Source organism: Pseudomonas akapageensis (assembly GCF_011355085.1).
GTDB classification, from domain to species: Bacteria; Pseudomonadota; Gammaproteobacteria; order Pseudomonadales; family Pseudomonadaceae; genus Aquipseudomonas; species Aquipseudomonas akapageensis.
Genome location: NZ_VXCP01000057.1, coordinates 56,446 through 102,873 on the forward strand (window position 1 = coordinate 56,446; position 46,428 = coordinate 102,873).

The window sequence follows — 46,428 nt, forward strand, 5'->3', positions numbered from 1 at the left end:
GGGCCAGGCCAACGTCGCGGGTCCAGACTGACGAGGCCAGGCCGTAGTCCGAGTCGTTGGCCCAGGCCAGGACCTGTGCTTCATCCTCGAATGGGGTCACCGACACCACCGGCCCGAATACTTCGCGACGAACGATCTCGTCATCCTGGCGGGCATCGGCCAGTACCGTCGGCTCGAAGAAGTAGCCGTCGCCTTCCACTGCCTTGCCACCGGTGATCAGGCGCATGTGCGGCTGGGCGATGGCGCGCTCGACCATGCCGGCGACGCGGTCGCGTTGCTGGGCGGTGATCAGCGGGCCGAGCTCGGTGGTCGGGTCGTCCTGCAGGCCGTGCTTGATGCTGGCGACGGCAGCGCCGAGCTTCTCGACGAATTTCTCGTAGATGCCCTTCTGCGCATAGATGCGGCAGGCGGCGGTGCAGTCTTGCCCTGCGTTGTAGAAACCGAAGGTGCGGATGCCTTCGACAGCAGCATCGATATCGGCGTCATCGAAGATGATCACCGGGGCCTTGCCGCCCAGTTCCATGTGCATGCGTTTGACGCTGTCGGCGGTGCTGGAAATGATGTTGGCGCCGGTGGCAATCGACCCGGTCAGCGAGACCATGCGCACCTTCGGATGGGTCACCAGCGGGCTGCCGACGGTAGGGCCACGGCCGAACACCAGGTTGAGCACGCCAGCCGGGAAGATCTCGGCGGCCAGTTCGCCCAGGCGCAGGGCGGTCAGCGGCGTCTGCTCGGAGGGCTTGAGCACCACGGTGTTGCCGGCGGCCAGGGCCGGGGCGATTTTCCAGGCGACCATCATCAGCGGGTAGTTCCACGGCGCGATGGAGGCGATCACGCCGACCGGGTCGCGGCGGATCATCGAGGTGTGGCCCGGCAGGTACTCACCGGCGGCCGAGCCGCTCATGCAGCGGTTGGCGCCAGCGAAGAAACGGAAGACGTCGGCAATGGCCGGGATCTCGTCGTTCAGGGCCGCATGGTAAGGCTTGCCGCAGTTGTCCGATTCGAGTTTGGCCAGTTCTTCGCCGTGGGTTTCGATGGCGTCGGCCAGTTTGAGCAGCAGCAGCGAACGGTCTTTGGGCGTGGTCTGTGACCAGCTGTCGAAGGCGGCGTCGGCGGCACGGACGGCGGCATCGACCTGGGCCTCTGTGGCTTCGTTGATTTCGGTCAGGACCCGGCCCAAGGATGGGTTGAAAACCGGTTGGCTCGGGCCTTCGCCGATGACCAGCTGGCCATTGATCAGCAGTTGGGTTTGCATGAAGGGGATCTCGCAAGGAATATCGTGAATTCAGTTGTGGGAGCGGCCTTGGCCGCTCCCACAAGTTATTGTGCGTGTTGAACCGAAGCGCCGCGGGGGGCGGTTGCGGCTTTGGGCTTGGAGAATTTCCAGGCGTCGCCGGCCGGTGCCGTGCCCTTGTCGTAGGGCCTGGCCAGCAGCATGTAGAGGAAGCCTGCGCCCAGCACCACCACTGTGGTGAGGATCATCGAGTAGTTGATGTACCAGGCGGCATCCGGCGAACGTGGCCAGACCATGTTGACGATGGCGCACAGGCCATACACCAGTGCAGCGATGTTCACCCAGATACCCCAGGCGCCGAGGGTGAACTGGCCGTTCGGGCGCCAGCCCTTGGCGCGGGCAATCAATGCTGCCACCACAATCAACTGGAAGGCGATGTAGATGCCGATGGCCGCGAAGCCGACGATGGTCGCAGTGGCATCGGCCATGAACATTCCCAGGCAGACGATGGCCGCCGGCACCACGCCGCTGACGATCAGGGCAAAGGACGGTACATGGTTGGACGACAGGCGCGACAGCATGGAACTGCCGACGATCATTTCGTCACGGGCATAGGCGAACAACAGGCGGCTGGCAGCAGCTTGCAGGCTGAGTACGCAGGAGATGAACGATACCAGCACCACCGCCATGACCAGGCGCGAACCCACCGGCCCGAAGGCGTTGGCCAGGATGGTCGCGACCGGATCGGTGTCTTCGCCGGCGATGACTTTATGCATGTCCGGTACCGACAGGATCAACGCCAGGCAAGCAAACATCGCCGCCGCGCCACCGATGTAGACGGTCATGCGCATGGCCTTGGGAATGCGCTTGCCCGGGTTCGGCGTCTCTTCTGCCACATCGCCGCAGGCCTCGAAGCCGTAGTACTGGAACAGGCCGGCCAGGGACGCCGCCAGGAAGGCCGGCAGGTACGAGCCGTTGATATTGATGTCGAAGGTGTCGAACAGCACGCTCAGTGGCTGGTGACGCTCGAAGATCAGCAGGTAGCCGCCGACCAGGATCGCGCCGACCAGCTCGCAGAGGAAGCCGAACATGGCGACCCGGGCCAGCAGCTTGGTGCCCACCAGGTTCAGCCCGGTAGAAGCCAGGATCAGTACCAGGGCAATGTAGATGCTGATGTCGTTGCTCGGCTCGAAGCCCATCAAGATCGCCAGGTAAGGACCGGCGCCCACGGATACGCCGGCAATGGTCGCACACAGCGCCCAGGCGTAGACCCAGCCCACCATCCACGCCCAGCGCTTGCCCACCAGGCGACGCGCCCACGGATAGACACCACCGGAAATCGGGAACTGCGACACCACTTCACCGAAAATCAGACACACCAGCAATTGCCCGGCGCCGATCAGCAGGTAGGACCAGAACATCGGCGGCCCGCCAGCGGCCAGGCACAGGCCGAACAGGGTATAGACGCCGACGACGGGCGACAGGTAGGTGAAACCCAGGGAGAAGTTCTCCCACAGGCTCATGCTGCGATTGAAATCGGAGCTGTAGCCGAGGGCGCGGAGTTGTTCCGCATCCTGGTCGGCAGTGCTGTTTGCACGCGAGCCACTCATGTTGTTTCCTCTTTATAAATGGCAGTCGTTTGATCTGCCGGCGAGCAAAGCCGCCGGCGCACTCAAGGAGCTGTTTATTGTTGTAGGGGGGTTACAGACTTATCCGGCCTTGCGTTCGCCTTCGTCTTCTTTGCCGTGCTCTTTATCGTATTGGGAGAGCCACTCCACCGCCGCGTCGCGGTAACGGCTGAAGCCCTTGTAGTCGACCAGTTCCTGGTTCAGGGTCTTGAGCACACGGTGCATGCGGCGGGCCCAGGCCGGGTTGGTGGCGATGTCTTCCAGGCTCAGCAGGTAGGTGCGGATCGGGAACACGATGGCGTTGCTGCGCGGCAGGCGGTGCAGCGGTTGCAGCTCGATGCGCAGGTACACCCGCTTGCCGGCGTTTTCCGGGGTGACGATGGTGCGATCCGGTGCCCACTCGGGCAGGCTTTCGGCCGACACTTCAAGGCGCGGATTGACCGTCAGCGACCAGTTCAGGCGGCGCACCGGGTGACCGATGCGCAGGCGCAGCAGAAACTTCAAGGCGCGGTCGAGCATGCCGATTTCTTTCACCAACGGAACCGGGCCGTGGAATTCTTCCCAGCTCATGCCCAGGTTGAAGCGCAGCGAGTAGTCGGCGCGCTGGGTGGCGATGCCGGCGCCCCAGTACAGGGTGCCGTCGCGCTCTTCCTGCAGGACCCAGTCACCCTGAGCCTGGCGAGTGATGTATTCCATCGGCTCAAAGGGCAGGGTGGCCGGGTCGCCGAAGGTGAAGTGGTCGTCGATTTCCAGCAGGCGGTTGACCCAGTGCCAGTTGCGGCCTTCACGTTCCAGGGTGAAGTACTCGGGATAGTCCCGGGCGTAGGACTCCATGATCAGCTCGAGCAGGTCCCATTGCGCTTCCATCATGTGTGGCGCCGAGACGTAGTGCATGCCCGGGTCTTTTTCCAGGGTGATGGCGCGGTCGCGGCATTCGCTGATGTAGTGCTCGTCGATGTCGAAGGCGGCGCGGAACGCACCGTCGCCGACCGAGACATGGGGCTCCAGGTTCATGGAGTACATGTAGTCATCATCGGGGAAGGGGAACGGCACGCGAGCGATGGTTTCCGGGCTGTTGGCGAAGGTGTAGTCGTCGCGGTAGGTTTCGTCGCGGTTGAATTTGATTGTCATTGTTGTGTCTTCCTCGATCAAAGGTCGATGACCAGGTGATTGCACTTGGCCCGGGATACGCAGGGCATGATTTTCTTGTTGGCCAGTTTGTCTTCGTCGCTCAGCCAGTCGTCGGTGTGGAGGATTTCCCCGTCCAGCTCCAGCACGGCGGTTTCACAGTGGCCGCAGGCGCCGCCACGGCACAGGTAGGGCATCTCGAAACCGGCGGCTTCCACCGCTTCGAGCATGCTCTGGTCCGGAGAGACCTCGATTTTTGCGCCGCTGCGGCCCAGGGTGAAGGTGAACGCTTCGCCGCCGCTGCTTTGCTCCAGGAAGCGCTCGAAGTGAATGTGGCTGTCGGTCCAGCCCAGGGCGCGGGCGCAGTCCAGGGTGGCGTCGATCATGCTGTCCGGGCCGCAGGCATAGACGTGGCTGCCTAACGGGCGGTCGGCCAGCACGCTGCTGATGTCCAGGCGTTCATCGACGCCCTTGCGGTACAGATGCACCTGGCCGCCATAGATGCGTTGCAGCTCTTCCCCCAGTCGGGCGTGTTCCGGGCCGCGCACGGCGTAATGCAGTTCGAAGGGCACCTTGCTCAGGCGCAGTTCCTCGAGCTGGGAGATCACCGGGGTGATTCCCACGCCGCCGGCGATGAACAGGTGCAGGCGCGCCTGCTTGACCAGCGGGAACAGGTTGACCGGCGGGGTGATGTCGATCAGGTCGCCTTCGCGCACGCTTTCGTGCAGCCGGCGCGAACCGCCACGGCCATCTTCGACCCGGCGCACGGCGATCTGGTAGGCGCTGGTATCGTAGGGCGAGCTCATCAGCGAGTAGGGGTTGCGCAAGGTGTTCTGCCCGTTGGGGATCAGCACTACCACGTGGCTGCCACCGGAAAAGGCCGGAAGGTGCGCACCGTCTGGCGAGACCAGGGTGAAACGCTTGATTTCCGGGGTCACGGCTTCGATGCGGGCCACGCGCAGGTTCAGGGTTCCGTTGTTCAGACTCATGTGTCGAGCTCCTCGGCTTGCGGCAGTTCGCCAGGGACTTCGGCGTCGGCTTTCACCGCCTGGAAGGCGGCCAGGCGACGGGAGTAGTGGTCACGCACGACCAGCGTCAGGTCGCACCCCGGGCACTGGTAGACGCGCTGGGTGACGTTCTCGGTGTAGGTATCGCAGTGCACGCACCAGACCCGGCGCACCAGGGTGCCGGAGTGTTCGCGCAGCACTTCGTCGCGGTTCATATCGAAGGCGGTGTAGACCTGCATGGCCGTGCCCAGGAAGCTTTCGGAACCGGTGAGGTACAGGCGGGTGCCCATGCGGGCCTGGCCGAGCATGCCCTTGAGGTCTTCGAGCAACGCCTGGTTGCTGGCATAGACGCGCAACTCGACGGCGGGCTGCTGCTGCAACTGGGCGAGGAAGTTCTGCCCGGAGAAGGACTCTTCGGAATACAGCAAGGTGGCCTGCTGGCCAAGATCAGCCAATTCATCGAGCAGACGCAGCATGGCGCGGCCACCGCTGCCCTGGCCGGCGACGATGTGCCGCTTGCCTCCGGGTAGCGGGCGCAACAGGTCATAGACCGGTCGGCTCTTGATACCTGTAATCAACATTATTGTTTTACCTCCTGGGCTTCTGGCGCGGCGGGTGAGTGCCGGCCCTTTGGAGGTTGTTGGAGCACAGGCTGTGCCAACTTTATAAGGTGTTGATTTTATTGGGTTTTAAAGGATTGTCTTACAAAGTGGATAGGCAAAAACAACATGCCTGTAGGCATTTTTGCAGCGCTGTCGGCGGGATTGATGAGGGGCACACATCCCTGTGCACGGAGTTTCAGTCGCGTTGCAGCTTGCGGATCAGGGTCCCGATGTCGATGCCCAGGTGCTGCGCGGCCTTGCGCTTGCTGCCGCACAAACGCACGGCCTTGAGGATCACTTGCCGTTCGAAACGCTGTACTTGCGCCTTGAGGTTCTGTTCGGGGCCGTCATCCAGCGGCAGGTCTTCATCATCCTCCGGCTGCAGGGCCGTCGGGACCTTGTCTTCCAGCATCTCTGCCGGCAGGTGGTGTTCCTGGGCTTCATCGTCGGCGAGTACCGCCAGGCGCTCGAAGATGTTCACCAGCTCGCGGATGTTGCCCGGGAAGTCATAGGCCATCAGGCGTCGTCGACAATCGGGGGAGAGGTGCAGGGTCGGCTCGCGATCGAGGTTGATGCGGGTCAGGAGGATATCGATCAAAAAGGGCAGGTCATCGATGTGCTTGCGCAGCGGCGGGATTTCCACCGGCAGGACGGCCAGACGGTAGTACAGGTCGGCGCGGAACTCGCCGATGCTGACCTGATGGCGCAGGTCCTTGTTGGTGGCGGCGATCACCTGCACCTGAACGGTCTTGCTCAAGGGCGAACCGACCGACTGAATGGTACTGTCCTCCAAAAATTTCAATAACTTGGCTTGTACATGTAAAGGAATTTCTCCGATCTCATCCAGGAACAACGTACCGCCCGAGGCTGCTTCGATGTAGCCCTGTTTGCCGCCCTGCAGGGCACCGGTGAAGGCGCCTCGTTCGTAGCCGAACATCTCCGACTCGAACAGGCTTTCCGGGATACTGCCGCAGTTGACATGAATGAACGGGCGGTCGCCCCAGCCGGCGGCACGGTGGATATGCCGGGCGATGGCCGTCTTGCCGACGCCTGGCTCACCCAGCAGCAGGAGCCTGGCGCGGCGGCGGAAGGCGCGTACTCCGGTGTCGGCGATGCTCGACAATTGCGGCGACAGGTGCAGGGCATTGTCCTGGGGATCGCTCAGGCCGGGCTTGTCGGGTGCGCGCAAGGCCGCAGGGGAGCGCTTCTGCGGCTTGCTGCCTTCGAAATCCCGTTGCACCAGCATCATGAAGGGCTTTTCATAGGCGCCGGTCGGCACCGCCTGGGTGCTGGTGAACAGTACCCGGCCGTCCCGCGAGCGGGTCAACGCACTGCTGGCACCGCGATTGATGGCCATTTCGAAGTCATCGAACATCAGCGCCGAGCGCTGGAAGAACTCAGTGTTGGACAGGCCTACCGCTTGCTCCCTGGACAGGCGATTGACCCGTTCGGCCGCCAGGTTAATGAAGCGCACCCGGGCCTCGCCATCGCAGACGATGATCGCTTCGCTGAAGCTGTCGAGCAGCGCGTGCAGCGCCGGGGTTTCCAGCAAGGCGCCGAGGATCTCACTGCTGACGTTGACCGACGAGCGCATGCCCATCTGCAGGGCGCCCAGCAGGTTCTTGTCGTTCATGGATGCAGCTCTCCGGGGTGCCCGGCGTGGTGTCCGTTGCGACGCAATACCGCGACCTGCCAGGCTACGCCTTCCTTGATCGCGATGCGCGAGCAATGCACGTTGAAGTCCAGCGCACGGCCGCCCAGGTCTGGCAGCACGACGCGGTGCCAGGTCCGCTCCGGTGGCGAGGTATCGAGCAGGGACCGGGCGATGCTGGCGCCCCGGGTAATGCCGAAGGTCTCTTCGAACGCCGAGTTGCGCCATTGCGGCTGCTGTTGCTCATCGATGACCAATACCGCGTCGGGAACCGCATCGAACACCCGACGCAAGGCGGCGATGCGCTGCTCGGCGTCATGCTGCACGCGCAATTCCTGGCTGACATCGCGGATGCTGCCCCACATGCGCAACAGCTGGCCACCGACGATGGTGGCGCGCACGTCGTTTTCGACATAGGCGGGCGAGCCATCGTGGCGGCGGTCCACCGACAGGGCGCCATCGACGCAGAAATCCGATTCGATCAGGCGCCGCACGAACTCCTCGTTGGCCGGGCTGCGTGGCCAGTACAGGCGCACCGGCTGCTGGTTGAAGTCCACGTCCGACGGCATTTCGTAGACCTGGGCCATGGCCCGGTTGCACATGCGCCATTGGGAATTGTTTTCAAAGACCTGGCGGACGATTTCGTCAGGCGACTGATTGATGTCGACCGCGTCGGCCCACTCGATGCACCAGTAGGCCACCTTGGCGCTGAGCAGCATCTGGCTCATGACCTCGTTGGCGTTCTGCAATTCCTGCACGCGACGTCCCAGCGGGCCCAAGGGCATTTCGATCAGGTGCAGGCGGGCAGGCTGCACCGAGCGCCATTCGAGGATACCGCTGGCTACCACCGGCAGCAGGCCGCCGTTGTGGCGAATCAGGGTCAGTTCCAGGCTGTGGACCCGTTCATCGGCAGGCGGGTTGGCGAACAGATGCTGCAAGGTGCGCACCGATTCGGCGGTGTAGATCTGTTCGATCGGCTGGTCGCGCAGATAATCGGGGTCGTAACCCAGTTGATTGCTCATGCCGGCGGAGATCGCCAATACCTGTCCATGGGATGAAATCGTGCTGGAAAGGGCCATGCCTCTTTCGCTGAGTAAACCTAGTGTGTCCATCTTCACGCTCGATGCTTGTGGGCAAATGAAGAAAATGGGGGCACATTGCGTGCCAGGGTAGAGGCCAGGGAAATCAAGGGGTGGAGCTCTTCGGGTGCTGCGTATTTGCTTTAGTGTATGTATTTTTGCAGCGGTTTACGTGCCTCGTTCCCACGCTCTGCGTGGGAATGCATCCCGGGACGCTCCGCGTCCAGCCACCGAAAGCACATCGGCGCGGAGCGCCAGCCCCTGCATTCCCACGCAGAGCGTGGGAACGAGAGCGCAGAGCGTGGGAACGAGAGCGCCGATCCTGCCGATTGCACAGGATTATCCTGCCGCCGCCCTCTGATCTATAGCCTAACGCCCCAGTCAGAAGCTAACCTTGGGCTTCGCAGTCCTTTTCGTCGACCTGCCTCAAGGATGATCCTTTGCACTTCCTCAAACGCGTTTGCCGAGGTTTGCTGTTCACCACGGCGCTGTCTTTGTTTGCCCAGGGTGCCAGCGCCCAGGCACCGGGCCTGGCCACTGACGCCAAGGGCTATGCGCCTGCCGAAAGCTGCATCGGCTGTCACGCCGAGCAGGCCGGCGCCTGGAAGAACTCCGACCACGACTGGGCCATGCGCCCGGCGAGCAAGACCAGTGTGCTGGGTGACTTCAAGAATGCGCAGTTCAAGGACGGCAAGGTCCAGGCCCGGTTCTTTCGCAAGGGCGAGAAGTTTTTCGTCAACATCGAAGGCGCCGATGGCAAGCCCGCTGACTTCGAGATCCTCTACACCTTCGGCTACAAGCCGTTGCAGCAGTACCTGGTGGCATTCCCCGGTGGGCGCCTGCAGAGCCTGACCATCGCCTGGGACACCCGCAGCAAGGCCGAAGGCGGTCAACGCTGGTTTTCCATGTACCCGGGGCAGCATTTCGCCCCTGACGACCCCCTGCACTGGACCGGCCGCTACCAGAACTGGAACGCCATGTGCGCCGATTGCCATTCGAGCAATCTGCTCAAGGGCTACGACGACAAGACCGATACCTTTGCCACCACCTGGCATGAGCAGAACGTCGGTTGCCAGGCCTGTCACGGCCCGGGCCAGGCCCACGTCGACTGGGCCGGCAAGGAAAAGCCGGCACAGGCCAGCTACAGTTCGCCTGCCGAAATCGGCCTGACGGTGGATTACAAGGCCATGGGCAGCAAAGGCCTGGTCGACCAGTGCGCCTATTGCCACAGCCGCCGGCAGAGTCTTAACGTCGGCCAGCAACCGGGCAAACCGCTGCTCGACAGTGCGCTGCCGGCCACCCTGCGCCCTGACCTCTACCACGCCGACGGGCAGATGCAGGGCGAGGTCTATGTCTACGGCTCCTTCACCCAGAGCAAGATGTTCGCTGCGGGCGTCACCTGTACCGACTGCCACAACCCCCACACCACCAAGCTCAAGATCGAGGGCAACGGCCTCTGCCAGCAGTGCCACAATCCCAACCCGCCGGCTCGGTTCCCGAGCCTGCATGCCAAGAACTATGACAGTCCCGAGCACCATCATCACCAGGCCGGTTCCCAGGGCGCGCAGTGTGTCAACTGCCATATGCCGGCGCAGACCTACATGGTGGTCGACCCCCGTCGCGATCACAGCTTCCGCCTGCCGCGCCCGGACCTGAGCGCCGAGACCGAAAGCCCCGATGCCTGTACCGCCTGCCACAAGGACAAGCAACCGGCATGGGCCGCGAAGACCATCGAAGGCTGGTTCGGCACCCCGCAACGGCCGCCGCACTATGGCCAGGCCTTGCATGCCGCACGCATCGGCCAGTCTGATTCGCTGCAGCAACTGACGGCATTGATCGGTGACCTGGGCAAGCCGGCCATCGTGCGCGCCACGGCCGTCGAGCAATTGGCGGGGATGGGCGATCCGGCGCTGCCGAGCCTGACTCAGGCGCTCAAGGATGACAGTTCGCTGGTGCGTGCCTATGCCGCGTCCGGATTTACTCGGCAACCGCCGGTACAGCGGGTCAAGTACCTGCTGCCGTTGCTCCACGACGATAACCGTGCGGTGCGGGATGAAGCCTTGCGCGCCCTGGTCGGGATTTCGCTGATTGCCTTGCCCGAGGCCGAGCGCGAGCCCTACAAGGCCGCCCTGGCGGACTACGAACAACGCCTGCGCGGCAACGCCGACCTGCCGGGCAACCGCCTGAATCTCGCGGTCATGCTCGAGCGCGATGGACGCCAGCAGGAAGCCCTGGAACAGTATCGCCAGGCCCTCAAGCTTGATCCGTACTTCGCCCCGGCGCGGGTCAACCTGGTGACGCTGGCCAACTCCATGCTGCGCCAGGACGAGGCCGAACAGGTGCTGCGCGATGGTGTCGCCTTGAAGGACATGCCGGTCACCGATCACGGCAACATCGCTTATATGCTGGCTTTGTTGCTGGTGGAGCGGAACAATACCGACGAGGCACTGCCGCTGCTCGATACGGCCGCCAGGGAGCTGCCGCAGAACCCGCGCATTCGTTACAACCAGGGGTTGTTGCTGTTGCAGATGCAACGCCGTGCCGAGGCGCAGGCGGCGCTGGAAGCGGGGTTGGCCCAGGCGCCGGATGATGCGGATCTGCTGTATGCGATGGTGTACCTGCATGGCTCGGCGGGGCAGCAGGGAGAGGCGATCGAGTATGTTCGTCGGCTGGAGAAGGCGGCACCGCAGGATGAGCGTTTGCCGGGTCTGAAGCGGCAGTTGGGGTTGCGCTGACGATAACCCTCGTTCCCACGCTCCGCGTGGGAATGCAGTGTCAGACGCTCTGCGTCGAGTCGTGGAAGCGCGACGCAGAGCGTCGCAGGAGGCATTCCCACGCAGAGCGTGGGAACGAGGAAATCACGGCTGCATCCCTAAAAACCACCGGTAATACGGATTGCCGCCATCCTCACGCATCACCTCGCGCACCCCTTCACCCCACTCATGACGCTCGCCCTTGTAGGCATGCAAACCCACCTGGTAGAAGCGCCCCAGGCGTTTTTGCTGGCCGTCCAGGCGCGCCTGGAAGTCATCGCTGCTGTTGGTCAACACGGGTTGGCTACGCAAGTCCAGCAGGGCCGGGAGCACCCGGGCAATCTCGTTGCTGCGCACCCACGGCGCGTATTCGATCGATGGCTGGTCATCGGTAACGGCCTGGGCTGAACCGGCAAAGCGCTCCAGGCCCGCCCGATCGGTGACGTAGGTCGAAAGCAGTGACGCCGGCGAAACGATGCCAACCTCGGCCAGGGCGCTGCGTACCGTGTCCTGCTCGAACCGCTGGCTGATGCGTTGGACATCCAGTTCCATCGACGCCAGTGAGCCGACCAGCAGCATTTCGTGGAACTCGGTGGTCCACAGGCTGGCATGGGGGAACACATCGAGAAAACTGCGCACCAGCGCTTGTGAGTCTTCCAGGTTCTGCGTCGGCAGCGGCAGCCATTGGGCGACGATGCCCTGGGGTTGCAGGCGTCGTGCGGCGAGTTCGTAGAAATCCCGCGAATACAGGTTGACCACGCCGCTGGCCGAAGGCGGTGGCGGTTCGAGGGTGATCAGGTCGTAGGCTTGCTCGCTGCGCAACAGTTCCTGACGACCGTCGCGCAGGCGGATATCGATGCGGCTGTCGCTCGGAGCGTCGTAGTTGCCCTTGAACAGCGGCGCTGCCTGGACCACGGTCGGCAACAGTTCGGCGACAACCCGGTGTTCCAGCCCCGGGTAGCGCAGCAGGGCGCCGGCGGTGATACCGGTACCCATGCCGATGACCAGCGCCGAGCGTGGCTCGCCGTTGTGGATGATCAGCGGCAACAGGGCCTGCAGGCGCATATAGCGCAACGACGGCATGGCATCGCCGGTGTTCGAGACGCCCTGAATGTAAAGCCTGTTGAAGACATTGGCGGCCTTGCCCTGGGTGACCACGGCGACAGTGCCACCGCGACCTTCCTTGTAGAAGGCCAGTATGCCGTTGCGCGCGCCCGGCATCAGGTGGGCCAGGCGATTGGAGGGCACGGCAATCACCAATACAAGGCTCACCAGGGCGACCACTATAACGCCACGGCGGTTGTCTTTGTTGACGTGCTTGCCACGCAATACGGCGGTCAGGCCGATCCCGGCCGCGATGAAGGCGAGCACGCCCAGGGTACGAACAAGACCGAGTTGCGGGATCAGCACGAAACCGGTCAAAAGCACGCCGACGATGCCGCCCAGGGTATTGAGCGCCACCACTGCACCGACGTCGCGGCCGACGTGACCGCTGTCCACGCTCAGGCGCAAGGCCAGCGGGAAGGCCGCCCCGAGCAACAGCGTCGGCACGAAGACGATGCACAGGGCGGCGACGGCAAAGCGTGCGCTCATGCCGCTCAGTTCGTCGCCACCGAGCAGATGCACGGCCTGTTCGGCCTGGGTCTGCAACAGGATCAGCCAGCGTCCGAGCACGGCGATTTCCAGCAGGGCCAGCAGCCCTGCGGTGGCGATCAGCAGCCCGAACACGCCCCACGGATCGCGAATCCGGTCGGCGCGGCGCGCGTACAGGGCGCTGCCCAGCACCAGGCCGGTCAGGTAAGTGGCCAGTACCACGGCAAAGGCAAAAGTGCGGGTGCTCATGAACTGCACGATCGACTGGGTCCAGACCACCTCATAACCCAGCGCCACGCCACCGGCGATGGCGTAAAGCAGCAAAGGCAGGCTGGAGTGCCTGCCTGCCTTGTCCGGTTTGGCGGTGGCAACAGGCACCGCAACGGGCGTGCGGGCATAGGCCAAGGCGCCGAGCAACGCCAGCAGGTTGAGCACAGCCGCCGCGTAGGCCGAGCCTTTCACGCCCAGGGCGGGAATCAGGACAAAGGCACTGAGCAGGGTACCCAGGATGGCCCCGCCGGTATTGGCGGCGTACAAACGCCCACCGGCACGACCCAGTCTTTCGGCCGACGGGGCCAGCGCACGCATCAGCACGGGCAGGGTGCCGCCCATCAGGAATGCCGGTACGCCGACCAACAGGAACGGCAGCAGCCAGGCCAGCAGACCCACCTGGTCGCTCAAACGGGCGAAGGGGCCCGCGGCGTTTGCCAGGCCATGGGTAGCGGCGATGCCCAGGCCGGCGACGCCCAATTCGAGCAGCGCATAGAGCAACACAGGGCGTTGCAGACGGTCGGCGATGCGGCCGAACGCCCAGCCCCCCAATGCCAGGCCGGCGAAGAAGGCGCTGATGCCGCTGGTGATGGCATACACTTCGACACCCACCACCAGCGACAGCTGTTTGATCCAGAGGACTTGATAGACCAGCGCCGCGGCGCCGGAAACGAAAAGCATGAGAGCGGGAGCCCAGGGCAGTGACCGGGCAGGGATTCGGGGTTGAGCCACAGAAGCGTCAGGACGCGAAGAAGTACGGCTGGCTGAAGTCATCGACGGCGGTCCTTGTATCGAAAAAAACGGGCCTGTCTGTTGTGGGAGCGGGCTTGCCCGCGATGCAGGCGACGCGGTCGTTCAGGTTGACCGCGGTGATGCTATCGCGGCGGTCCGGCGATCCTGGCGTCAACGGCCTCGCGAATCTGGTCGACGCTGAAGCTCGCCGGCCGCTGACTGGGTGGATACTCGACGAAGGTTTCCAGGAACTTGCCCGCCTTGATGGTAGCCGCCCACTACACCCATGGAATAGGCGCTGATATTGGTCTGGCCAATGTCATCGCCGAAAATCACCAGGATGTTGGGTTTGCTGGCCGCTGTGGCAGCTGCCGAAAACCCTATCACCGCAGCCGCCACCATGGCGAACTGCGGCAACCACTTGCGTGTACGAACCATAAGACATCTCTCCATGTTGTTGCTTTTGGTGTTGCTTGCATCGGTCATCAAGGTTGCGCATCGAATGGGTAGATGCGTTTCCACTCATTGGCCATGTCGACCACTGTCCAGTTTTTCGCCTTGGCTTCATCCAGTGCCTTGTCGAGCCTGCCAATCTTCGAGTCCCGGTCGTAGGCCCACTCGCGCTTGGCGTCGGTATGGTGCACCAGGCCCATGAAGCGCTTGCCCTTGCCGGCAGCGGTCCACTGCAGCATCTGCAGGTCGCCGTCGGAGTTGCCGAAGGCCAGCACCGGGCGCCGGCCGATGATCGATTCGATGCTTTCCGGCTTGCCCGGGCCATCGTCGTTATGGGCAAGCTTGGGTTCACGCAGGATAGAAGGATTGCCGTCGCCAGGCTGGAACTGGCTCACAAATGTGGTCCCGATCACTTGTTCTGGCGGGATGCCATAAACCTCTTCGGCGAACGCACGCATGAACACGACTTCGCCGCCTGAGACGATGTAGGTCTTGAAGCCGTTGGCGCGCAGGTAGTCGAGCAGTTCCAGCATGGGCTGGAAGACCATCTCGGTGTAGGGCTTGTCGGTCTTGGGATGGCGTGCCTTGGCCAGCCAGGCCTCGGCGTTGGCGGTGAAGGCTTCAGTGGTCATGCCGGTGTTGGTCGCCGCGATGATTTTCAGCAAGCCGTCCATGCCCGCTTCCTCCAACGCCTTGTGATCGTTCTCGAGCACGGCCTTGAAGGGTTGTTGCTCCTTCCACTCGGGATGCTGAGGGGTCATGCGCTTGACTTCTTCCAGGGCGAACAGCACCTGGAAATACATCGGTTGCTCGCTCCATAAGGTACCGTCGTTGTCGAACACGGCAATACGCTCGGCCACCGGAATAAAGTCCTTGCTGCCGTCCTTGGTCACGGCTTTGACAAAGGTGGTGATCGACGCCTTGGACGGGCCTTCGTTCCACGAGGCCAATGGCTCGGCGGCCTGGGCCAGCAGGGGCAGCAGCAGGGCCAGAGAAAGGCCATAAAGCCAATTGCCGAGTGAAGGTGCTCGTTTCATGGTCGGTCCTCGCGGATTGTTGTGGAATTCGGGTTCAGTGGGCGCAACCCATGCGCCTGCGGACGTTGAGGTTGTACTTGATCAATACCCTGGCGTAGTTCCGGGAGTGACTGCTTGCACTGCTGCAGCGCAGGCTCCTGTACCGCTTCCCTGCCGTAGCGCGCGTTGAGGAAGCCTAGCAGGCGTTTGGCCAATGGCGCCGGCAATGGCAATTCAAGCAGGCCGAGCGCCTGTTGTTTGCGTCGAGCCCAGAGATAGAGTGCCGTGAGCTCTGCCGGGCGGGCGTCCAGCTGGCCGGGGACTTGCTGCCAGGCGTACTCGGCCGATGCCAGCCAGCGCGCTTGGCGCTGGGCCCGCCGGCGCTGCCAGGCACTGCGCAAGCGTTGGTAGAGCGGGCGCCCCAACCAGGCCAGTAGCCCCAGCGCAATCAAGCCGCCAGCCAACATCAGCCAATGCCGGGCCAGGTGCACACGGGTGCGCTGACCCAGCGCTTGCAGGTCTGCCGTGATGGAAAAGGGCGGGCGGTAGTCGACGTTGGCGCTTGCTTCGAAGCTGATCGCCGGCAGATTCGCCGTGCGTGCCTCATTGGCCGTGCTGTCCCACCAGCGCACCTGCAGGGCTGGCAGGTTGAAATGCCCGGCGTGCTCGATCCGGTAGCTGGCACTGTCGATGCGCTGGCCACCGCTGCTGCCGCCACGGCCATCGCTCAAGGGGCTGATCCTGGGCGTTTGTGCATAACGTTTGAGCCCGTCGACATCGCCCAGGACGGTTTTGGGCAGGAGCATGCTCTGGGCACCGTCGGCCTGCAGCGTGACCTCCCGGGTGACGGTATCGCCGACCTTCGAAGCGGTACTGGAATATCTGACCTGCTGGCTCAGACGCACGGCCTGGGCCACCAGCACCGCCTGACCGGCGGCGAAGCCCGAGGGCTGCCGGGCACTGAATGCCTGCGCTGTACTCTGAACCTTCATGGGGGCGCTGGCCTGGCCTGGGTTGACTGCGATAGTCAACGCCGGAATGCTGTAGGTCTGTACCTGTTGCGGGATGATCAGGTAGCTGAAGCGCAAGCCGAAAAAGGTTTTGCCCTGGCGCGTCACGGTCAGGTTGAGCGAGTCGCTGGCCGGTGGCGTGACCACGGCGCCGGGCAACTCCAGGATCGGCAGTTGCGGGGCCTGGAGGAACCAGGTATCGACCAGAACATCCACCTGCAGCCGCACGGTGCCGCCGACGACCACGCCCTCGGCCGGTTGCAGGCTGGTTTCGACCAGCACTTGCGGCTCCTCGGCCAGCACCGGCAAAGCGAGCAGGGCACAGAACACTAGCATCAGACGTCTCATGGCCGGGCTCCTGTGCCTTGCGCCTGGCGTGCCGCGTCCTGCAGGCTGAATTTCTGCCTGAGGAATTTCGCCGGCGAGGTGGTCAGGTTCTGCAACCACAGCTCATCGGAGCTGGCCTGCTGGGTCTCCACCTTGCGGGCATCGCCCTTGTTCTTGGGTTTGTCGAACTTGACCTGATCGGGTTTTGTATCGGGCGCTTTTTCGGCCGCGTCGTCATGGTCTTTCTGCAGAGCCTTGGCCAGGGCCAGGTTGGCCGTCGCTTCGGGGAACTGGGGTTGCAGCTTCAAGGCATGCTCGTAGGCGGCAATGGCCTGGTCGAAGTGGAACTGGCGGGTATGGATATTGCCTTGATAGAAGTACGCCTGGGCGCTGTCCAGTTGAGCGAAACTGCCCAGGGCCCGGTCATAGTCGGCGGCGCGGTAGGCGGCCAGGCCTTGCCAGTAGGGATCCGCGAACAGGGTCGCGGCCTTGCCGTAATGATGGTGGTCGAAGGCCCAGCGTCCTTGCTGGTCGGCCGTCATGAAGGCGTCGGCCAGTACACCCGCCTGGGCCTGGGGTGGGTTGAGCAGGCAACCGCTGGCCAGCAGGAGGGCACCCAGCCAATTCAGCCTCCAGCCGCGGCGGATGCACAGCAACGCCAGAAGTGCCAGTGGCCAGGTCAGCCAGTACCCGGCATCTTTCCAATGGATCTGCCCGGCGTCGGGGTTGGCCTGGGCAAAGTGCCGTTGTGCGTGCAGTTCAATCCAGTCCAGATCGTCGTCATCCAGGGTCAGGCTGCCCAGCGGCGCGTCGGCGGCCTTGGCCAATTGCTCCAGGCCAGCCTGGTCGAAGCGGCCCAACAGCGCGCGACCATCGCTGTCGGTGCGTGGCTGGCCATCGGCGGTTCGCAGCACGCCGGTGTCATTGCTGCCCACCGCCAGGATCAGCACCTGCAACGCGGTCCCTTCAAGGCTTTTGCCGATTGCCGCAAACTGACTGGCGTCGGCACCGTCGGTGATCAATACCAGGGTGCCAGGCACCTTTTCGGCGACCAGCAGGCGCTTGGCCTGTTCGATTGCGCCGAGAGCGTCCTTGCCGGGGCGGTCGATCAATGGCGTGGCCAATGCTTGCAGAAAACTGTCGAGCAGGGCTGGATCGTCACTCGGTGGCAGCACCAGATGGGCGCTGCCGGCATAGGCCAGCAGGCCGATGCGCAGGCCCTTCTCGCGAGCGATCAGGTCGAGCATCTTGTGTTTGGCCGCCTCCAGGCGACTGGGTGGCAGGTCCGAAGCGTCCATGGAAGGCGAAAGGTCCAGCGCCAACAGCAGCACCGCCTGGTTCTCCAGAAACGGCGGGCGGTCCTGTTGCCAGGTCGGGCCGGCTGCGGCCAGGCCGCCAAGCATGAGCAGTGCACTGAGCAGGTGGATCGGTTGCACGCGGGCGCGGGTGCTTGGGGTGATCAGCAGGTGCTTGAGCAGGTGGGGGGCAATGCTGCTTTGCACGCGCCGGCGCCGGACCTCGGCGCGTCGCCACAGCAGCAGTAATGCACCCAGCGGTATCAGCAGCAGAAACAGCGGTCGCAAGAAGTGCAGGGCGCTGAGGTCGATGTCCATGTCAGCCCTCCGCCGTCGTAATTGTGCGCTGCGCAGAGGTCATGCGTGCCGCCAGTGCCGCACTCAGGTGACCCAGCAGCAACAGCCCCATGGCCAGGCCCAGGGGCCACCAGAACAGGTCGAGTTTGGGTTGATGGCTGAGGGTCTGGACCTGATGCGGGGTGAGTTGGTCGAGGCTGGCGTAGACCTGGTCGAGCTGGGCAAGGTCTTCGGCGCGGAAGGATTTTCCGCCCGTGGCCTCGGCGATTTGTTGCAGGGCCTGCAGGTTGACCCGCTCTTCGCCGCTGGCCGCAGGGTCGCCAATGCCTATGGTGTGGATCACGATACCCTTGGCCGCCGCCATCGATGCCGCATGTTCCGGGGTGATCGCGCTGGCGGTGTCGTTGCCGTCGGTGAGCAGGATCAGCACTTTGTTCTGCTCGTCGGCCTTGGCGAAGAGCTTGAGGGCCAGGCCGATGGCATCGCCAATGGCCGTGTTGGGCCCGGCCATGCCGATACCGGTTTCGTCGAGCAGCAACGATACGCTGGCATGGTCCAGGGTCAGCGGCGCTTGGGGGTAGGCGCCGCTGCCGAACACGATCAGGCCCAGGCGATCGTCCTTGCGCCGTTCGATAAAGCCGCGCACCACGTCCTTGACCGCGTCCAGGCGGTTGATGCGCTGGCCGGCGGCATTGGTGAAGTCTGTGGTTTCCATCGACTGGGAAATGTCGATGGCGAGCATCAGGTCGCGTACCGGCTGCTGCTTCTCGATGGGCGGCTCGACCCGCACCGGGCGCGCCACGGCCAGGCACAGCAGTACCCAGACCAGCAGATTGAGCAGCAACTGCCAGCGGCTGAAGCTGATACCCGGCTTGCGCGGTTCCTGGCCTGTAGCGCGACTCATGGCGGCGAAAAAGGGCACGCGTACGGCGGGGCGTGCCTGCTGGTAGGCGGGCAGGTAGCGGTAACCGAACCAGGGCAACGGCAGCAGGAGCAGCAGCCAGGGGTAATCAAGCTGCCACATGATGCGTCTCCACCCAGCGTGTACAGAGGGTGAGCAGCTGTTGGCCCTGCTCGTTGGCTATCGCTTGCAGCCGCAGTTCCGGTGCGTAGGCCAGGTCGGCCAGTTGCGGGGCAAAATCCCGGGGCAGTGGCGCACGGCTGGTGCGTTCAAGGAACGCTTGCCAGTCGGCGCCGCCGAGATGGCCTACCGCCGGCGCGCCTGGCATCGAAAGGGCCACGCGTTTTAGCAACTCGGGCAGTTGACGCAGTGCGCCAAGCTGCTGCGCAGGATCCCCAAGCGCAGTTCGCAACTGCGCCAGCTGTGCCAGCGCCTCACGGCGATAGCGGTTGCGCTGCCACTGCCAGTAGACGCGCGCAGCCCAGAGCAATCCAGCCAGCAACGCCAACGCCACCAACAGCCACCAGCCCCAGGTTTGCGGCATGTAGCTGACCGCCGGTGGCAAGGCCAGCTCCTGCAGTTGATCGATGGTCGGGACCTTTTCGCTCACCGCGCACTCCCCGAAAGCCTGCCCAGTTCATTGCGCACCTGATCCAGCGCCGGCTCGCCGGTGTTGATCATCATCAGCGGCACCTGGCTGCTGCGCAGCAGGCTGGCGACATCCTTGAGCCGTCCGCTGAGGTAGTCGCCCAGCGGCTTGCGCACCTGGTGCCGATCGACTTCCAGTTCGACCTGCAACTGCCCCTGGGTGATCAGCAGGCGACCGCGCTCAGGCACCGCCAGGGCCAGCGGGTCATAGACCTGCAAGGCGATGACATCGTTGTGGGCCGACAACTGCCGCAGGAGTTGCGCCGTCCTGGCCGTGGTACCGGCAAAGTCACTGATCAGGCAGATCAGATGGTCATGGGGCGCCAGCGCCAGGCATTTACGCAGGACCACATCCAGTTGTTCTTCATGTTCGGCGTCGGGGTTGTCGGCGGCCAGTGCCTGGTTCTGCCGGGTCAGCTTGACGCAGAAGGCTTCGATGCGCGAACGGCTGCGCAGCGGCGACAGGCTTTCGATCAGGGTGTCGTTGAACACCAGGCCGCCCACCCGATCGCCGGCCTGAAACACCATCCAGGCCGCGAGGGCGCCAAGTTCGGCCGCGACCGCCGATTTGAAACTGCGGGTGGAACCGAAGAACATCGACATGCGCTGGTCGACCACGATCAGCGCCGGGCGATCGCGCTCCTCGGTGTAGCTGCGCACGAACGGCTTGCCCATGCGCAAGGACGCGCGCCAGTCCAGATGCCGCAAGTCGTCGCCAGGCTGGTAGCGGCGCAGCTCTTCGAAGTTCAGGCCACGGCCGCGCAGGCGCGAGGTGTGGGCGCCGGCAAGAATGCTCGAACGCGGCTGGCGGGCGAGAAAGCTCAAGCCGCGCACCTTGAATTCCAGGGCCATCAACTGCTTGACCGATACATAGACGAAGCCGTCGGCCTCACGCTGCTGCGTTTGCATGGGGGCGTGCTCCTCAGGCTGGAATGGCCACCTTGTCGAGCAAGCGATCGAGCACCTGATCGGCACTGACGCCGTCGGCCATCGCGTCATAACTGAGCTTGAGGCGATGACGCAGGACCGGGTGCACGACGGCGCGCACATTGTCCGGCGAGACGAAATCCGCCCCGGCCAGCCAGGCGTGGGCGCGGGCGGCGCGGTCCAGGCCGATGCCGCCACGGGGGCTGGCGCCGATGCTGATCCAGCGGGCCAGGTCCGGGTCGTAGTCGGCCGGGTGGCGGGTGGCACTGATCAGGTCGATCAGGTACTGATCGATGGCCGGCGAGACATGGATGGCGCTGACCTCCTGGCGTGCAGCAAAAATCACGTTTTGCGCCAGGGTATAGGGGGGCGAGGGTGGCTCGCTGCTGCTGACCGCTTGTTCTTCGAGACGCAACAGGCGCAGTACCTGGCACTCGTCGGCCGGCAATGGATAGTCGAGCAGCACCTTCATCAGGAAGCGGTCCATCTGCGCTTCGGGCAAGGGGTAGGTGCCTTCCTGTTCGATCGGGTTCTGGGTGGCCAGTACGATAAACAGCTTGGGCATCTTGTGGCTGGTGCCGGCGACCGTGATCTGCCGCTCTTCCATGGCCTCGAGCAGGGCCGCCTGGACCTTGGCCGGGGCCCGGTTGATCTCGTCCGCCAGGATCAGGTTGCCGAACAACGGCCCCGGCTGGAAACGAATGACGTTTTGCCCGTCGGCCTGGTGCAGTACCTCGGCACCGGTGATGTCGGAGGGCAGCAGGTCCGGGGTGAACTGGATGCGGCTCATCTGCGCATCCAGGTGCTTGGCCAGGGCCTTGACCGTGCGGGTCTTGGCAAGCCCCGGGAGACTTTCCAGCAGCAGGTGACCGTTGGCCAGGAGCCCCAGCATGATCTGCCCGATCACGGCCTCCTGGCCCAGTACGGCTTCGGCAATGCTGGCTTGCAAGGCATTGATATCGTCACGGGTACTCATAAACAGCAAATCCTTGAGGCAAGAATCCATCGTCGGGGTCATTGTCCGGGTCTTCGTCCGGTCTTACAGCGCCACGGGCGTCAGCATCGGCATCTGCCATTGCCCCTTGATGACTTCCGGGCCAGGCAGGTACATGCGCAAAACGCCATAGAATGGCCCATTGGGTGTGGGTAGCCAATTACCCTCTTTGCTCTTTCCGGGTGATTTGTAGCTCAAATAAAGGGTGATTCCGCCATCGGCGTCGGTCTTGAGGTTGTCGAGCATGTGCGAGTTGATCAGGTAGCGGTTGATCGGGTTGTCGACCAGCAGCTTGCTCTTGCCGTCATACATCGTCAGCGACCAGAACGCCTTGGCCGGCGGCAACTGGCCCTTGCTGAAATGCAGCACGTAGCCTTGCTTGGCACCGTTGAGCGGCTTGCCGGTCTTGTCGACGAAATACCCCATATAGGCGGCTTCTTCGGCGGAGTTGCCGAAGATCCCCAGGTTGGCGCCGGCATAGCGGTACAGGTAATTGTTCTGCAGGTGCTCGCGCGTGCCGAACAGATCACCGCTGGTGACCTGGTGGGTTTCGACCTTTGCCTTCTTGAACTCGGCGAACTCGGCCTTGCCATCGGCAATGCCGGCTTCCAGCGCCTTGATTTGCACCGAGGTCAGGGCTTTATCATCGAAGGGCAGGCCAGGGACGATGCCTATTTTTTCGAAACGTTGGTGCAGTTCACTTTCGCTGGCATCAGGTGCGGCGAACGCCAGCATGAAATTGAGAAAACGAAACAGGGTCGGGCTGTCGCTCATGGCCGGTTGCGGTCTGGGCCAGGTCACGGCAGGTGCGGCGGCAGCGGCCGGTTGCCCGAGAAACCCGCTGAGTGGCTGCACTTTGTAGCCTTGCTGGATTTCCTGGACCTTGGCAAGGTCCAGCTCATTGAACAGCTGCGTGCGGTACAGCCCATAGACGATGTTGCTTTCGCTGCGGATCACCTTGTCGATCCCGGCCGGTGCCTCGCCTTTCCAGTCGGGGCCGGCGATCAGGAAATGGCCGCCCTTGTTACCGGTCGTGCGGGTGCCAAGGTAGGCGAAGTTCTGCGTATAGAGGTCGATCAGCTGCGTGGAGTAATAGCGCTGCGCCTCGATCGCCGGCAAGGTCAGCACCTGGGGCTCGGCGCGCAGGTCCAGCCAGGCGAACGAGTAGGGCGTGTCCGAATTGGGCGTGATGAAGGCGGTGTCCTGCGGGCTGAACACCTTGGCGTTGTTGCCGATCTGGTTGAAGGGTGCCTTGTAGGCCGGGCTGTCCTTGTCGACTGCCTGGGCGTACAGGGTCTTGTACATTTCCACCACCGGATAGCCGTACAGGTACGCCTCTTTGGCGATGGCCTGGGCCTCGGTCGGTGAAACAGTGAACTGGGCCCAGGCATTGCTCGCGAGCAGCAGTGAAAATGCCCCCGCAAGCCGATAGGCATGTCTGATCATGTCGTTCTTCCCTGGCCGCTTCCTTGCGTGCTGCAAAACCATCATCCGTGCTGTCATCACTGGTAGTGGATGACGATTCCTTTCAGTTTGCGGCCCTGGATGGTCTGGATATCCCGGTCCCACAACGGACCACTGACATAGGCAGCCACCGGCTGGATCTGGTCATAGACCACCACCACGGCATCGCCACCCATGGCCGCGGCTTCCGTACGCAATTTCTGTTCGATTTCGGTGACCGGCGGTGGCGGTTCGACGCTGCTGTCCAGGACCACTTCGCCCAGGCGGATATGGGCGCGGGTGGGTTCGGTGCGCAGGACCTGCACAGTCTCGGGCAGGGTCGGGGCGAAGTGGGCAACACCGACATATTCGGTGCTTTGCGCATTGATGCTCGCACAACCGCCCAGTGTTAGAAGGGCAGCGCAGAGCGCCAGCGCTTGTAGGAAAGGCAAACCTTGGCCAGTGGACATACCCGACTCCTGTGTAAGGCTGTTATGTATGACCTTGCAGGTCAAAGGAAACACGTCCTTGAGAAAACTAGCACACGAGTACGGAAGTGCCAGTTTTCTGCGATGGTTTCAATGACTTATGCCATCGGTGAAAAATCGTCCAGCGTAGTCAAGACTTCCGCGGGTAATACAAGAGTACTGCCAGGCACAGATGGCTCCGGTTTCTGATGTGGTTTTTACCCGTCACCGGAAGACCTGTAATGCACACATCGATATCCCCCTTCGGCCAGCTCGCCCTCGGTGCCTCCCTGCGTGGAAAGCTGAGCGAGCAATTCGCCGAACACCCAACATTGTTGTCAGTTGCACAGTGGATGATCGTCGATCAATGGCAAGCACGCCGGATCGCCGATCATCTGGACCCGGTGGCATTGACGCTCATGCGGCGCCTGCCGTCCGGCCAGGGGTATGGTCTCAGTGCTCTGGAGCTGGTGCTGGTCGAGCGCTACTGCCAGGGTTCGACCATCAACCTCACCCCGGGCCAGGATTTCCTTACGCTCGAGCCAGGTGCCGAACATCCCCGGGCAGAGGCAGTTGACCTGCATGCGTTGGAGCGCTTGTTAAACGAATGTGGCCCCTTTCTGATCGACGAGTACAAGCAACAGCTGACCCGCTTCTGGATTGCCGAGCCACGCCAGGATGAAAGCCGCTGGCAATGGTTGGCCGGTCACTTGCGCAGTCAGTTGCATTCGGCGGTGGAACTGGAGCGTGAAGCAGACTTGCTCGATACGCGGGAGGCGGCGACCGCGAAACTCGTCGCCTTGCATCCCGACTGGACAGATCGCACGCAGGGCAATCTGGCCGAGACACAGGTGTTTTTGTTGAACCTGGATGTCCTTGTCGATCAGCAGCTTGACCCTGAGCTGGCCAGTGCTCTGGTCATCGAGCGGCATCTGCCGGAACCGCAACGCGATGTTCGGCTGGTTTTCACCCTGGCCGGCGGTGTGTGCCGCATCGATTCGCGCCTCGCACTCGCCCAGGTGCTGTCACAGAACTGGTCCCTAGGGGAGTCCGGCCCGGTCTTCGCGTTGAACCTGTATCAGCCATCGGGTTCGGTGTTCGAAGCACAAGCGCGCCTGGTGCTGGCGCAACAGTTACGACTGATCGATGTGGTCGCGGCTACCGCAGTGTCGGCCAACGCGCCGATCTATCTGATTGCCGCCATTGATGAAGCGACGTCGATGTTCAATATCTTTTCGGTAGCCGAGCGGCAGAAACTCATCGACCTGCACGCCGTTCTACCGCGCTGGCTGCGTGACGCCAGTGCTGCAGATAGCTGGGCGTACGCTGATGGCTTGCTCAATCTGGCCATTGCAAAGTCCCAGGATAACGGCGCGTCATTCCTGGATGGCATCTTGCCGATCCTGGACCATGCCTCGCAAAAATTGCAGGCTGCCATGCTGGCCGATCACCCCCAATGGCAACCTTTCGATGTTGCCGAAATTCGTATCGTCAATCACAAGGTCACATCTGCCGCCGTGGCCACCGGTGGCACCTTCGTACCTCAGGGAGAGATCGAAGATGTGGTTTTCACCCTGCCGCAACTGGCCCTCGAGAACCTGACTGCACTGCATGCCGGGAGCGTCACCCTGAGCCGGATCAGTGGGCAGTCGTTGCCCGACTGGTTGACGTTTGACTATGTGAAATCCTTGATCACCCGGCTCGATATCGGACAGACCTACCCCGATATGCTCAGCCAGCTTCTGCTCGAGGACCCGGAACAGAGCAAGGCCCGGGAAGCGTTGTTTGTCCGGCAACTGCGCCTGCAGTTGCCGCTGCTGGCCCAGGAGCAGCGTCTCCAGGATCTTGCAGGCTTTACCGACGCCGGGGTAGGGCTGGTTGCAGCGGCGCTTCGGGAGCCCGGGCAAAGACAGGTCAATGGCCATGTCGTGGTTTTCAGACCACTGGCGTTCATTCGCAAGCCCGGTGCCCCGGCGGATGTCGCACTCAATGCGTTTCTGATCGAACCGCAGGATACGACCACAGGTCCTTGCATGCTTTATCGACCGCTACACCGGCAATCGCTGCTGGAATTCACCTCGCGCCAGGCACTGTTCGAGGAAATCAGTGAAGCCGGGGAGTTGCAAACTGATGTGCTCGGTCGGCTCGATGAGCAAGTGCGCGCGGTGTATGACCGGGGCGGTTTTCTGCAGCCCCATATCGTTCGTTTCGGCCTGGGCCTGGATTTTTCCCCGATCGAGATTCCCGCCCCGGTGAGGCTGGGCGATACCATCGTGCCTGGTGATCCTGCGCACGCCATTTATCGGGCAAGTGCACGGGAACTGATCGAGCGGGCCAGGGCCCAGTCGGTTTCCAATAGCGAAAGCCGCTGGATCGGCTACACGGAGCTGGGCTGGCTAATGCTCAATTGCTGGCTGCCCCTGTTCAATGGCGTGGTGGCTACCGCGGGCTGGATGCTGCAGATTTTCGAGGCGTTGCAAAGCGAGCTCAAGCAGGGACAGGGGGAGCAGCGGGATAGTGTGAGTGATCTGCTCGGTATCATCTTCAACCTGGTGCTGATCATTTTTGTCTCCACTGCCAAGGCCAGCAAGTTGCAGGTCAAGCCTTTGCCGGCCAGGCCGCACCCTGAGAGCGAGTCTGCCAGGGTGACCACGCAAGTTTTGGACAAGCCGACAACATCGCCCATTGGGCAGGCGCTGGACGCCCTCGATTTCGCGTGGGCCAATCCCCTGCAGCGGCTGACGCCAGCGCAACGCAGCCTGCTGGCGCGCTACAAGGTCGAAAAAGCTGTGGCCACCCTGGGCCAACCTGTGCCCCACGGGCAGTGGCAAGGGCTCTACCTGCATGAGCAACAGTGGTGGGCGGTGGTCGATGACGCGGTCTACCGTGTCTTGCTCAATGAAGATCAGGCGCGGATCCTGGATATCGACCGCCCCCAGGAACCTGGCCCCTGGATCGTGCGTGGCGCCTCCGGCAGCTGGCAACTGGACCTGACGCTCAAGCTGCGGGGTGGCATGCCGTTGCAGCGTCGTATCCAAGCGTTGCGCGATGCGAACCGGGAGCGTATCGAGGCGCTGGAAACAGCACTGGCAGACTACGCGCCGGAGCGCAATCGACTGGGTGAGAAGCTCCTGCGGGATCTGTTGCAGCTGTCGGAAAAAATCGACAGGGTCACACTCGAAGAGCTGCAAGCATGCGCCAATGAGCTGAGGACGCACTACACAGGCCTGACCCAGGCCCAGGAACAATACCGGGCCCTGAACCAGCTCAAGGCCCAGACCAGCTACAGGAAATTCCATGTTCAATACCTGGAGGAGCGCGCAAGTACCCAATGCCAATTGATCAAGGTCATGCGTTTTGAATACCTGGACCACAAGAAGCGGATGCTGGCGATCAGCGCTCCCGAAGGGGTCAGTCGCCTTCGTCAACTGGTCAATGCCCCGGACTCTGTCGAATACCGTCAACTGAGGGCCGCGATTGAACAGGGCATCAAGCCTGTCGAAGAAATGATCGCTGTCTATGAGTCGATACTCGCGCTCAAGCAGGAGTTGCAAAGTTCGCCCCTGGGCGTCACCTACCTGGCCTCGATTGAAACCGACTTGCACGATGAGCCTTCGCTGAAATCCTGGCAGGCCATTCAGATCCATCAGTTGGGCGCGTTGCTGGTCGATTACGTCGAGGACAGGGGGGCAGTGCTGGTGCGCGGCATTGTCGAACCCTCGGCCCTGGGCCTGCATATGCAGGCCGAACTGGACGGCGAGGCGGTGTTCAGCGATCAGGAACGCGTGGAGATCCTCGACAGCTGCGTCAGCAAGTATGCGGCGACCCAGGAAACACTGGAGAACTACAAGTCCCAGGTCAAGGGACGGGAGGGGGCCAGGCTACTCGAACGTTTCCGCGAGGTCGTCACGACCGTGCATGACACCGCTCAGGCCGAACTCGCGGACCTGCTTCGAGCGTTGCCGCAGCAAGCGCCTGAGCCCGCTCCCTCGGTCAGCCGCGCACAACGCGTGATCAAGACGCGTAATCGCGGCGTGGTGCTGGGTCGAACACGGCAGAGAACAGCCGGAACGGCCCAGGATGCGGTGGTGGTGATAGATCCGATCGACGGAACGGAGCTGGCCAGTTTCGAAAAGAAGCCCGACGAGCAGATCTGGGACCAGGTCCAGGGCCCGTCCGGCGCCCGGACCGCTACCTCCGGGGCCAGCCTCGCGACGCTGCTGTCACGCGCAGCACCGTTGCTCAGCGAAGCCGATCGCCAGGTGGAGCGAGCCCAGCGCCAGGCGCGCACCGCGAATATTCCCATCGAGATGGAAGAAATCCTTGCCCGCCAGGCCGAGCCATTGGACGATCTGGTGCAACAGATCGAGCAGACGCTGACCCTCACCAATGACACTGATCGGGCGCTGGGGCAGGGTGATGCCGCGCTTCAGGCCAAGGCCCTGAGCGACAAGGCCGATCTGATGAGGAGTGAAGGCCGACGCCTGCGTATTGAAATCATCAAGGCGCGTCCACCGACTGCCAGCCGGGTGGCTTATCTGAAGCAGCAGGGTGAGGCGCAAATCGCCAGGGTCGGGGAGCGCAAGGCCACCGCCCGCAGGAAAGGCAGGCCTCAGGATTATCTGCAGGAGTACGTGATCCAGGACAAGAGCGGAAATCCGTTGTGGTATGCGCACTTTCACTATGCCAGTCTCGATGCGCCGGCCAGCCAATTCACCGCAGCGCATCTGAAAACCGTGGAGCAACGGTTTGACGGTGGCCAGACAACCCCGTTGCGTGACAACCGGTCGGTGATTCAGGTTTATCGCAGTCAGATCGACAAGGGGCTGGCCCAGGAGCTTTTCTTCTGACTGAATCAGGTGCAGTTGATCGGATCCTCACGACGATCCTGTTGGGGCTGTTAAGATACGTGCAATTTAATGTTCTTATGAATCAGTGAATTGCGAGCGCGAAGCGGTCGCAGGTACCCGCAATTTTCATCCCAAACAGGATTCAGGTTTGTCAGATTTACCCCATGCAGCCCCACTGCCCGACGTGCAAAACCCACTGGTCCAGTACCTCGCGCGGTTGATGCCTTCCAGCCAATTGACCTTGAAGTACGTGCTGCAGGACGCTGCCGATCGCCTGGGTTTCGAAGATGTCGATATCCGCGAAGTGCCATGGCATCTGCTGCAGCCGGGCCATGTCACCTCGCTGGTGGCGGCATTGCGTGAAGACGGTTATGCGCCCAACACCTCGTCCTTGTATGTCAATGCGGTGCGCGGGGTCATGAACGAAGCCTGGCGCTTGAGCCTGATCGACCAGGACCATCTGCTGAAAATGCGCTCGGTCAAGCCGGCGCAAGGGACGCGGCTGGGCACTGGTCGTAACCTCAAGCGCAGCCTGATCCGCGACCTGATGGACGTGTGCGCTGCCGACCCGCGCCCGCAGGGCCTGCGTGATGCCGCGGTGATCGCGATTCTCTATGGTTCGGGGATGCGCAAGTCCGAGTCGGTCAACCTGGAGCTGGCCCAGGTGGACTTTACCGAGCGCAGCCTTCAGGTAGTGGGCAAGGGCAACAAGCAGTTGATCAAGTACGCGCCACCCTGGGCCTTCGACAAGCTCAATGCCTGGCTGGCGTTTCGCCGCGAGCAGTTGCCCGAGGGGCAGGTCGACGACGCCTTCCTGTTCAACCGGATCCGCCGTGGCAGCCACATCACCCGCGAGCGCATCACCAAGCATGCGATCTACTACATTGCTCGCCAGCGCGGGCACCAGGTCGGCGTGAAAATCATGCCCCACGATTTCCGTCGCTCGTTCATCACCCGTGTCATCGAAGAACACGACCTGTCGATCGCGCAGAAACTGGCCCATCACACCAATATCCAGACCACCGCCAACTACGACATGCGCGATGACAACGAGCGGCGGCGGGCGGTGGATCGCTATGACTATTGAGCGCTGACCTTCCAGTGCACCGCGCCTTCGGGAAAGGTGACCTGCTCCATCTTGTGGGCCAGGCCATAGATCAGTGAATCCTTGGCGGTAATCACTTTTTCTTCTGCCGAGAGGCACTTGAAGATATCGAGCTGCTCTTGCGGCTCCTCGATTTCGTCCTGGAATATCTCGGCATAGCGTTGCAGGTCGTTGTTGAGGCTGAAGAAGTACTCGCGCAGCCGGGAATGCTCCACCGAGTTCTGGCTGAAGTACCAGTTCATCGGGTGGATCAGAAAGCGTGAATGAGGCGTGGCGATGCGTACGGTGGCCGCCAGGTAGACCACGATCCCCATGGACTCGATATTGCCGGCATTGATAGCCACCAGGGGCACCGGCAGCGACTTGAGAAAGGTGTAGGTGGTGAAGCCGAAGTTGGTGCTGCCGCCCGTGGTCGAGAGGTTCAGCCACAGCGAGGTGGCGCCCGCGTCGATGGCTTCGAGGCACTGATCGCGAAAGCGCTCGTGGGTGCTCTGATCGATCTGGCAATGAAAGTGCACGATGTGTTGAGTCACTGCCAAAGTCCCCGTCGCAAAAAAGGCCGGTACACAAGCTTGGCTCGTGTCCGGCCCGGGGTCAACTTCGACTATTTGCGGCCGCCACCCTGTGGAGTCTGGCCACCTCTTTTTTGGGCATCGCTGCTTTTGCTGCGATCATCTGGCATTTTGCCTGCACCGGTGCTTCCGGAGGCTTGTCCGCCTTTTTTTCCGGCGTCGGTGGCTTTATCTTTTGCAGGAGTCGACTTGCCTGGCTTATCCATGATGCTTTCCTCTGTTCAAATGAAAGCGCGAGGATCTGTTCCTCACAGAACATGGGAATCGAATCACCGGATAAAGTTTATTAATACTCCATAAACAATGACGAACGGTTACGGGAGCAACCCCTCCATGATTCGCAGGCAATGAGTCAGCCCCGGCGACATATCGCCGATGCGTCGGCTGAGAATGATCGGCGAGGTGGCGTTGGCATCGAGCAACGGGGTATAGCCGATGTCGGCGCGGTGCAGCACCTGCACGGACGCCGGTACCAGGGTCACGCCGATTCCGGCGGCCACCAGGCCGATGGCTGTCTGCAGTTCGTTGGTCCATTGGGCGACCTTGATGCTCAGGCCGTGGGCGTCGAACAACGCGATCACATGGTCGGCATAACTGGGCCGCGGGTTGCCGGGGTAGAGCACGAAGGGCTCGCTGGCCAAATCCTTGAGGCTGACCGGGCCTGCCAGCAATGGATGGCCGGTGGGGAGGGCGGCCACCAGGCGGTCTTCGGTCAGTACCCGTTGTTCGATGGCCGGATCGTCGATGCGGATTCGGCCGAAGCCGATATCGATGCGCCCGGCTTTGAGTGCCTGTACCTGCTGCAGGGTGGTCATTTCCGACAGGCCCAGCTCAAGCTCGATTTCATCGCCGCTACGCAGGCGGCGGATCAGGTCGGGGAGCACGCCATAGAGGGTCGAAGGCGCAAAGCCGATGCCCAGCCAGGTTTTCTCGCCCAGGCCAATGCGCCGGGTGTTGTCGCAGACCTTGGCCAGTTGTTCCAGCAGGGCGCTGGAGTGCTCATAGAAGAAGCGCCCGGCTTCGGTCAGACGCAGGGGGCGACCGCGTTCGAGCAGGGTGACGCCGAGTTCGTCTTCCAGCTGCTGGATCTGCCGGCTCAGGGGGGGCTGGGCGATGTGCAGGCGTTCGGCGGCGCGGGTAAAGTTCAGGGTTTCGCCCAGGACCTGGTAGTAGCGTAGGTGGCGGAGTTCCATGGGGAGTATTCCTTCTCGTTCCCACGCTCCGCGTGGGAATGCAGTGGCAAGACGCTCCAGCGTCGGGGCCGGAGGCATTCCCACGCAGAGCGTGGGAACGAGGTGTACGTTAAATACCTTAAAGGTATCACTCCAGACCAATTCTATATTGGATCCCCACAAAAAGCCGTACGAGAATCGCCCTCAGAACTTCAAGAACCTAGTGGGTATCGTCATGCTTCCTTCTGCCATTGAATCCATCGAGACGATCATCGTCGATCTGCCGACCATCCGCCCGCACAAGCTGGCGATGCACACCATGCAGAACCAGACCCTGGTGATCATCCGCCTGCGCTGTGCCGACGGCATCGAAGGGATCGGCGAATCGACCACTATCGGTGGCCTGAGCTATGGCGGCGAAAGCCCCGACAGCATCAAGACCAACATCGACCAGCATTTCACCCCTTTGCTGATCGGTCAGGACAGTAACAACATCAACGCCGCCATGTTGCGCCTGGAGCGCAGCATCAAGGGCAATACCTTCGCCAAGTCCGGTATCGAGACCGCACTGCTCGATGCCCTGGGCAAGCGCCTCGGCCTGCCGGTCAGCGAATTGCTCGGCGGCCGCGTGCGCGATGCCTTGCCGGTGGCCTGGACCCTGGCCAGCGGCGACACCGCCAAGGACATCGCCGAAGCCGAACACATGCTCGACATCCGTCGCCACCGCATCTTCAAGCTGAAGATCGGTGCCGGCGAGGTCAACCGCGATTTGGCTCACGTCATCGCGATCAAGAAAGCCCTGGGCGATCGTGCCAGTGTGCGCGTGGACGTCAACCAGGCCTGGGATGAAGCGGTGGCGCTGCGCGCGTGCCGGGTCCTGGGCGACAATGGCATCGACCTGATCGAGCAGCCGATCTCGCGCAACAACCGCATGGGCATGGCTCGCCTGAACGCCATCAGCCCGGTGCCGATCATGGCCGACGAATCCATCGAATGCGTTGAGGATGCCTTCAACGTGGCGCGTGAAGGCGCAGCCTCGGTGTTTGCCCTGAAGATCGCCAAGAACGGCGGGCCACGGGCCATCCTGCGCACGGCGGCCATCGCCGAAGCGGCGGGTATCGCCCTGTACGGCGGCACCATGCTCGAAGGCGGTATCGGCACCCTGGCCACGGCCCACGCCTGCCTGACCCTGAACAAACTGAGCTGGGACACCGAATTGTTCGGCCCCTTGTTGCTGACTGAAGACGTCATCAACGAGAAGCCGGTCTACCGTGATTTCGAACTGCACGTGTCGCAGGCGCCCGGGCTTGGCCTGAGCCTCGACGAAGAGCGCCTGGCGTTCTTCCGCCGCGACAAGGCAACCACCGCCATCCATCAGGCTTGAGGAGAGCATCATGCTGTTTCACGTAAAAATGACTGTGAACCTGCCAGTCGACATGGATCCGGAGCGTGCCGCCCGGCTCAAGGCCGACGAGAAGGCCCTGGCGCAGCGCCTGCAAGCCGAGGGCAAGTGGCGCCACCTGTGGCGCATCGCCGGCCTGTACGCCAACTACAGCGTATTCGACGTCGATAGCGTGCAGGAACTGCACGACACGTTGATGCAGCTGCCGCTTTACCCCTACATGGCCATCGAAGTGAATGCACTGTGCCGGCATCCGTCCTCGATTCACGAGGACGATCGCTGAGCGAATCGTCTGTAGCTGCTACTAATAAATACAAGATGAGGATGTAATCATGAATGTAAAAATTTCCCACACTGCCGAAGTACAGAAGTTCCTTGAAGAAGCCAGCGGCCTGCACAACGACGCCGGCAGCCCACGCGCCAAGGCCCTGATCTACCGTATCCTGCGCGATACCGTAAACATCATCGAAGACCTCAACGTCACCCCGGAAGAGTTCTGGAAAGCGGTCAACTACCTCAACGAGCTGGGCGCCCGTCAGGAAGCCGGCCTGGTGGTAGCAGGCCTGGGCCTGGAGCACTACCTGGACCTGTTGATGGACGCGGAAGACGAGCAGGCCGGCCAGACCGGCGGCACCCCACGCACCATCGAAGGACCGCTGTACGTCGCCGGCGCACCGCTGTCGAACTACGAAGCGCGCCTGGACGACGGCACCGACCCGGGCGTTCCACTGTTCATGCAGGGCCAGGTCTTCAACACTGACGGCCAGCCACTGGCAGGCGCAGTGGTCGACGTCTGGCAGGCCAACACCGGTGGTACCTACTCGTACTTCGACGGCACCCAGTCGGAATTCAACCTGCGTCGCCGCATCGTCACCGATGCCGAAGGCCGCTACCGTTTCCGCAGCATCGTGCCGTCGGGCTACGGCTGCCCACCGGATGGTCCGACCCAGCAGCTGCTCGACCAACTGGGCCGTCACGGCCAGCGTCCGGCGCACATTCACTTCTTCATCTCGGCGCCGGATCACCGTCACCTGACCACCCAGATCAACCTGTCGGGTGAAAAGTACCTGCACGATGACTTCGCCTACGCCACCCGTGACGAGCTGATCGCGCAGATCGACTTCTTCGACGACCAGCAGCGTGCCGCTGCCCACGGCGTGGAAGGGCGCTTTGCCGAAATCGTCTTCGATTTCACCCTGCAGTCCACGGCTGAGCCCAAGGAGCAGCAGCGTCGCGAGCGGGTCCGCGCGCTGGAAGACTGATCGGCGAGCGCTGTAAGCAAGGCTGCGAGACCACTGATCTCGCGGCCTTTCGCTTTATCCGGACTCCGATAGAATGGCTGTAATCCGATAACAATAAATGTGAGTGATATGCCGATGGATGCGCGCCTGCTCAGTGACCGCAGCGTGGTGTTTGACCATGCCGACCCCTATGCGGTGTCCGGCTACGTCAATCAGCATGTGGGCGGTCATTGCATTCGCCTGCCCAGGCACGGCAGCCCGCAAGCCAGCCTCAACCACCGCAAGTTCGCCGACCTGGACCTGTGCCGCATCAGCTACGGTGGCAGCGTACGGGTCACCTCGACGGCCCTGGAAACCATCTATCACCTGCAAGTGCTGTTGCAGGGCAATTGCCTGTGGCGCGGGCATGGCCAGGAGCACTACTTCGCCCCGGGCGAGTTGCTGCTGATCAACCCGGACGATCCGGTCGACCTGACCTATTCCGACGATTGCGAAAAATTCATCCTGAAAATGCCCACCAGCCTGATCGAATCGGTCTGCGCCGAGCAGCGCTGGCTGCACCCGGGAGCGAGCGTGCGTTTTCTGGAAAATCGCTACCGGTTGAACGACCTCGAAGGCTTCGTCAACCTGCTGGGCATGATCTGCCAGGAGGCCGAGGCCAGCGACCCCATGATCCGGGTGCAGGAGCACTATGCGCAGATCGTGGCGAGCAAGATGCTCAGCCTGATGAAAACCGACGTGCGCCGCGACAGCCCGGGTTCGCCCGCAGTGACGTTCGAGGCCATTGCCGACTACATCGAACGCAACCTCAAACAGGACATCTGCATCGAAGAGCTGGCACGCCAGGCCAATGTGAGCCTGCGTTCGCTCTATGGCGTGTTCGAGCGCAACGCTCAAACCACGCCCAAGAGCTATATCCGCCAGAAAAAGCTCGAACGCATCAATGCCTGCCTCAGCGACCCCAGCTGCAACGTGCGCAATGTCACGGAGCTGGCGATGGATTACGGCTTCCTGCATCTGGGCCGTTTTTCCGAAAACTACCGCAACCAGTTCGGCGAATTGCCTTCCGACACCCTCAAGCGCCGGCGCTGATCGCGCGGGCGGCGTTTACGTGGCTTTGCACAAAACGGACGCTGCACAAAACGGATAGTGATCTGCATTAAGTGGATATTGGCCAACACCTCCCAGTTCTAGCATGAGTCGTGCCTGAACAATAACAATGGAGGCGGTGGCCATGACCCTGCAACCCGAATATCTTCACTCACTGCTAGAGGACGACAAAGACAAGGGTATCTACCGTTGCAAGCGGGAGATGTTCACCGATCCGCGTCTGTTCGACCTCGAAATGCAACACATCTTCGAAGGTAACTGGCTGTATCTCGCCCACGAGAGCCAGATTCCCAACAAGAACGACTTCTACACCACCACCATGGGCCGGCAATCGATTTTCATTGCCCGCAACAAGGACGGTGAGCTCAACGCCTTCATCAATGCCTGCAGTCACCGTGGCGCCATGCTGTGCCGTCACAAGACCGGCAACAAGTCGTCCTATACCTGCCCGTTCCACGGCTGGACGTTCAACAACTCCGGCAAGCTGCTCAAGGTCAAGGACCCGGCAGCGGCAGGTTACCCGTCGAGTTTCAACTGCGAAGGCTCCCACGACCTGACCAAAGTCGCCCGCTTCGAATCCTATCGCGGCTTCCTGTTCGGCAGCCTCAAGGCCGATGTCGCGCCCCTGATCGAACACCTGGGCGAGTCGGCCAAGATCATCGACATGATCGTCGACCAGTCTCCCGATGGCCTGGAAGTGCTGCGCGGTTCCTCCAGCTACATCTACGAAGGCAACTGGAAGCTGACCGCCGAGAACGGCGCCGATGGCTACCACGTCAGCTCCGTGCACTGGAACTACGCCGCCACCCAGAACCAGCGCAAGCAGCGTGAAGCCGGCGATGAAAACCCGACCATGAGCGCTGGCAGCTGGGCCAAGCAGGGCGGTGGCTTCTACTCCTTCGACAAGGGCCACATGCTGCTCTGGACCCGCTGGGCCAACCCGGAAGATCGCCCGCTGTACGAGCGCCGCGACGAACTGGCGCAGGATTTCGGCAAGGCGCGCGCCGACTGGATGATCGAAAATTCGCGCAACCTGTGCCTGTACCCCAACGTCTACCTGATGGACCAGTTCAGCTCGCAGATTCGCATCGCCCGTCCGATTTCCGTCAATCGCACCGAAATCACCATCTACTGCATCGCACCCAAGGGCGAGAGCCGCGAAGCGCGTTCGTTGCGGATTCGCCAGTACGAAGACTTCTTCAACGTCAGTGGCATGGCCACGCCCGATGACCTGGAAGAGTTCCGCTCCTGCCAGATGGGCTACCAGGGCAGCACCACCACCTGGAACGACATGTCCCGCGGCGCCGAGCACTGGATCGAAGGTGCCGATGCGGCGGCCGAGGAAATCGACCTCAAGCCACTGCTCAGTGGCGTACGCACCGAAGACGAAGGCCTGTTCGTGCTGCAGCACAAGTACTGGCAGGAAACCATGCTCAAGGCCCTGGCCGAAGAGCAAGCCAGGCTGATCCCAGTGGAGGCCGCGCAATGAGCATTTCCCATGACGCAGTGCGCGACTTCCTGTACCGCGAAGCGCGCTACCTGGACGACAAGGACTGGGACAACTGGCTGGAGCTGTACGCCGCCGACGCCACCTTCTGGATGCCGTCCTGGGACGACAACGACGAGTTGACCGAAGACCCGCAGACCGAAATCTCGCTGATCTGGTACGGCAACCGCACAGGTCTGGAAGACCGCATCTTCCGCATCAAGACCGAGCGCTCCAGTGCCAGCGTCCCCGACACCCGGACCTCGCACAACATCAGCAACATCGAAGTGCTCGAACAGGGCGATGGCCTGTGCAAGGTGCGCTTCAACTGGCACACCCTGAGTTTTCGCTACAAGACCGTCGACAGCTACTTCGGTAGCAGTTTCTACACCCTGGACATTCGTGGCGAACAGCCGCTGATCAAAGCCAAGAAAGTCATCCTGAAGAACGACTACGTTCGCCAGGTGATCGACGTCTACCATATCTGAGGCCGCCATCATGACCTACAAGATCGCGCTCAACTTTGAAGACGGGGTGACCCGCTTCATCGACGGCAACGCTACCGAAACCGTAGCCGACGCTGCCTACCGCCAGGGTATCAACATCCCGCTGGACTGCCGCGATGGCGCTTGCGGCACCTGCAAGTGCTTCGCCGAGTCGGGCAAATACGACCTGGGCGAGGAATACATCGAAGACGCCCTCAGCGCCGAAGAAGCCGAACAGGGCTATGTGCTGACCTGCCAGATGCGTGCGCAAAGCGACTGCGTGGTGCGTGTGCCGGCGTCCTCTGACGTCTGCCGTACCCAGCAAGCCAGCTTCAGCGGTGCCATCACCGCCGTCGAGCAGTTGTCCGACAGCACCATTGCCTTGAAGATCAAGGGCGAGTCCCTGAGCAAACTGGCATTCCTGCCGGGGCAGTACGTCAACCTGCAAGTACCGGGCAGCGAACAGACCCGTGCTTATTCTTTCAGTTCGCTACAGCGCGACGGTGAAGTCAGCTTCCTGATCCGCAATGTGCCGGGCGGCCTGATGAGCAGCTTCCTGACCGGCCTGGCCAAGGCCGGCGACAGCATGACCCTGGCAGGCCCCCTGGGCAGTTTCTACCTGCGCGAAATCCGCCGGCCGCTGCTGTTGCTGGCCGGTGGTACGGGGCTGGCGCCATTCACCGCCATGCTCGAGAAAATCGCCGAGCAGGGCAGTGAGCATCCTCTGCACCTGATCTACGGCGTGACCAACGACTTCGACCTGGTGGAAATGGACCGCCTGGAAGCCTTGGCTGCCAGCATTCCCAACTTCACCTACAGCGCCTGCGTCGCCAACCCCGACAGCCAGTACCCGCGCAAGGGCTATGTGACCCAGCATATCGAGCCGGTGCACCTGAACGATGGCGATGTGGATGTGTACCTGTGCGGTCCGCCACCGATGGTCGAGGCGGTGAGTGGGTACATCCGTGAGCAGGGAATTACGCCGACCAATTTCTATTACGAGAAATTCGCTGCCAGCGCGGCGTAATCCCCCACACCCTCCACCCTCGTTCCCACGCTCCGCGTGGGAATGCCTCTCTGGACGCTCCAGCGTCCCGGCGCGGAGCGCCTCTCACGGCATTCCCACGCGGAGCGTGGGAACGAGTCATGAATACAGTGAGGTCACTATGAGTTCTCCACGCTTCCACCAAAAAATCGCCCTGGTCACCGGTGCCGCCCAAGGCATCGGCCGGCGTGTGGCCGAGCGCATGGCCGCCGAAGGCGCCTGCCTGATCCTGGTCGACCGCTCGGACCTGGTCTACGAGCTCCAGGAGCAGCTCGGCGCCGTCACCCAGGTATTGACCCTGACAGCAGACCTTGAGCAATACGCCGAATGCAGTCGCGTGATGGCTGCTGCCATCGAGCGCTTCGGTCGCCTGGATGTCCTGGTCAACAACGTTGGCGGCACCATCTGGGCCAAGCCGTTCGAGCATTACCAGGCGCAAGAAATCGAAGCTGAAGTGCGCCGCTCGCTGTTCCCGACCCTTTGGTGCTGCCATGCCGCCTTGCCCTACATGCTGGAGCAGGGCAGCGGCGCGATCGTCAACGTCTCCTCGATCGCCACGCGCAGCATCAACCGTGTGCCATACGGCGCGGCCAAGGGCGGCGTGAATGCGCTGACCGCCTGCCTGGCCTTCGAAACCGCCGGCCGTGGCGTACGCGTCAACGCCACCGCCCCGGGCGGCACCGAAGCACCACCGCGCCGGATTCCCCGCAACAGTGCCGAGCAGAGCGAGCAGGAAAAAGTCTGGTACCAGCAGATCGTCGACCAGACCGTCGACAGTACCTTGATGAAACGCTACGGCACCATCGACGAACAGGTCGGTGCGATTCTGTTCCTGGCCTCGGATGAGGCGTCCTATATTACCGGCATGACGATGCCGGTGGGCGGAGGTGATCAGGGCTGACTTCTATTCGGGGGCGCGCTGCAAGGGAACAAAGTTGCAGTGCTCACTGCCTGAGCGCCCGATCGCTACTCCCTGGCCCTGAAGGGGGAGCGCAAGGCTTTCATCTGCCAGCTGAAATGTCCATTCCTGGTCGTTATCAGCTGGCACCGATTGCTCAGCGACTTCTTTTGCTGCCGATAGGAAGGCGACCCTATCCGGAAGGTAGGTCGCGAATCCGTCCCCCTTGAAGGCAGTTGTACTGATTCCCAGGCGTGCGCAAATTGCCGCTTTAGCCCGGATGTCGTCTCTATCTGCCTGTCGGGACTGTTCAATTATTGCCGCAAGTTCCGAATCGGCCAAACGACCTCCGGCAATCAGCTGGGGGCCTTGTGTCCATGACTCGGGCGGGCAGTCCTTGAGTTCAGGCCGCAGTGGAATGTGTGGGTTTATTTCCATTGGATAGATGCGACATACCAGGGGACGACGCTCATAGATTGCGCATTTGTTGTCTGCGCTCAAGTTTCGACACGGCCCTGCGTTGTAGGCTGCGAAGGTTACAGCCAGCCATGCCCGTGTAGTGCCGGTGGGGACCAGGGTGGATCGCCGGCGTGCGTGCTCCAATTGCAGCTCAGGTACGCCGAAGCCGTTCTCCAGAAATGCTTCGACCAACACGACAACGGTTCCACCATCCTCCGCCCACCGCCGTGATTCGTTCAACGTCAGGGGGACGTGGTGATCGTGACAACACTTGCCACAGCCTACGCATGAATACTTTGTGCTGATCAACTTATCATCTCATCAGATTTTGCCTCGGGTGCGGCTAGCGCAGCCCAATCACCGCAGTGTGCGATAGGTACCTATTGAGGTGTGAACGGATTCTTCGTTACACCCTTGCTGCAATAACTCGTTCGTCCTGATTTTCTCTGATCCAGACACGAGCCTTGCTACCTCAGTCGCTGGCTGGCGGGCCCTGAGAATACCTCTGAGGTGGCGCTGGCTGCCAGCCCACCAAAGGAAATCGCCGGGTCGATATAGCGCATCGCCGATTTCACATCCTTCCAGCCGACGTAGGCCATCAGCGCCTTGATATCCCAGCCGTTGGCGGTGGCCCAGGTGGCGAAGCCGCGGCGCAACGAGTGGCTGGTATAGAGCTCGGCGGGCACGCCGGCGTCTTCGAAGATGCGGCGCAGCAACGCGATCATGCTGTTGCTGTTCAAGCCGGCATCGGCCAGATTGCCCCAGCGATCGATCTTGCGAAATACGGCGCCGTGGGCAATCGCGGCCACGCTGATCCAGTCCAGATACGCCTGCACCGGGCAAAGCATCTTCAGGGCAGGGGCGCGATAGTTTGTGCCGATGTGCTGGCGATCGCCCTTGCTGTGGGGCAGGTACAGGGTCATGCCCACGGCGCGCTCGGCCTGGATATGGTCGACCTGCAAGCGCGACAACTCATCCCCGCGAAATCCACGCCAGAACCCGATCAATAGCAGCGCGGCATCACGCCGAGCGCGCAGCAACCCCGGCAGATCCTGGGTGGCGCTGGCCTGGCCTGCCTGCTGCTCAAGATGACGGATGGTTTTCTCCAGATGCTGTAACAGCAAGGGCGCCGCCTGTTTTTCCTGCGCGGGGTGCAGTGTGCGGATGCCCTTGAGCAATTGCCGCACCATGGGCGCCTTGGTCGGATCGGGGAACCCCTGGCTGATGTGCCATTGCGCCAATGCCGCCAGCCGTTGCTTGAGCGTATTGATCGAGTGGTGTTCGGCGTGGTCGGCCAGGTAGCGGGCAATGCTCTCGGCAGTTGCTGGCAGAAAGCCACCCCAGCTCACTTCGAAGTGCTCCACCGCGGCTCGATAGCTGCGCCGGGTGTTCTCCCGCGTACCGGCTTCCAGGTATCGATCGACCTTGCTCACTGCTACCGCCTCCAAACGTACTGTTTGCGTTTCTCTGTGGGTGATTTTCACCTTTAACATGCGATAACGCTCAATTATTTTATCAGAGAATATGTTTTGCGGAGCGCTAGATCTGTTTCGTGTATAGTATGTAAATACATAGTATGTACCACATTACGTAATCGTCGGAGCGACCTATGGCCCGAGGCGGCATAAACAAGGCAGTGGTGCAGAAGGCGCGGCAGGCGCTGCTGGCCCGTGGCGAGAACCCGAGCATCGATGCCATACGGGTCGAGCTGGGCAATACCGGCTCGAAAACCACCATCCACCGCTATCTCAAGGAGCTCGATGACGGCGATGTGCGCAGCGGCGCAGTCCAATTGGCGCTCAGCGAAGAGTTGGCTGTGCTGGTTGGCCAATTGGCAGCGCGTCTGAAAGAAGAAGCACAGGCACCCATCGACCAGGCGCAGGCGCTGCATGAGGCGCAAAAGCTCGAATGGCAGGCGCAATTGGCCGCCAGTGAACAGGCCCTCAAAGCATTGCAGCAGGCGTTCGACGTGCAAAAAGCGGCGCTGGAAACCGAATCGGCCGAGTTGAGTGTCTGCCGCAGCACACTGCAAGCCGAGCAGACCCGCAACGCCAGGTTGAGCCAGGCCAGCGAAGACCTGCAGCTACGCCTGAAGGAAAAGGACCAGCAGATCGCCTCGCTGGAAGACAAACACGCCCACGCCCGCGACGCGCTGGAGCACTACCGCAACGCCGTCAAGGAACAGCGCGAGCAGGAACAGCGCCGACATGAAGGTCAGTTGCAACAGGTTCAGGTCGAAGTGCGGCAACTGCAGCAGACCTTGATTGTCAAGCAGGACGAGCTGACGCGCTTGAACCGGGATAATGAACGGGTGCTGGTCGAAGCGCGGGTGGCGCGTAACGAACTCATCGACCTGGAAAACCGGTCCCGGGAGCAAGCCAATGAACTGCATGAACTCAAGCGCACGCTTGACCAGAGTCTAGGCGCGCGTGACACGTTGAAGGAGCAAGCACAGGCCTTGCAGCTGGCACTGGTCACCCTTGAGCTCAACAACGCACAGCAAGCGAGACACATTGAACAATTGCAGAACAGGAAGACCAAAGCCCCCAAAGTGGAGAAGCCTGGAGCCTGATCACATGGGGTGCCCGATGAGCATTCATTCAGCTCGGAAATGACCGGCAATTTCGCACATTTGCTCCGACCGTTCGTGCAGCATGGGACGCACTACCCATCACCACCTCGAGCCGCCGGAGTCAGGAAGATGCAAGTCAGAGCCGCCGTTGTCCGTCACATGAATGCCGCGCCACCCTATGCCGTCAGCAAGCCAATTGCGATCGAGACACTGGAGCTTGCACCACCCGGCCCCGGGGAGGTCTTGGTGCGGATTCGCGCGGCGGGGCTGTGTCATTCGGACTTGTCGGTGATCAATGGCGACCGGCCACGGCCCATGCCCATGGCGCTGGGCCATGAGGCGGCGGGTGTTGTCGAGGCGTTGGGGGCCGGTGTCAGCGATCTGCAGGTGGGCGATCATGTGGTGATGATCTTCATGCCCAGTTGCGGTCATTGCCTGCCGTGCGCCGAGGGCCGGCCGGCGCTCTGCGAACCGGGCGCCAGGGCCAACAGTGCCGGGACCTTGCTCGGTGGCTCGATGCGCTTGAGTCATGCCGGAGCGCAGGTGCATCACCATCTGGGCGTCTCAGCCTTCGCCGAATACGCCGTGGTGTCGCGCAATTCCCTGGTCAGGATCGATCGCGATCTGCCATTTGTCGAAGCGGCGCTGTTTGGCTGTGCGGTGTTGACGGGCGTGGGGGCAGTGGTCAATACCGCGCAATTGCGTACCGGCGCCACGGCGGTGGTGATCGGGCTCGGTGGTGTGGGCCTGGCCTCGGTACTGGGCGCTCGGGCGGCGGGGGCGAGCAAGATCATTGCGGTCGACTTGTCGACGCAGAAATTGGTCCTGGCGATGGAAGTGGGGGCAACGGCGGTGGTCAATGGTGGTGACGCCGATGCGGTGGAGCAGGTCCGCGCGTTGACCGGTGGCGGCGCTGACTACGTGTTCGAAATGGCCGGGTCGGTTCGAGCCCTGGAAAACGCCATGCAGATGACCCGACGCGGAGGCACTACCGTGACCGCAGGCCTGCCACCACCCGGCGCGGCCTTGCCGGTCAATGTGGTGCAACTGGTGGGCGAGGAGCGCACGCTCAAGGGTAGCTATATAGGTACCTGTGTTCCATTGCGCGATATTCCTCGGTTTATCGAGTTGTATCGGGACGGGCGCCTGCCGGTGAACCGCTTGCTTAGCGGCCGGCTGACGCTGGATGAGATCAATGAAGGCTTCGACCGGTTGCACGATGGTAGTGCGGTGCGGCAGGTGATCGAGTTTTGAGATGCATTGCTCGCTCGCGGTGCTCCGGACACACCGCGTTGTCTGCATCGCGGGCAAGCCCGCTCCCACAGAGAATTTATGTGCGCCGCTATACCCTGTGGGAGCTGCGGTGCGACGTCTCGACTTGCCAGCGATGAGGCCCTGACAAGCGACGCAGAATCTCCAGCGTTTATCGAACAGTCGAAGCATCCTGCCCAAACAACATTTTCCGGCTTTCGTCATCCACTACCGGCGCAGTGTTGATCGCATCGGCCAACGCATAGGCACGCCCGGTAGCAGGGCGGTTGGCGATGCGTTCGAACCATTTGGCCAGGTGCGGGAAGTCCTTCAGGTCCTGTTGCTGGCGTTCATGGGGCACTATCCAGGGGTAGCTGGCCATGTCGGCGATGGAGTAATCACCGCTGATGTAGTCGCGCCCGTCAGCCAGGTGCTTGTTCAAGACGCCATAGAGCCGGGCGGTTTCCTTGACGTAGCGATCCATGGCGTACGGGATCAGCTCCGGTGCGTACTGCACGAAGTGGTGGTTCTGCCCGGCCATCGGCCCCAGGCCGCCCATCTGCCAGAACAGCCATTGCAGGGTTTCGTTGCGTCCGCGCAGGTCTTGCGGGATGAACTTGCCGGTCTTGTCGGCCAGATAAAGCAGGATGGCACCGGACTCGAACACCGACAACGGCTCGCCGCCATCGGCCGGGGCATGATCAAGGATGGCGGGAATGCGGTTGTTGGGGGCGATCTTGAGGAAGTCGGGTTCGAACTGTTCACCCTTGCCGATGTTCACCGGGATGACCCGATAGGGCAGGCCGGCCTCTTCAAGGAACAGGGTGATCTTGTGACCGTTGGGGGTGGTCCAGTAATGCAGGTCGATCATGGTTTGGCTACGGTCTGTGGGTTTATGCGAAGGCATTGCCAAGGAAATCGATCAGTGAACGAACCGATGGCAGCAGCCCTCGGCGCGACGGAAATACTGCGGTGATGACGCCTTCGACAGGCCGCCATTGTGGCGTCAGCTCGACAAGCTGCCCGGCCGCGATCTCATCCTGGACCACGCGCAGGGGCAGGCTGGCTGCGCCAACGCCTGCCAGCGCGGCATTCTTGAGAATGTTCATGTCATCGCTGACCAGCTGTGGCCGATGGGTGACCGTGGCGGTTGCACCATCAGGGCCATTGAGTTGCCAGGCATAATGCGCTTGCGGGCAGCCCCAATGCAGGCTCGGCAGCACCGAAAGATCGGCAGGCAGGGCCGGTCGCACGAAGCGCTCGAGCAGGGGATTGCTCGCCACCAGCACCTGGGGGCTTCTGGCCAGCAGCTTCATGACCAGGTCACTGTCTTCGAGCGGTGGGAAGCACAGGCTCAGGGAAATATCGAAGCCTTCGCTGATCAGATCGACCCGGCGATTATGGCTCTTTACATGAAGTTCGATGCCAGGGCACTGGGCCATGTACTCACCCAGCACGGGCGCCACCCAGAAGCTCAATAGCGGCGTGGTGCAACTCAGACGTATCACGCCCCGGGGTTCGGAGCGGTTCTGCTCGATCACATCCTCGGCCGACTCGGCTTCGGCCATCATCGCCACGCAGTGCCGGTAATAGTCCTGGCCGATGTCGGTGACCTGGAACTGCCGGGTCGAGCGCTGGATCAATCGTACGCCCAGGCGGGATTCCAACTGGCCTATGCGACGGCTCAAGGTCGATTTCGGCAGGTTGAGCGCGCGCCCGGCGGGGGCGAAACCACCGTGTTCGACCACCTTGGCGTAGAGATACAGCTCGTTGAGGTCAATCATGGTTGTCTTCGTGAATCGTTCCACCAATGAGACTCTGCAGCTTACTCCAGCCACTACCGCGGCCCAAGTCCAGGCCCTAAGGTAGACCTCTGACTCGTTTCGCAGGAGAGGCTAGATGAAAAAAATCCAGGGTATCTACAGCGCGCCGAGCCGCCACTGGGTCGGCGATGGCTTTCCGGTCCGGTCGCTGTTCAGCTACAGCACGCTGGGGCGGCATATCAGCCCGTTCCTGTTGCTCGATTACGCAGGGCCTGCAGATTTTCCGGCATCGAGCCACCGCCGTGGCGTCGGCCAGCACCCTCATCGGGGCTTTGAAACGGTCACCATCGTCTATGAAGGCGGGGTGGAGCACCGGGACTCGACCGGTGCCGGCGGGCAGATCGGCCCGGGCGACGTGCAATGGATGACGGCCGCTTCAGGAATCCTGCATGAAGAGTACCACTCCCCCGAATTCAGTCGCACCGGTGGAACGCTGGAAATGGCTCAGCTGTGGGTCAACCTGCCTGCGGCAGACAAAATGGCGCCACCGCGCTACCAGACACTGCTCGACCGGGACATCGCCCGGGTGGAGTTGCCCGACAACGCAGGCCAGGTGCGGGTGATCGCGGGCGAATACGCCGGCAAGCAAGGCCCGGCGCTGACGTTCACGGCCATGGATGTCTGGGATATCCGCCTGAATGCGGGCAAGTCCTTCAAGTTGCAGACCCGGCCCGGCTTTACCTGCGCCGTGGTCGTTCTCAGCGGCACCGTGCAAGTCAACGGTAGCGATATTCTGCGCGATGCCCAGGTGGCTTTGTTCGGCGAGGAGGGGACCTATGTGCTGCTCGACGCCAACAGCGATGCCAAGTTGCTGCTGCTCAGCGGCCAGCCGATCGATGAGCCGATCGTTGGCTATGGTCCGTTCGTGATGAACAAGGAGGAGGAAATCCAGCAGGCCATCAAGGATTTCCAGGCCGGCGAGTTTGGTGTCATGCACCCTGACCCACACTTTGGCGTAACACGCCCCCCACAATGGTGGAAACAATGGGTAACACGGGAACAGATTGACCCGGATTTTTCGAGTGCGTCGTCGAGCTAATTTTTTAAGTGTTTGATTTATAAGGGTTTGTAAAAGTTGGCACGGGACCTGCTATATCTCTGGCACAACAACAATAAAAACTGCAGCAACCCCAATAAAAATAAGACGTACCGACTCTGACATAACAAGAACAAACACGGCAGAGACGCAGCTAACTGATTTTTTTGGAGAGGATGTGCTTTCCAGGGGCGTGCCCCGCGACCGGACAGAGAACAATAAAACTACCCCAAGGTAGCTACGGTGTCGGTTGGATCAGCAATGATGAAGGTAGATCAGCGCTCAAAAAAATACGTTTGCTCTTGACCCCGGATGGGGGTCGCTAAAAAAACCAAGAAGGGTAAGGCCGACAAAAACAACAACAGGCTAAACCCCAAAAATAAAAAAAAGAGCATGCAACAATCCTAGAGGGGAGCTTCGGCTCCCCTCAGTGCTTTCCGGGATTCAGATTTGCGAGCAGCCCTCC

General features: G+C 62.0%; 37 protein-coding genes and 2 pseudogenes (1 of these 39 only partly in view). 14 read left to right on the top strand and 25 right to left on the bottom strand.

Annotated features, from left to right (window positions below; genetic code table 11):
* From F2S13_RS27575 to F2S13_RS27605, 7 genes are all read right to left on the bottom strand, one after another.
* Nucleotides 1-1,255 carry the 5' portion of a gamma-aminobutyraldehyde dehydrogenase gene (locus F2S13_RS27575; RefSeq protein WP_166366920.1) on the bottom strand. Its footprint begins 170 nt before the window's first position, so only the first 1,255 of its 1,425 coding nucleotides appear in the window; its start codon is at nucleotides 1,253-1,255; its stop codon lies beyond the left edge, outside the window.
* Nucleotides 1,256-1,320: 65 nt separating this feature from the next.
* Nucleotides 1,321-2,844 carry an APC family permease gene (locus tag F2S13_RS27580; protein WP_166366922.1) on the bottom strand — a complete coding sequence of 508 codons (1,524 nt, stop codon included), beginning with the start codon at nucleotides 2,842-2,844 and terminating at the stop codon, nucleotides 1,321-1,323.
* 99 nt (nucleotides 2,845-2,943) lie between these two features.
* Nucleotides 2,944-3,993 (bottom strand): heme-dependent oxidative N-demethylase family protein, encoded by a 1,050-nt coding sequence (locus tag F2S13_RS27585; RefSeq protein ID WP_166366924.1) that lies wholly within the window; start codon nucleotides 3,991-3,993, stop codon nucleotides 2,944-2,946.
* 17 nt (nucleotides 3,994-4,010) lie between these two features.
* Nucleotides 4,011-4,979, bottom strand: coding sequence for a PDR/VanB family oxidoreductase (locus F2S13_RS27590; RefSeq protein ID WP_166366926.1), 969 nt, complete (start codon nucleotides 4,977-4,979; stop codon nucleotides 4,011-4,013).
* Entirely contained in the window at nucleotides 4,976-5,578 is a 603-nt protein-coding gene (locus F2S13_RS27595) for a dimethylamine monooxygenase subunit DmmA family protein (protein WP_166366928.1), read from the bottom strand. The genes F2S13_RS27590 and F2S13_RS27595 overlap by 4 nt, the downstream gene beginning before the upstream one ends.
* A 217-nt stretch (nucleotides 5,579-5,795) precedes the next feature.
* On the bottom strand, nucleotides 5,796-7,232 hold the full coding sequence (locus F2S13_RS27600) for a sigma-54 interaction domain-containing protein (RefSeq protein WP_166366930.1): 1,437 nt from the start codon (nucleotides 7,230-7,232) through the stop codon (nucleotides 5,796-5,798).
* Nucleotides 7,229-8,362, bottom strand: coding sequence for a PAS domain-containing protein (locus tag F2S13_RS27605; protein ID WP_166366932.1), 1,134 nt, complete (start codon nucleotides 8,360-8,362; stop codon nucleotides 7,229-7,231). The genes F2S13_RS27600 and F2S13_RS27605 overlap by 4 nt, the downstream gene beginning before the upstream one ends.
* Nucleotides 8,363-8,769: 407 nt before the next feature.
* Between F2S13_RS27605 and F2S13_RS27610 the strand changes: the two genes are divergently transcribed.
* Nucleotides 8,770-11,064 carry a tetratricopeptide repeat protein gene (locus F2S13_RS27610; protein WP_166366934.1) on the top strand — a complete coding sequence of 765 codons (2,295 nt, stop codon included), beginning with the start codon at nucleotides 8,770-8,772 and terminating at the stop codon, nucleotides 11,062-11,064.
* Nucleotides 11,065-11,187: 123 nt separating this feature from the next.
* Here F2S13_RS27610 and F2S13_RS27615 read toward each other — a convergent pair whose 3' ends face one another.
* From F2S13_RS27615 to F2S13_RS27665, 11 genes and pseudogenes are all read right to left on the bottom strand, one after another.
* The gene (locus tag F2S13_RS27615; RefSeq protein WP_166366936.1) at nucleotides 11,188-13,719 is read right to left on the bottom strand and encodes a fused MFS/spermidine synthase; all 2,532 of its coding nucleotides are present in this window, start codon (nucleotides 13,717-13,719) and stop codon (nucleotides 11,188-11,190) included.
* A gap of 231 nt (nucleotides 13,720-13,950) precedes the next feature.
* Nucleotides 13,951-14,115, bottom strand: a pseudogene (locus F2S13_RS27620) (arylsulfatase); the annotation flags it as partial.
* A gap of 47 nt (nucleotides 14,116-14,162) precedes the next feature.
* On the bottom strand, nucleotides 14,163-15,167 hold the full coding sequence (locus tag F2S13_RS27625; protein ID WP_166366938.1) for an HAD family hydrolase: 1,005 nt from the start codon (nucleotides 15,165-15,167) through the stop codon (nucleotides 14,163-14,165).
* The gene (locus F2S13_RS27630) at nucleotides 15,164-16,504 is read right to left on the bottom strand and encodes a BatD family protein (RefSeq protein ID WP_166366940.1); all 1,341 of its coding nucleotides are present in this window, start codon (nucleotides 16,502-16,504) and stop codon (nucleotides 15,164-15,166) included. Before F2S13_RS27630 ends, F2S13_RS27625 begins: the two co-directional genes overlap by 4 nt.
* Complete coding sequence (locus F2S13_RS27635; RefSeq protein ID WP_166366942.1) at nucleotides 16,501-18,096, bottom strand: VWA domain-containing protein; 1,596 nt, start codon at nucleotides 18,094-18,096, stop codon at nucleotides 16,501-16,503. The genes F2S13_RS27630 and F2S13_RS27635 overlap by 4 nt, the downstream gene beginning before the upstream one ends.
* A 1-nt stretch (nucleotide 18,097) precedes the next feature.
* Nucleotides 18,098-19,099 carry a vWA domain-containing protein gene (locus F2S13_RS27640; RefSeq protein ID WP_166366944.1) on the bottom strand — a complete coding sequence of 334 codons (1,002 nt, stop codon included), beginning with the start codon at nucleotides 19,097-19,099 and terminating at the stop codon, nucleotides 18,098-18,100.
* Nucleotides 19,086-19,586, bottom strand: coding sequence for a DUF4381 family protein (locus F2S13_RS27645; RefSeq protein ID WP_166366946.1), 501 nt, complete (start codon nucleotides 19,584-19,586; stop codon nucleotides 19,086-19,088). Before F2S13_RS27645 ends, F2S13_RS27640 begins: the two co-directional genes overlap by 14 nt.
* Nucleotides 19,583-20,533: a DUF58 domain-containing protein gene (locus F2S13_RS27650; RefSeq protein ID WP_166366948.1), complete on the bottom strand. Its 951-nt coding sequence runs from the start codon at nucleotides 20,531-20,533 to the stop codon at nucleotides 19,583-19,585. Before F2S13_RS27650 ends, F2S13_RS27645 begins: the two co-directional genes overlap by 4 nt.
* Before the next feature lie 13 nt (nucleotides 20,534-20,546).
* Nucleotides 20,547-21,527 (bottom strand): AAA family ATPase, encoded by a 981-nt coding sequence (locus F2S13_RS27655; protein WP_166366950.1) that lies wholly within the window; start codon nucleotides 21,525-21,527, stop codon nucleotides 20,547-20,549.
* 63 nt (nucleotides 21,528-21,590) lie between these two features.
* A complete protein-coding gene (locus tag F2S13_RS27660; protein WP_166366952.1) occupies nucleotides 21,591-22,991 on the bottom strand; it encodes a DUF1254 domain-containing protein in 1,401 nt (466 codons plus the stop codon).
* 56 nt (nucleotides 22,992-23,047) lie between these two features.
* Nucleotides 23,048-23,458 (bottom strand): hypothetical protein, encoded by a 411-nt coding sequence (locus F2S13_RS27665; RefSeq protein ID WP_166366954.1) that lies wholly within the window; start codon nucleotides 23,456-23,458, stop codon nucleotides 23,048-23,050.
* A gap of 239 nt (nucleotides 23,459-23,697) precedes the next feature.
* On the opposite strand from F2S13_RS27665, the gene F2S13_RS27670 reads away from it, so the two are divergent.
* Nucleotides 23,698-28,305 carry a dermonecrotic toxin domain-containing protein gene (locus F2S13_RS27670; RefSeq protein ID WP_166366956.1) on the top strand — a complete coding sequence of 1,536 codons (4,608 nt, stop codon included), beginning with the start codon at nucleotides 23,698-23,700 and terminating at the stop codon, nucleotides 28,303-28,305.
* A gap of 220 nt (nucleotides 28,306-28,525) precedes the next feature.
* Nucleotides 28,526-29,392 carry a site-specific integrase gene (locus F2S13_RS27675; protein ID WP_246238026.1) on the top strand — a complete coding sequence of 289 codons (867 nt, stop codon included), beginning with the start codon at nucleotides 28,526-28,528 and terminating at the stop codon, nucleotides 29,390-29,392.
* Here the strand turns inward: F2S13_RS27675 and F2S13_RS27680 are convergent.
* From F2S13_RS27680 to F2S13_RS27690, 3 genes are all read right to left on the bottom strand, one after another.
* A complete protein-coding gene (locus F2S13_RS27680; RefSeq protein ID WP_166366958.1) occupies nucleotides 29,386-29,943 on the bottom strand; it encodes an ATP-dependent Clp protease proteolytic subunit in 558 nt (185 codons plus the stop codon). The two genes, F2S13_RS27675 and F2S13_RS27680, sit on opposite strands and share 7 nt — an antisense overlap.
* A 71-nt stretch (nucleotides 29,944-30,014) precedes the next feature.
* Nucleotides 30,015-30,188 (bottom strand): KGG domain-containing protein, encoded by a 174-nt coding sequence (locus F2S13_RS27685; protein ID WP_166366960.1) that lies wholly within the window; start codon nucleotides 30,186-30,188, stop codon nucleotides 30,015-30,017.
* Nucleotides 30,189-30,296: 108 nt separating this feature from the next.
* Nucleotides 30,297-31,175, bottom strand: coding sequence for a LysR family transcriptional regulator (locus F2S13_RS27690; protein WP_166366962.1), 879 nt, complete (start codon nucleotides 31,173-31,175; stop codon nucleotides 30,297-30,299).
* 214 nt (nucleotides 31,176-31,389) lie between these two features.
* On the opposite strand from F2S13_RS27690, the gene F2S13_RS27695 reads away from it, so the two are divergent.
* From F2S13_RS27695 to F2S13_RS27730, 8 genes are all read left to right on the top strand, one after another.
* The gene (locus F2S13_RS27695; protein ID WP_166366964.1) at nucleotides 31,390-32,538 is read left to right on the top strand and encodes a muconate cycloisomerase family protein; all 1,149 of its coding nucleotides are present in this window, start codon (nucleotides 31,390-31,392) and stop codon (nucleotides 32,536-32,538) included.
* A 10-nt stretch (nucleotides 32,539-32,548) separates the two neighbouring features.
* Nucleotides 32,549-32,839, top strand: coding sequence for a muconolactone Delta-isomerase (gene catC, locus F2S13_RS27700; protein WP_166366966.1), 291 nt, complete (start codon nucleotides 32,549-32,551; stop codon nucleotides 32,837-32,839).
* Nucleotides 32,840-32,888: 49 nt separating this feature from the next.
* A complete protein-coding gene (gene catA / locus F2S13_RS27705; protein ID WP_166366968.1) occupies nucleotides 32,889-33,818 on the top strand; it encodes a catechol 1,2-dioxygenase in 930 nt (309 codons plus the stop codon).
* A gap of 114 nt (nucleotides 33,819-33,932) precedes the next feature.
* Nucleotides 33,933-34,889 (top strand): AraC family transcriptional regulator, encoded by a 957-nt coding sequence (locus F2S13_RS27710; protein ID WP_166366996.1) that lies wholly within the window; start codon nucleotides 33,933-33,935, stop codon nucleotides 34,887-34,889.
* A gap of 142 nt (nucleotides 34,890-35,031) precedes the next feature.
* Nucleotides 35,032-36,396, top strand: coding sequence for a benzoate 1,2-dioxygenase large subunit (gene benA, locus F2S13_RS27715; RefSeq protein WP_166366970.1), 1,365 nt, complete (start codon nucleotides 35,032-35,034; stop codon nucleotides 36,394-36,396).
* A complete protein-coding gene (gene benB / locus F2S13_RS27720) occupies nucleotides 36,393-36,881 on the top strand; it encodes a benzoate 1,2-dioxygenase small subunit (protein ID WP_166366972.1) in 489 nt (162 codons plus the stop codon). Before benA ends, benB begins: the two co-directional genes overlap by 4 nt.
* Nucleotides 36,882-36,891: 10 nt before the next feature.
* The gene (gene benC / locus F2S13_RS27725; protein ID WP_166366974.1) at nucleotides 36,892-37,905 is read left to right on the top strand and encodes a benzoate 1,2-dioxygenase electron transfer component BenC; all 1,014 of its coding nucleotides are present in this window, start codon (nucleotides 36,892-36,894) and stop codon (nucleotides 37,903-37,905) included.
* A gap of 139 nt (nucleotides 37,906-38,044) precedes the next feature.
* Nucleotides 38,045-38,824 carry a 1,6-dihydroxycyclohexa-2,4-diene-1-carboxylate dehydrogenase gene (locus F2S13_RS27730; protein WP_166366976.1) on the top strand — a complete coding sequence of 260 codons (780 nt, stop codon included), beginning with the start codon at nucleotides 38,045-38,047 and terminating at the stop codon, nucleotides 38,822-38,824.
* A gap of 3 nt (nucleotides 38,825-38,827) precedes the next feature.
* On the opposite strand, the gene F2S13_RS27735 is transcribed toward F2S13_RS27730, so the two are convergent.
* The gene (locus tag F2S13_RS27735; protein WP_166366997.1) at nucleotides 38,828-39,586 is read right to left on the bottom strand and encodes a YkgJ family cysteine cluster protein; all 759 of its coding nucleotides are present in this window, start codon (nucleotides 39,584-39,586) and stop codon (nucleotides 38,828-38,830) included.
* Nucleotides 39,587-39,747: 161 nt separating this feature from the next.
* Nucleotides 39,748-40,713, bottom strand: coding sequence for a tyrosine-type recombinase/integrase (locus tag F2S13_RS27740; protein WP_166366978.1), 966 nt, complete (start codon nucleotides 40,711-40,713; stop codon nucleotides 39,748-39,750).
* Nucleotides 40,714-40,889: 176 nt separating this feature from the next.
* Between F2S13_RS27740 and F2S13_RS27745 the strand changes: the two genes are divergently transcribed.
* Nucleotides 40,890-41,852, top strand: a complete 963-nt coding sequence (locus F2S13_RS27745) for a DNA-binding protein (RefSeq protein WP_166366980.1) — start codon at nucleotides 40,890-40,892, stop codon at nucleotides 41,850-41,852.
* 129 nt (nucleotides 41,853-41,981) lie between these two features.
* Complete coding sequence (locus F2S13_RS27750; protein ID WP_166366982.1) at nucleotides 41,982-43,106, top strand: zinc-dependent alcohol dehydrogenase family protein; 1,125 nt, start codon at nucleotides 41,982-41,984, stop codon at nucleotides 43,104-43,106.
* Between the two features lie 169 nt (nucleotides 43,107-43,275).
* Here the strand turns inward: F2S13_RS27750 and F2S13_RS27755 are convergent, their stop codons facing one another.
* The gene (locus F2S13_RS27755) at nucleotides 43,276-43,974 is read right to left on the bottom strand and encodes a glutathione binding-like protein (RefSeq protein WP_166366984.1); all 699 of its coding nucleotides are present in this window, start codon (nucleotides 43,972-43,974) and stop codon (nucleotides 43,276-43,278) included.
* 22 nt (nucleotides 43,975-43,996) lie between these two features.
* Complete coding sequence (locus F2S13_RS27760; RefSeq protein WP_166366986.1) at nucleotides 43,997-44,887, bottom strand: LysR substrate-binding domain-containing protein; 891 nt, start codon at nucleotides 44,885-44,887, stop codon at nucleotides 43,997-43,999.
* Nucleotides 44,888-45,002: 115 nt separating this feature from the next.
* Here F2S13_RS27760 and F2S13_RS27765 point away from each other — a divergent pair.
* A pseudogene (locus F2S13_RS27765) lies at nucleotides 45,003-45,860 on the top strand (pirin family protein); the annotation flags it as partial.
* Nucleotides 45,861-46,428 lie beyond the last annotated feature (568 nt).

Bases quoted from the DNA above. Each gene is read 5' to 3' on its own strand.
- F2S13_RS27580 (WP_166366922.1), bottom strand. From the start codon at position 2,844: ATGAGTGGCTCGCGTGCAAACAGCACTGCCGACCAGGATGCGGAACAA.
- F2S13_RS27585 (WP_166366924.1), bottom strand. From the start codon at position 3,993: ATGACAATCAAATTCAACCGCGACGAAACCTACCGCGACGACTACACC.
- F2S13_RS27590 (WP_166366926.1), bottom strand. From the start codon at position 4,979: ATGAGTCTGAACAACGGAACCCTGAACCTGCGCGTGGCCCGCATCGAA.
- F2S13_RS27595 (WP_166366928.1), bottom strand. From the start codon at position 5,578: ATGTTGATTACAGGTATCAAGAGCCGACCGGTCTATGACCTGTTGCGC.
- F2S13_RS27600 (WP_166366930.1), bottom strand. From the start codon at position 7,232: ATGAACGACAAGAACCTGCTGGGCGCCCTGCAGATGGGCATGCGCTCG.
- F2S13_RS27605 (WP_166366932.1), bottom strand. From the start codon at position 8,362: ATGGACACACTAGGTTTACTCAGCGAAAGAGGCATGGCCCTTTCCAGC.
- F2S13_RS27615 (WP_166366936.1), bottom strand. From the start codon at position 13,719: ATGACTTCAGCCAGCCGTACTTCTTCGCGTCCTGACGCTTCTGTGGCT.
- F2S13_RS27625 (WP_166366938.1), bottom strand. From the start codon at position 15,167: ATGAAACGAGCACCTTCACTCGGCAATTGGCTTTATGGCCTTTCTCTG.
- F2S13_RS27630 (WP_166366940.1), bottom strand. From the start codon at position 16,504: ATGAGACGTCTGATGCTAGTGTTCTGTGCCCTGCTCGCTTTGCCGGTG.
- F2S13_RS27635 (WP_166366942.1), bottom strand. From the start codon at position 18,096: ATGGACATCGACCTCAGCGCCCTGCACTTCTTGCGACCGCTGTTTCTG.
- F2S13_RS27640 (WP_166366944.1), bottom strand. From the start codon at position 19,099: ATGTGGCAGCTTGATTACCCCTGGCTGCTGCTCCTGCTGCCGTTGCCC.
- F2S13_RS27650 (WP_166366948.1), bottom strand. From the start codon at position 20,533: ATGCAAACGCAGCAGCGTGAGGCCGACGGCTTCGTCTATGTATCGGTC.
- F2S13_RS27655 (WP_166366950.1), bottom strand. From the start codon at position 21,527: ATGAGTACCCGTGACGATATCAATGCCTTGCAAGCCAGCATTGCCGAA.
- F2S13_RS27660 (WP_166366952.1), bottom strand. From the start codon at position 22,991: ATGATCAGACATGCCTATCGGCTTGCGGGGGCATTTTCACTGCTGCTC.
- F2S13_RS27665 (WP_166366954.1), bottom strand. From the start codon at position 23,458: ATGTCCACTGGCCAAGGTTTGCCTTTCCTACAAGCGCTGGCGCTCTGC.
- F2S13_RS27670 (WP_166366956.1), top strand. From the start codon at position 23,698: ATGCACACATCGATATCCCCCTTCGGCCAGCTCGCCCTCGGTGCCTCC.
- F2S13_RS27675 (WP_246238026.1), top strand. From the start codon at position 28,526: ATGCCTTCCAGCCAATTGACCTTGAAGTACGTGCTGCAGGACGCTGCC.
- F2S13_RS27685 (WP_166366960.1), bottom strand. From the start codon at position 30,188: ATGGATAAGCCAGGCAAGTCGACTCCTGCAAAAGATAAAGCCACCGAC.
- F2S13_RS27690 (WP_166366962.1), bottom strand. From the start codon at position 31,175: ATGGAACTCCGCCACCTACGCTACTACCAGGTCCTGGGCGAAACCCTG.
- F2S13_RS27695 (WP_166366964.1), top strand. From the start codon at position 31,390: ATGCTTCCTTCTGCCATTGAATCCATCGAGACGATCATCGTCGATCTG.
- catC (WP_166366966.1), top strand. From the start codon at position 32,549: ATGCTGTTTCACGTAAAAATGACTGTGAACCTGCCAGTCGACATGGAT.
- catA (WP_166366968.1), top strand. From the start codon at position 32,889: ATGAATGTAAAAATTTCCCACACTGCCGAAGTACAGAAGTTCCTTGAA.
- F2S13_RS27710 (WP_166366996.1), top strand. From the start codon at position 33,933: ATGGATGCGCGCCTGCTCAGTGACCGCAGCGTGGTGTTTGACCATGCC.
- benA (WP_166366970.1), top strand. From the start codon at position 35,032: ATGACCCTGCAACCCGAATATCTTCACTCACTGCTAGAGGACGACAAA.
- benB (WP_166366972.1), top strand. From the start codon at position 36,393: ATGAGCATTTCCCATGACGCAGTGCGCGACTTCCTGTACCGCGAAGCG.
- benC (WP_166366974.1), top strand. From the start codon at position 36,892: ATGACCTACAAGATCGCGCTCAACTTTGAAGACGGGGTGACCCGCTTC.
- F2S13_RS27730 (WP_166366976.1), top strand. From the start codon at position 38,045: ATGAGTTCTCCACGCTTCCACCAAAAAATCGCCCTGGTCACCGGTGCC.
- F2S13_RS27745 (WP_166366980.1), top strand. From the start codon at position 40,890: ATGGCCCGAGGCGGCATAAACAAGGCAGTGGTGCAGAAGGCGCGGCAG.
- F2S13_RS27750 (WP_166366982.1), top strand. From the start codon at position 41,982: ATGCAAGTCAGAGCCGCCGTTGTCCGTCACATGAATGCCGCGCCACCC.
- F2S13_RS27755 (WP_166366984.1), bottom strand. From the start codon at position 43,974: ATGATCGACCTGCATTACTGGACCACCCCCAACGGTCACAAGATCACC.
- F2S13_RS27760 (WP_166366986.1), bottom strand. From the start codon at position 44,887: ATGATTGACCTCAACGAGCTGTATCTCTACGCCAAGGTGGTCGAACAC.